The organism is Marisediminicola sp. UYEF4 (assembly GCF_040546025.1).
Lineage (GTDB): Bacteria > Actinomycetota > Actinomycetes > Actinomycetales > Microbacteriaceae > Marisediminicola.
On sequence record NZ_JBEPNA010000006.1, the window covers coordinates 1 to 56349 of the forward strand.

Sequence of the window (56349 nt, forward strand, 5' to 3'; positions counted from 1 at the left end):
CAGTCACCAACATGAACCGATTCTCCCAGCGCCGCGCACTGCCCACCGGATTCACCTCGGCGCGTTAACCAGAAAGTTCTGACCCACGCACCTAGGTGGCCTCGGAGTCGAACGGTGCCGGCTGCGCGGCCTTGAGCAACCGCTGACGCCTCGCGTAAGCGGACTCCACCGGGGGACGCACCTTCACGGGCTCCGGTTCATCGACGAGCGCCTCGCGGATGATGCGGCGCGGGTCGTACTGCCGCGGGTCGAGCTTCTTCCAGTCGACCTCGTCGAAGTCCGGGCCCATCTCCTCGCGCATGCGGTCCTTGGCCCCATCGGCCATCTTGCGCAGCGAACGGATGAGACGAGCAAACTGCGCGGCATAGTGCGGCAGTCGCTCCGGACCGAGGAGGAACACGGCGACAACGGCCAGGATCAGCAGCTTGTCGATCGTCAATCCGAACATGCGTTCAGACTATCGCCGGATCACTGAAGCCTGCCCGTACGCTTGAGATGACCAAGGAGACCTACGTGTCAGACAAAGACTCGAACTGGCGTTTTGCCGAAGAGTTCGTCAGTGAGAGCGCGGACATCGCCAGTGCGCGACTGCACTCGATCGAACTCGGAGTCGACGCAGTGTCGCCCGCCGTGGGCGCCCAGATCGCCGTCGTCGCCGCCGCGACGAACCCGACGAGCATGATCGAGATCGGCACCGGAGTCGGCGTGAGCGGCCTGTGGCTTTTCGAGGGGGCGCCCCGCGCGATGCTGACGTCGATCGACATCGAGGCCGACCACCAGCAGGAGGCACGCAAGACGTTCCTCGAGGCGGGCATTCCCGGCAACCGGGTTCGGCTCATCACCGGTCGCGCGCTCGACGTGCTTCCTCGGATGAACGAGGGCTCCTACGACATCGTGTTGATCGATGCCGATCCCGGTGCCGTCATCGAGTATGTCGAGCACGGGCTGCGCCTGGTGCGTGCCGGCGGCACCGTGCTCGTGACCCACGCCCTCTGGCGAGGACGCGTCGCCGATCCCGCGAAACGTGACGACACAACGGTCGGGTATCGCACTCTCCTGAAGGAGATCGCGGGATCGGACGCCGTGATCAGTGCACTGTCCCCCGTCGGAGACGGGCTGCTACAGCTGACCAAGCGGGGCGACTAGCCCGGCGGCTACTTGGCCGCCGCGACGACTCCAGCGAGCGCGTCGTGCAATTCCATGGCCTCGGCATCGTTCACCGAAACGACGAGGCGTCCCCCACCCTCGAGCGGGACGCGCACGATAATGAGGCGCCCCTCCTTAACAGCCTCCATTGGTCCGTCCCCGGTCCTCGGCTTCATGGCTGCCATGATGGATCCCCTTTCGTGGAATATGTTCCATTATCTCGTATGAATCGCTGAACCCGAAAACGAGGCCGGTCCACACGAGTTGACCGAGCGCTCGTAGGCGAACCCTGCTTAGGAGCCGGCCAGCCAGGCCCGCAGGCCCCGTTCGCAGTCCTCGATCTGGTCGAGAGCGACCCTCTCGTCGTCGGCGTGCGCCTTGAGCGGATCGCCGGGCCCGTAGTTCACAGCTGGCATGCCGAGCGCCGAGAAGCGCGCGACATCGGTCCAGCCGTACTTCGGTTTCGCCTCGCCACCGACGGCCTCGAGGAAGTGTTGCGCGAGCGGGTCAGTGAGTCCGGGCGTCGCACCCTCGGCGAGGTCGACGATCGTGACCTCGAACCCGTCGAAGATCTCCCGCACGTGGGCCTCGGCCTGTGCCCCGCTGCGGCTCGGCGCAAAACGGTAGTTCACGTGCACCATGCACTCGTCGGGGATGACGTTGCCGGCGATCCCACCGGTGACTCCCACCGCGTTGAGGCCCTCGCGGTAGACCAGCCCCTCGACCTCGACCTCACGCGGCACGTAGGCGGCGAGCGCCATGAAAATCGGTGCCGCGTCGTGGATGGCGTTGCGGCCGACCCACGCCCGGGCAGAGTGCGCGCGCAGGCCGAACGTGCGCACCTCGGCGCGCAGGTTGCCGTTGCAGCCGCCCTCGATCTGCGCATTGGTCGGCTCGCCGAGAATGGCGAAGTCCCCTTCGAGGAGCTCCGGATGTTCCCGCGCGAGGCGCCCGAGCCCGTTGAGTGACTCCGATACCTCCTCGTGGTCGTACCAGATCCAGGTGACGTCGACGATCGGCGCAGTGAGCTCGGCGGCGAGCTTCAGCTGCACGGCGACGCCGGCCTTCATGTCGACCGTGCCCCGGCCCCACAGGTAGTCTCGACCGTCGATGCTCTCGTACCTGGTCGGCAAGTTGTTGTTGAGTGGCACGGTGTCGATGTGCCCGGCGATCACGACGCGGCGGTCGCGGCCGAGATTGGTGCGCGCGACGAGCGCATCACCGTTGCGGAACAGCTCGAGGTGGTCGAGCCCGGCGAGGCTCGCCTCGATGGCATCCGTCGCGGTCTTCTCGTTGCCGGAGACCGATTCGATGTCGCAGAGTTGCCTGGTCAGGTCGGTTGATGATGCCGAGAGGTCGAGAACGGGAATCGTCGGATCGGCTGAACGCATGTGGGCGAGTTTACCGCGAGCGGCTATCGGTAACCTTGAGGCATGACTGAACGTGCGGCCTGGGGCTACGGACTTGCGACCATCTCGAACGACGGGACGCTGCTCGACACGTGGTTCCCCTCCCCTGCTCTCGGCGCCGTTCCGCCCGGCCGGGACCGGCACATCGCACCCGCCGCGCTCGAGCCGCTTCTCGGCGGCGACGACCGACGAAACGCCCGCGTGGACTTCATCACGGTGGAGATCGATCTTGACGCCGCCCCGGCATCCACCCCCGACGCGTACCTCCGGCTTCACCTGCTCAGCCACCTGCTCGTCGCGCCGAACTCCATCAACCTCGATGGCATCTTCGGCCACCTTCCGGTCGTCGCCTGGACGACCGCCGGTCCCATGCATCCCGACGACTACGCCCGCCTGCGGCCGTCGCTGCAGCGCCACGGCATCTCGATCACCGGCCTCGACCGCTTTCCCCGACTGCTCGACTACGTCGTGCCCGACCGGGTGCGCATCGCCGACGCGTCGCGCGTGCGCCTCGGCGCCTACCTCAGCCCCGGCACCACCGTGATGCACGAGGGCTTTGTCAACTTCAACGCCGGCACGCTCGGCTCATCGATGGTCGAGGGGCGCATCTCCCAGGGCGTCGTCGTCGGCGCCGGATCGGATGTCGGCGGCGGCGCGTCGATCATGGGGACCCTCAGCGGCGGCGGAACCCAGCGGGTCTTCGTCGGCGAGCGCGCCCTCCTCGGGGCGAATTCCGGCATCGGCATCTCCATCGGCGACGACAGCGTCGTCGAGGCGGGCCTGTACGTCACCGCCGGCACGAAGGTGTCGCTCGTCGGCACGGTCGATGGACAGACCGTGAAGGCGGTCGAACTGAGCGGGATGCCCGGTCTCCTGTTCCGTCGCAACTCCGCCACCGGGGCTGTCGAGGCCTTCGCCCGCTCCGGCCGCGGAATCGAGCTCAACGCGGCGTTGCACGCCTGAGGGCCGTGCGCCCGTGGGCCGTGCGCCCGAGGGGCGTGCGCCCGAGGGGCGGCCGAGCGCGGCGCGCGTGCAGCCTGGCAGCGTACGCTCCTGTGTCATGGACCGACGGCGGATGCGTGTTCTCGCAACCGTCGTCGCGCTCGGACTGGTCGGCGGGTCGGCCGCGATCGCCGATGCGGGCAACGACGTCGATCCCGAGACCGGCGGGGCCGCGAACCCGGCGGTGTCGACGAACGCGTGGCCGTTGCGGTCCTCGGCGAACGGCCAACGCGGCCCCGACTTCGTCACCGAGGTCGACGCCGTCGCCCACACCGCGGTGCTGGAACCCGGGTCGGCGATCGCGGTTGCGAACCTCACCGTGCGACCCGGACAGTACGTCGTACGGTACGCCTTCGAGGCACGCCTCGACAGCGCCTGGCAACCGGTCGAGCTGCGCTGCGGCGTCGTCGACGGCAACGGCACCACTGCGTTCCTCTTCGACGACCCGGAGCCGGTTCGCGCGGGTCAGGACTGGGCGAGCTACCGCGCAGAGACGACCTTCAGCCTCCCCGACATCACCCTGGGGCTGCGATGCTTCCCTTCTGCAACCGGCTTCAGCTCGGCATCCTTCCGCAACGTGAGCCTGTCGGTCACCACGATCCCGTTCTAGCGAACCGGCCAATCGCGTGCCGGCTCGCCCACGTAGAGCTGCTGTGGGCGGCCGATCTTCGTGTTCGTGTCTTCATTCATCTCGCGCCAGTGGGCGATCCAGCCCGGCAGTCGGCCGATGGCGAACAGCACGGTGAACATGCGCGGCGGGAATCCCATGGCCTTGTAGATGACCCCGGTGTAGAAGTCCACGTTGGGGTAGAGCTTGCGCTCGATGAAGTAGTCGTCGGCCAGCGCGACCGCCTCGAGCTCCTTCGCGATGTCGAGCAGGGGATCCTGAACGCCGAGCGCGGTGAGCACCTCGTCGGCGCTCTCCTTGACGAGCTTTGCCCGGGGGTCGAAGTTCTTGTAGACGCGGTGCCCGAAGCCCATGAGCTTGACGCCCTGCTCCTTGTTCTTGACCCGCTCGACGAACTTTTCGACACTCTCGCCCGAGTCCTTGATCTCGCCGAGCATCTTGAGCACGGCTTCGTTCGCCCCGCCGTGCAGCGGTCCGTAGAGCGCGTTGATTCCCGCCGAGATGGACGAGAAGATGTTCGCCTGGGTCGAGCCGACGAGCCTCACGGTCGACGTGGAGGCGTTCTGCTCGTGGTCTTCGTGCAGGATGAGGAGGCGGTCGAGCGCCTTCGAGACGACGGGGTTGACCTCGTACGGCTCGGCCATCGTGCCGAAGTTGAGCTTGAGGAAGTTGTCGACGAAGCTCAGCGAGTTGTCCGGGTACAGGAATGCCTGGCCGAGGCTCTTCTTGTGGGCGTAAGCGGCGATCACGGGCAGCTTCGCGAGCAGACGGATCGTCGAGATCTCCACCTGCTCCTTGTCATGCACGCTCGAGGACTCCTCGTAGTAGGTCGAGAGGGCCGATACTGCGCTCGAGAGCACGGACATCGGGTGCGCGCTCGACGGCAGACCGTCGAAGAATCGGCGGAGGTCCTCGTGCAGGAGCGTGTGGCGACGGATCTTCTCGTCGAATTCGCCGAGCTCGTCAGCGGTCGGAAGGTTGCCGTAGATGAGAAGGAAGGCGGCCTCGAGGTAGGTCGAGTTGGTCGCTACGTCCTCGATCGAGTATCCGCGGTAGCGCAGGATCCCCTTGTCGCCGTCGATATAGGTGATCTTGCTCTTCGTCGACGAGGTGTTCACAAAACCCTGGTCGATGGTCGTATAGCCGGTCTGCTTGGTGAACGTTGAGATGTCGATACTCGACGCCCCGTCGACACTTCGCAGGATCGGAAACTCCGCCGTGCCCCCCGGATAGTGGAGCGTGGCCTTGTCGGCGTTGTTCGTAGCGGCGTCAGTCACCCCTACAGCCTAAATGCCACGGGAAGGTACGATCGCAACCGCTAAGGAATCAGCGATTCAGTTGGAGGATGCCGCCAAACGGTTCGCGGCGGCCGCGATGCGCTCATCGGTCGTCGTGATGGCGAACCGAACGTGCCGGGAGTGCTCGACTCCGTAGAAGGTTCCGGGTGCGCAGAGGATGCCGAGCGCCGCCATCTCGCCGACCGTTGTCCAGGCCGAATCGCCCCTCGTCGCCCACAGGTACAGGCCCGCCTCGCTGTGATCGATGGTGAAACCGGCCCGCTCGAGCGCACCCCTCAGCACGGTGCGGCGCCCGCGGTAGCGCTCGCGCTGCTCGGCGACGTGCTCGTCATCAGACAGCGCGGCGACCATCGCCGCCTGCACGGGCGCGGGCGGGATCAGGCCGATGTGCTTGCGAACGGCGAGCAGCTCACCGACAAGGTCGGGGTCACCCGCCACAAACCCGGCGCGGTAGCCGGCGAGGTTCGATTGCTTGCTGAGCGAATAGACGGCGAGCACCGAGCCGAGGTCCCCTGCGAGCACCGCGGGGTCAAGGATGCTGGGCGTCGGCGACCCGCCCCACGGCGCGTCCCAGGCCAGTTCGGCGTAGCACTCGTCGCTCACGATGACCGCGCCGAGCTCCCGCGCACGCGCGACGGCCGCGCGCAGCTCGTCGACCCCGAGCACCCGGCCATCCGGATTGCCGGGGCTGTTCAGCCAGACGAGGCGGGTGGCCTCCGGCCACTCAGCCGGGTCGTCGCCCGCGTGCACGGTCGCGCCGGCGAGGGCGGCGCCGATCGCGTAGGTCGGGTAGGCGGTGCGGGGCTGCACAACAACATCGCCGGCGCCGAGCCCGAGCCACAGCGGGAGGCCGGCGATCAGTTCCTTCGATCCGATTGTCGGAAGCACCTGCGCGGCACTGAGGCCTTCGACTCCGCGGCGGCGGGCGAACCAGGCGACGATTGCCTCGCGCAGCGCGGGCGTTCCCGCGGTCTGCGGGTAGGAGTGCGCGTCGGCGGCGGCGATGACCGCGTCCCGGATGACGGCGGGCGTCGGGTCGACGGGCGAGCCGACGGAGAGGTCGACGATGCCGTCGGGATGTGCGCGCGCGCGGTCACCGAAAGGTACGAGGGCGTCCCACGGGAACTCGGGAAGCGACAGGGCCACGCCGGGCCGGGTTACTGGACGCCGACAGGCTGCGGCGGCAGTGCGGCAACGAGCGGGTGGTCCTTGTGGATGACGCCCACCTTGGCCGCGCCACCCGGGGAGCCGATGTCGTCGAAGAACTCGACGTTGGCCTTGTAATAGTCGGCCCACTGCTCGGGGGTGTCGTCTTCGTAGTAGATCGCCTCGACCGGGCACACCGGTTCGCAGGCACCACAGTCGACGCACTCATCCGGATGGATGTAGAGCATGCGATCGCCCTCGTAGATGCAGTCGACGGGGCACTCGTCGATGCACGCTCGATCCTTCAGATCGACGCACGGGAGGGCAATAACGTAGGTCACGGTGAGGTGAATCCCTTCGGTTGTGTACTACCGACAATGTTACCGCGCCTCGGATGGGAGAGTTTCGGCCAGGCGAGCACGACCGCGACGACGATGACGGTACCGTAGAGCCAGCCGTAGGCGATCGTCGAGTCCGGAATGAGCACAGAACCGCCGGTGCTTTCAGCCGCCAGGACCGCGATCACGACGAGAAGCGCGACGGAGGCGAATCCGACGACGACGCGGTTGTCGAAGATCAGGCGCAGCCCGGCCAGTGTGGCCGTGACAACGAGAAGTCCGAGCACCAGGCCGATCGGGCCACTCGCGCCGAACAGGTCGACGCTGACCTGGTGATTCACCGTGCCGAGGGCGCCGAGGGTGGCGCCGACGACGACGGCCAGGGCGCAGGCGAGAACGCGCGCCCGCCGGCTGTAGTCCGACCAGTCGCGGTGCGCGACCGGGTGCCCCTCCCGCCGGAACGCCTCGACGCTGCCGATCTCGTCGATCTGGCCGCCCGACATGACGATGCGGTCGCCGTCGACGGTGAGCTGGCTGCGGTGGGCGCGCAGGGCCGCGAGCTTGCGGGCGCGGACGGGGGCGATGTCCACCACGCTCACGTCGGGGTCGGAGAGATCCTGCGGTCGCAGGGTGCCCGGCGCCACAATCTCGTAGTAGGGCACGTTCATGACACGGGCGGCGTGACGCGCGGCAGAGTGCGCCGCGATGTGGTCCGGATGCCCGTACCCGCCGTTCGCGTCGTAGCTCACCACGGCGGTCGCGCCGACCGAGGCGATGACCGTCGCGATGTCGGCCGCGACCTCTCCAGCATCCGCCACGCACAGGGCATCGGCGGGCAGGTCGGGGCCGAGCTCCGGGCCGAACCCGCCCCACACCATTCCGGAATCCCGGTACCTGCGGGGGTCGCGGTCGACCATGCGGGCATCGCGGCCGCCGAGCCAACGGTGGTCGGTCACGCCGAGAATCTTCATCGCCTCGGCGATCTCGGTCTCCCTGTGGACCGCGATCGCGTCACCGTCGCCGAGCAGGTGCTGGAGCTCGGGCGGGACGATCTCGCCGCACTCCCCGCGCGTGCAGCTGAGCACGGTCACCGCGGTGCCGTCGTCGATGAGGCGCGCGATCGTGCCGCCGGTCGAAATGGTCTCGTCGTCGGGATGCGCGTGCACGAACAGCACCCGCTCAGGCCCCACCGGCGGCGCGAACTCAGGCGGAGGAACAGGGCACATGATCGACGTTCACTCCTGGATATTCGTGGGCCGATTCGGCTCTGACCCGCGAATCCAGACTACCGGTGCTGAGCAGTGGGCCGCTCAGGCGGGATTGGCTGTGACGGTGTAGTTCGCCACGAAACCATCGGTGCCGTTCGTGACCGCGACGAGCACGCCGTACGCTGCACTGTCGGCCGCGAGGGTGCCGCCGTCCGCGTTCGCCGGGCCCTCGAGGCGGGTGGTGAAGCCGGCATCCTCGAGTTCGAGCTTGATCGTGTCGAGGGCGGTCGCGTCGGCGACGCTCACCGTGACATTCCAGACCTTGCCGTCGGCGCTGCCGGCCGAGACCCCGTAGACCACGTCGCCGTCGGTGATGGGCACGTCCGCCGGAAAGTCCTCCGGCACGCTCTGGCCGCCCAGATCGACCTCTCCCCCCGTGACGTTCTCGATGACACCCTCGACCTGGCCGACGCAGCCGGTGAGCACGGGGGCTGCGGCGAGGGTGAGAACAATGGCGAGGGCAACGGCGATGCGGCGGCGCGGTGTGCGCATGGAGGTCTCCGATGGTGTGGCGGGGGCGTGGAACCCAGCGTATCGGTGCTGATTGTGTGAACGATGTGGGGTGGCTGATCCCGGCTCCAGGTGTCGCCAAAGTCGGAACTGCCTGGACCCAGCATCCGCGGGTCGCCCGCCGGTGCCGGGATACCGGGGTTCGACGCCGCGCATCCGGGCGACCGGCGACGGGTTCCGACTTTGGCGACAAGGCCACACCGGGGGAGGCAACTAAACCAGCTACATGAACCGCAGCCTGCTCGCGCCGGTGCGACATGAGAGCGGGCGGGACCCCTCCGGATGTCGCCGTGAGGGACCCCGCCCGGTACTGCTGCCGCCGCGTACGGGTTACGCGTTCTGCTTCTTGAGGCGCGAGGTCTTGCGCTGGCGCGCGTTGGCGTCGAGCTCGACCTTGCGGATGCGCACGAACTCGGGCGTCACTTCGACGCACTCGTCCTCGCGGGCGAACTCGAGGCACTCCTCGAGGGTGAGCCTGCGCGACGGGGTCATACGCTCGAACGAATCGGACGTCGACTGGCGCATGTTGGTCAGCTGCTTCTCCTTCGTGATGTTGACGTCCATGTCGTCGGCGCGCGAGTTCTCTCCGACGACCATGCCCTCGTAGACCTCCTGGGTGGGCTCCACGAAGAACGACATGCGCTCCTGCAGGGCGACCATGGCGAACGGGGTGGCGGAGCCGGCGCGGTCGGCCACGATCGAGCCGTTGACGCGGGTGATGATCTCGCCGGCCCACTGCTCGTAGCCGTGCGAGACGGCGTTGGCGATGCCGGCACCGCGCGTGATGGTCAGGAACTCGGTGCGGAACCCGATGAGGCCGCGCGACGGGACGATGAACTCCATGCGGACCCAGCCGGTGCCGTGGTTGCTCATCCCCTCCATGCGGCCCTTGCGGGCGGCGAGCAGCTGCGTGACAGCGCCGAGGTATTCCTCCGGCGCGTCGATCGTGAGGTGCTCGAAGGGCTCGTGCACCTTGCCGTTCACCTGCTTGACGACCACCTGCGGCTTGCCGACGGTGAGCTCGAAGCCCTCACGGCGCATCTGCTCGACGAGGATGGCGAGAGCAAGCTCGCCACGGCCCTGGATCTCCCAGGCGTCGGGGCGGCCGATGTCGACGAGCTTGATCGAGACGTTACCGACGAGTTCGCGGTCGAGGCGGTCCTTGACCATGCGGGCGGTGAGCTTGTGGCCCTTGACCTTGCCGATGATCGGCGAGGTGTTTGTACCGATCGTCATCGAGATCGCCGGGTCGTCGACCTTGATGGTCGGCAGCGGGCGCACGTCGTTGGGGTCGGCGAGGGTCTCGCCGATCGTGATGTCATCGAATCCGGCGACGGCGACGATGTCACCGGGGCCCGCGCTGTCGACGGGTACTCGGGTGAGCGCCTTCGTGATGAGCAGCTCGGTGACCTTCACATTGGAGACGGATCCGTCGTGCTTGACCCAGGCGACCGTCTGCCCCTTCTTGATCGTGCCGTTGAAGACACGCAGCAGAGCGAGGCGTCCGAGGAACGGGCTCGCGTCGAGGTTGGTGACGTGCGCCTGCAGGGGGTGCTCGTCGTCGTAGGTCGGCGCGGGAACGTGCTTGAGGATCGCGTCGAAGAGGGGCTCGAGGTCCTCGTTGTCGGGCATCGTGCCGTTCTCGGGCTTGTTCCAGCTCGCGGCGCCGTTGCGGCCGGACGCGAAGACGACAGGAACGTCGAGGATCGCGTCAAGGTCGAGGTCGGGAACGTCGTCGGCCATGTCGCTCGCGAGGCCTAGGAGCAGATCCTGGCTCTCGGCGACGACCTCGTCGATGCGCGCATCGGGGCGGTCGGTCTTGTTGACAAGCAGAATGACGGGGAGTTTGGCCTCGAGCGCCTTGCGCAGCACGAAGCGGGTCTGCGGAAGGGGGCCCTCGCTCGCGTCGACGAGAAGAACCACACCGTCGACCATGGACAGGCCGCGCTCGACCTCGCCACCGAAGTCGGCGTGGCCGGGGGTGTCGATGACGTTGATGATGATCGGGCCGCCGGCGCCGTGCTCTTCGGCGTGGATGCCGTTGTAGAGGATCGACGTGTTCTTCGCGAGGATCGTGATGCCCTTTTCGCGTTCGAGGTCGTTCGAGTCCATCATGCGGTCCTCGCCCTCGAAGTGGGCGTCGAACGAGTTCGTCTGCTTGAGCATGGCGTCGACCAGTGTGGTCTTGCCGTGGTCTACGTGGGCGACGATTGCGACGTTGCGGAGGTCTTTGCGAGTGGCAATGGCCATGCGTATATGAGTCCTTGACTGCTGAGGCGGCTGGCTGCTCGCCGCGATCGGGGCTATGCGCGATCGGGCAGGAGCAGCAACCAGCGGGCGCTGGGATGGGATCTATGGGGTGTGCAGGATCACGGCTCCGGTGCCCTGCACCCCGTAGTCTACCGCGCCCGAGCGATATCCGCCTGCGAGACGCATCCGGGGCGCGCCCCTCCCCCGTTCCGCGTTCTTACGCGGGCGTCCAATCCCAGACATTCCAGAGCACTCCGGCGGCGAGCGGCGACGGCGTGACCCCGGTGACGCCGGTCCGGAACGCCGTGATCGACGGGAACTGGTACAGCGGCATCCCGGCGCTATCCGCCCAGACGAGCCGGTCGATCTCGGCGAGGAGGCGGGTCTGCTCCGCGGCGTCCGTCTCCCGTCTCAACTCGGCGAGGAGGGCGTCGACCTCGGGGTTGGAGTAGAAGCTCGTGTTGTTGACTCCCCCGGTCGAGGCGAACGAGGCGCGTGCCGCCGTGACGGCGAGATTCGAGGCGCGCAGCGCGTACAACGACGCGTCGTACTCGCCGGGAAGACCGAGCAGTTCCTGCCAGGTGGGGCTGGAGCAGTCGGTCACCCGGAACCCCGCCTGTGCTGCCGCGGACTGGATGAGCTCGAACTCGCTCACGCGGCGCGGGTTCGCCGGATCGAAGAGGATGCACACCTCGGGCGCGACGGCCCCGGCCTGCCGGAGCAGCCGCTTCGCCAAGGCGACGTCGGGGCGGCCGAAGTCGGCTGACCCGTTGCGCTGCGCCGCCTGGGCGTCGTCGTCCGTGCCGGGGAGGAAGACGTGGGAGGAGCGCACCTGGGCGTCAGCGTGCACCGGGGCCACGAGTTCGTCGACGATCTGTTGGCGCGGGATCGTCTTGAGGAACGCTGTGCGCACGAGCGGGTCGTCGAACGTCTCGTTGCGGCCGTTCGCGACCTGCAGGTCGAGGCGCTCGTGGGTGGCGTCGAAGCCACTCTCGACGGTGACCCCCTCGATGGCGTTCAACGCCGCGGCGACGTCGGCGGTCGCCTGCGGCGCGACAACGTCGACGGAACCGTCGGCCAGGGCCGCGACCGCCTCGAGCGGGTCGCCGATGTAGCGCAGGACCACCCGCTCGTAGGTGGGCGCGTTGGCGCCGCGGTAGTTCGGGTTCGCCTCGAGAATCGTGCGCTCCGGGTCGCTCTCAGCGAGCGTGTATGGCCCGGTGCCGACGAGCAGCGCGGGGTCCGGCGGGTCTTGGGTGACGTTGAATCCCGAGTTCCAGAAACGGGAGATGCGGGCGAGGCCCTGGCCATCGGCATCCTGAACGGCGTCGACGATCGCCCGCTTGGCCGCGTCCGGGTCGTCGACCCCGAGGGCCTCCCCCGCCACCGCGTGGGCGGCGACCCCCACCTCGAATACGAGGCGCCAGTCGACGAAGTACTCGTCGTAGACGAGTGTGATCGAGCGTCCGCCGTCGCCGATCTCGGGCGTCGACGTGACGAGCTCGAGGCCGTCGCCCGACGACCCGTCGAAGAACACGACGTCGGCCGGAAAGTCGTCGGTGTACTGCTGGGTGTCGACGTCGAGGAACGGCCCGTCGTCGAATCCGGGGGTGTTGAGCACCCCGGAGTTCGCGGCCCAGGCGAGCAGAAGGTCGGCGGCATCCACCGGCACCCCGTCTGACCAGGTGACCCCGTCGGCGATCGTGTACGTGACGGTCAATGGCTCCTCCGAGTCGACCCTGACCGTGCCGAACGACTCGTCGGGCACGAGCTCGGACCGCTCGTCGTAGGCGAAGAATCGCGAGTTCGTGGCCGTGATCACGGAGGAGTTCGCGGGGGTGCTGCCGTATGAGGTGTTGCCGTTGTAGGAGCTGAACGGCGCTCTCACGGCGACGGTCACCTCGGTGCCCTCGGCGACGCCCCGGCCCGTGCATCCGACGAGCAGGAGAACCGCAGCGAGACCCGTCGCGAGGATCTGGAGCGCGCGCCGCCTGTTCGTCATTGCCTGTCAAGTGTGACAGCCGGGCGGCTGACGCGCGAACGCGATCAGCCAACCTCAGGTCGACGAGCGCCTGCCGCGGCGCTCCTACAGTCCCTCGTTGATGCGACCCGCTGCCCTCTTCTCGCGGTGGGCGCGCTGCGCGATCGGATCGGGCAGCGGCACGGCGGAGATGAGCTGGCGCGTGTACTCCTCGCGGGGCGTGCGCAGCACTTCGTTCCTGCTCCCCTGCTCGACCAGTCGGCCCCGGTGCATGACCGCGATGCGGTGGGCGAGGATGTCGACGACCGCCAGGTCGTGGCTGATGAACAGGCAGGCGAAGCCGAGCTCGGCCTGCAGGCCCTGCAGCAGGTCGAGGAAGCGCGCTTGGACCGACACGTCCAGCGCCGAGGTCGGCTCGTCCGCGACGAGGAGCTGCGGGGTGAGGGCGAGCGCCCTGGCGATGCCCACGCGCTGCTTCTGCCCGCCGGACAGCTCGTGCGGGTACCGGTTGCGGTAGCTGCGCGGCAGCTCCACCGACGCGAGGAGTTCCTCGACGCGGTGGCCGAGCTCCTCGCCCTTGGCGACCCCGGCGAGGAACAGCGGCTCGCCGATGCTCTCGCCGATCGGCATCCGCGGGTTGAGGGAGGATGCCGGGTCCTGAAAGACGATCCCCGTCTTGCGGCGCAGCGGACGAAGGTCCTTGCGCGTCGCGAACGAGATGTCGGTTCCGACGCTGGTGAGCTTGCCCGCCGCGATGGGAAGCAGGCCGACAGCGGCGCGCCCGAGGGTGGTCTTGCCCGAGCCGGATTCGCCGACGAGGCCGACGATCTCGCCGGGATAGATCTTGAGGTTGATCTCCTTCGCCGCCCTGAAGGCCGGGATTCGCCCCCGCTTCGGGTAGTCGATCGCCACGTCCTCGAAGTGCAGGATCGGCTCGACGCCCACATGGGACGGCGCCGCGCGCTCGGTCACCTCGATGCCCATGCCGAGGTGGGGAACGGCGGCGAGCAGCTGCTGGGTGTACGGATGCTGCGGGCGTCCGAAGATGTCGAGCGCGCTGCCGGCCTCGACGCCGACGCCGTCCTTCATGACCAGGATCTTGTCGGCGAGGTCGGCCACAACGCCCATGTCGTGGGTGATGAGGATGATCGCACTGTTGAGGCGGTGGCGCAGGCTCCGGAGAAGATCGAGGATCTCCGCCTGCACCGTCACGTCGAGCGCCGTCGTCGGCTCGTCAGCGATCAACAGCACCGGGTCGCAGGAGATGGACTGGGCGATCATCGCGCGCTGGCGCTGGCCACCCGACAGCTGGTGCGGGTACTTGTGGAACGCCAGCTCCGGCTCGGGCATGTCGACCTTGCGGAGCAGCTCGATCGCGCGCTCCTTCGCATCGGTCGGGTCGAGGTCGAAGTGGCTGCGCACCGCTTCGACGATCTGGAAACCGACGGTGTACACCGGGTTGAGCGCGGTCATCGGCTCCTGGAAGATCACGGCGATCGAGCCGCCACGCACGGTGCGCAGCTCCGACTCGGGGATGCCGCGAAGTTCCCGCCCGAGCAGTTCGATGGATCCGGAGACGCGCGCGTTGGGTGGCAGCAGGCCGAGGAGCGCCATCGAGCTCGAGCTCTTTCCCGAGCCGGATTCGCCCACGATCGCGAGCACTTCGCCGCGCTTGACGTCGTAGTTCAGGTCGATCGCGGCGGGGTAGAACTCGCCGTCGACCCAGAAGTCGACGCCGAGGTCGGTCACCTTCAGCACGGTCTCGGCCTGGACGACGTCCGGCGTGACGGGCGCAGCGGGGGTGATGGTCACGAGGTTTCCTTTCCTACCGAGGCGAGGGGCGCATCGGGTGGAGTCGATTCTGCGAAGCTGGAGTCATGGATCAAGCGCCGGTGACGTTTCGACTGAGGTACGGCCGATGGCTTTCGGCGGTCACGATCGCGGTCGCGCTCAGCGGTGTCGGCGGTCTCGTCGCCACCGGCGACGTGTCGGCCATCACGCGCTACGTCTGGCCGTTGCTGCTGCTCGCGGTCCTGGCCTGGACGCTGTTCTGGCAGCCGCAGCTGCGGATCGAGACCCAGGGCTTGATGGTGCGCAACGTGTTCCGAACGATCGAGCTGCCGTGGCCCGCGATCGAGCGTGTCGACACGAAGTACGCCCTCACGCTCTATACGACCATCGGTGTGTTCTCTGTCTGGGCGGCGCCGGCGCCCGGCCGGCACGCGTCGAGTTCGGCGACGCTCGGATCGGTGGGCTTCCTGCCGCGCCGGATGCTGGGGGTCGGCGGCTCGATCCGCCCGGGCGACCTGCCCGCGAGCGAGTCGGGCGCAGCGGCGTACATCATCCGCCAGCGGTATGACGAGCTGCTCGAGGCCGGGCTGCTCGCGGGCGTCGAGCCCGGAACGGCCCGCATCCGCCTGCACTTCCCGCTCCTCGTGTCGACGGCGGTCCTCGTTGTACTGAGCGCGCTCGGCGTCTGGCTGCCCTAGGGACCGCATCAGCGGTCCCGGGTCGGCGGGGTGTCCGGCCTGTCCGGCTGGGGCACTCCCGCGTCGCCGCGGCCCTCGCCGCGCGTGGACACCTCGATGGCCGCGCGGTCGAGGCCGGCGGACTTGGCGAGAGCCCGCGCGTTCGGCAGGCGCTTCTGGCGTGGGTCGAAGGCGTCGCGCAGTCCGTCGCCGATGAAGTTGATGCACAGGGCGATGATCACGATGAACAGGCCCGGCCACCAGAACAGCCAGGGCCTGGTCGAGAATGCCGCCTGGTTGTCGCTGATGATCTTGCCGAGCGACGTGTCGGGCGACTGCACACCGAATCCGAGATAGCTCAGGGCCGTCTCGAGCAGGATCGCGGCGGCCATCAGCAGTGTCGTGTTGACGATGATGACGCCGACGGCGTTCGGGAGGATGTGCCGGAAGATGATCCGGGTGTCCGACGCTCCGGCCACACGGGCGGCATCGACGAACTCGCGTTCTCGGAGGCTCAGGAACTCACCACGCACCAGTCGGGCGAGGCCCGTCCACGCGAACAGGCCGATGACGACGCCGAGCACTCCGGCTCCGAAGTTGCCGAACGCCCTCCCGAGCACTGCCCCGATCACGATCACCGGGATGGTGATGATGACATCGGTGAAGCGCATCAGGATCGAATCGGTCAGGCCGCGGTAGTAGCCGGCGACCGCGCCGAGCACCGTGCCGATCGTCGTGGCGACGAGCCCGACGATGACCATCACCATGAGGGACTGTTGCGCCCCACGCATGACGACGGCGAAGGTGTCACGTCCGACCTCGTCCTGGCCGAACGGGTGGTCGCCGATGTTGATGCCAGGTCCCCCCAAGAACTGGGGCACGAGGGTCATCGTGGGTACGGTGCGGTTCTGCACCGGCGCGAGCTGCGACCAGTTCCACTGCCACCAGCCGAGAACGCGCCAGTCGCCGATCGAGAGACCCACCGAGGTGAAGGCCAGGATCACGACGAAGGTGAGCACGGCCATCGACGCGACGGCCCCCTTATGGCGGAAGAACCGGCGGCGGACGATCTGCCCCTGGCTGAGACCCGCGACCTCCTTGAGCTGGGCGTTGTTTTCCGCGTCGGTGACGGTCGGCGTCGGTTCGGACGTCTCGGGCTGCTGCGACATGGTCATGCGTTTACCCGGATTCGTGGGTCGAGGGCGGCGTACACGAGGTCAGCCACGAGGTTGAAGAGAACGGCAAGCGTGCCGGTCACGACGAAGAACGCCATGACGGGGTTCGGGTCGGTCGCCTCGAGGCCCTTCACGAACAGCTGTCCCATGCCTGTCCAGCCGAAGACCCGTTCGGTGATCACCGCGCCGCCGACGAGAGCCCCAATGTCGAAGGCGACGATCGTCGCGATCGGGATGAGCGCGTTGCGGAAGGCGTGGCGCACGATGACGGTGCGCTCGGTGAGCCCCTTCGCCCGCGCGGTGCGGATGAAGTCCTGGTTGAGCACCTCGAGCATCGTCGCCCGCGAGTACCTGGTGTAGCTCGCCAGGGAGACGAGGATCAGCGCGATCGTCGGCAGCAGCAGGTGCGTGAACGAGTCGATCCCCTGGATCCAGAAGTTCCCGCCGAGATTCGGCGTGAACGCCCCGACCGTCGCGACCGGCCGGCCCCGGATGCGGCTCGAGTCGGAGTACGCCTCCCAGAACGACATGTACTGGTCGAGGCTCATCACCAGGATGACGAGCAGGCCCACGAGCGCGTTGGTGCGGAACGCCTGCCACCGGTCGCGCCTCGCGATCACGAACCCCACGGCCCCCGTCAACGCGACCGTCAGCACCAGCATCCCGAGGAACAGGCCGAGGCTCATGAGGGGGAAGACGTAGAACTTGAGCGGGTAGTAGAGCACGATCGCGAGAACGGCGACTGCCAGGGATCCGTACAGCGCGCGGCGGTTGCGCAGCCCGGTCGAGATGGCGGTGATGCCGAAGGCGATCCCGATCGCGGTGAGGCCGACGGCGACGATGCCGAGGCTCGGATCGCTGAGCCAGTCGGCGAGGTTGAAGTAGGCGAGGGTGACCGCGGTGGAGGCGCCGGCGACGACGGCGACGATGATCCTCTTGCGCGTGTTTCCGCCGAGGATCGACGACCAGAGCAGCGCCGCAATCACCGAGAAGGCGGCGATGACGACGGGAGGGATCTCCGGGTCGCGGAGAAAGTCGTTGAACCCGATCGCGATGAACTGCTTGAGCAGCACGGCGACCCAGAAGATCGGAAGCGAGAAGAAGAGAAACGAGAAGAACGTGACCGTGTAGTCGTACCCGGAGTATTGCCGGAGTGCGGTCGTGATCCCGATCGCGAGTCCGACGATGATGGCGAGCAGAGAGGCGGTCGTGACCAGCTGCAGCGTCTGGCCGAGCGCCTGGGCGAGTTGGATGGTGACGTCCTGGCCCTGGACGTTCACACCGAAGTCGCAGTTGCCCACGAAGCATCCGGCGACGCCCGAAAGCCAGATGAAGTAGCGCAGGTAGGGCGGGACGTCGAGGTTGAGCAGCTGGGTGCGCGCCTCGATGAGCTGGAGAGCGTTCGGTGCGGTGGAGGTGCGGAGGTCCTCGAGCGGGTCGCCCGCGAGGGCGGTGAGCACGTACATGATGTACGTCGCGGCCAGCAGGACGAAGAAGCTCGCGATGAGGCGGCGGATGATGAAAGTGGCCATGAAAGACGTGAGCCGTTTCTCTTGGAATCGGGGGATACAGGCGCTGGGGCCACCCGAAGGTGACCCCAGCGCCTGTTTCGAACTTCGCTAGACGAGCGTTACTGACACCGCTGGTGTCAAGTTACTCGCTGACGGTCCAATCCCACACGTTCCAGAAGATGGTCGGCGCGATCGGTCCCGGGTCGACACCGACGATGCGGTCACTGACACCGGTCACTCCCGGGAACTGGAAGATCGTCGCACCGTAGGCATCCGCCCACAGCAGTGCGTCGATCTCCTGCTGAATCTCGATCTGGCGCTTCTCGTCGAAGGTCACGTCGAGCTCGTCAAGCAGCTCGTCAACCTCGGCGTTCGAGTAGAACGTCAGGTTGTTGATTCCACCGGTGCGGAACGTCGGCGACGAGTTCGTCGGCAGCGTACTGGTCGACTGCCATCCGAAGAGCGAGGCGTCGTAGGCGCCGGGGGTGCCCAGGAGGCCGCCCCAGTCTTCGCTGCCGCAGTCGGTCACGTTGAAGCCGGCCTGGTTGGCCGAGTCCTGGATGAGCGCGAACTCGTTGACGCGGCGGGGGTTGTTCGACGCGTACAGGAGGCAGACCTCGGGAGCGGTGACTGCGGCTTCAGCGAGGAGCGCCTTGGCTCCCTCGATGTCCACCTCGGCATAGGCGTCCGACCCGTTATTCGTGACGGAGTCGTCGTAACCGTCGGCTCCGGGCACGAAGATCTGCGAGTTGCGCACGGCCGCGTCGTCACCCGTGATGGGTGCGATGAGCGTGTCGACAATCGCCTGGCGCGGGAGCGTCTTCAGGAAGGCCTCGCGGATGAGCGGGTTGTTGAAGTGTCCGCTCTTCGACTGGTCGAACTGGAGGTCGACGTGCTCGTAAGTTCCCTCGATGCCCGTGATGATCTCGATGCCGTCGATGGCTTCGAGGCCGGCGACGACGTCGGTGGTGGCCTGGGGGCTGATGACGTCCACTTCACCGTTCTCGAGCGCGGAGACCGCGGCGAGAGGGTCCGGGATGAAGCGGATCGTCACCTCTTCGATCTTCGGCTTGTTGTCGCCCTTGTAGTTCTCGTTCGCGACCAGGGTGATGAACTGGTCCGCTTCGAACGCCGAGATGACGTACGGGCCGGAGCTCAGGTACAGCTCGGGATCCTCTGGCAGCGACTGGAAGTTGAAGATGGAGTTCCACGCGGCCGAGATGGGCGCCATGGCCGCGGTGTCCTTGTCCTGGATCGCGGCGAGGACGGCGTCCTTGGCTTCGGCGTTGTCCTCGATGTCGAGGGCGTTCTTGCCGATGACGTGAGCCGGCAGCGGCGGCGGCAGCAGGATCTCCCAGTCGATCGCCGGTGCGTCGTACGTCAGCGTGATGGAGCGTCCGTCTTCGCTGACCTCGGGCGTCTCGGTGACGAGGTCGAGGCTCGTGCCGCCGGCGTCGAAGAAGACCTGATCTTCCGGGAAGTCCTCGTTGAGCTGTCCCGTCTCCGGGTCCTGGAACTCGCTCGCGTCGAACTCGGCGTCGTTGAACGCGTTGGAGTTCGCGGCCCACGACATCAGCAGGTCGGTCGCGTCGAGCGGCGTTCCGTCCGACCACTCGAGTCCCTCGGCGAGGGTGTACTCGACGACCTGCGGGTCTTCCGAGACGAGCTCGTAGGTTCCGAAGGACGGGTCGGTGACGAGCTCGGGAACGTTGTTGTAGTAGTTGAAGCCGCCGAGGGTGAGCGACGTGATGTTGTTGTTCGCGGTCGCGTTACCGAAGGACGTGTTGCCGTTGTACGAGTAGAACGCCTGGTTCCACGCGATATTCACGCTGGTTCCCTCTTCGAGTCCACTGTCCGCCTCTTCTGGCGCAGTGCAACCGGACAGAACAAGCGCACCGACACCGACTGCGGCTACTGCTGCCCCGATTCGTGTGATCTTCAATTTTCCTCCTGTGCGAAGTGAGCGGACGATCACGCAGGTGACTGTGCTATCGCCGACTCGATTATGTCGACCCTAAGCACGGTGGACCGCTCCTCCTACTGCAACACGAAAACGTTACACAGTGGTGACGATATCGCAGGAATTTTGTCTGGCCCAAGGAAATCACGCGCCAAATCGCCCGATAATGACGGAATCGGGTGCGGGCTCCCGACCTCAGCGGTGATATATTGCGTGATCGCGATCAGACGCCGAGCTGAATCCCGGTTCCCGGGATAGCCGCAAGCAGTTCCTTTGTGTATTCCTCACGCGGATTGTCGAAGACGTCGTCTGTCGACGACGCCTCGACGATCCGACCCTGGCGCATCACCGAGACATGGTCGGCGACGAGCCTGACCACGGCGAGGTCGTGGGTGATGAAGAGGTAGGTCAGACCGAGCTCCGACTGCAGCTCGGTGAGCAACGCGAGGATCTGGGCCTGCACCAGCACGTCCAGAGCCGAGACTGCCTCGTCGAGCACCAGGATCTCGGGCTTGAGAGCGAGCGCCCGCGCGATCGCGATGCGCTGGCGCTGCCCCCCGGACAACTCGTTCGGGTACCGGTCGATGAGCGTCGTCGGCAGGGCGACCTGGTCGAGCAGCTCCAGCACTCGTGCGTGCCGTTCCTTCTTGCTGCCGACACGGTGGGTGACGAGGGGCTCCGCGATCGTCGACCCGATGTTGTAGAGCGGGTCGAGGGAGCCGAACGGGTCTTGGAACACCGGCTGCATCTGGCGCCGGAGGGCGAGGAGTTCGCGCCCACTCACCGTGTTGATGTCTTTGCCACCCACCGTGACGGAACCGGATGTCGCTGACTCCAGCTTGAGGATGAGCTTCGCGACGGTGGACTTGCCCGAGCCTGACTCGCCCACGAGAGCCATCGTCGTGCCTGTGGGAATCGAGAACGACACGTCGTCGACGGCCGTGAACGGCTGCGAGCGCACCTTGCCGGTGTTGATCTGGAACACCTTGGTGAGATTTTCGACGACGATCGCGGGGCCGGCAGTGACGCGTGACGCCGCAGCATCCGGCACCACCTGACCGAGCGTGGCACGCTCACGATGGCTGCCCTGGATGCGGCGGGAGGCGAGGCTCGGCGCCGCCGCGACGAGCCGCTTCGTGTATGGGTGCTGCGGGTTCTGGAGGATCTCCAGCGACGGGCCGGACTCCACGATCTTGCCTTTGTACATGACGACGAGCTTCTCGGCCCGCTCGGCGGCGAGGCCGAGGTCGTGGGTGATGAACAGCACAGCGGTGCCGCTGTCGCCCGTGAGCGTCGCGAGGTGGTCGAGGATGACCCGCTGCACGGTCACGTCGAGCGCCGAGGTCGGCTCGTCGGCGATCAGGAGCTTCGGGCGGGAGGAGAGCCCGATGCCGATGAGCACGCGCTGCTTCATTCCGCCCGAGAACTGGTGCGGGTACTGCTTCAGCCGAGTCTCGGCATCCGCGAGGCCCGCCTCTTTCAGAACCGTGATCGCCTTGGCCTTGGCATCCTTGCCGCGCTTCGCCCGCCCGTTCGCGACGAGGGTCTCCTCGACCTGGAAGCCGATGTTCCAGACCGGGTTGAGGTTCGACATCGGGTCCTGGGGCACGAAGCCGATCAGGTTGCCCCTGATCTTGTCGAACGCCTTGCCGGAGGTGGCGGCGAGGTCGTTCCCGTCGAAGAGAATCTGGCCGCTCGTCACCTTCCCGGTTCCGGGCAGGAGGTCGATGATCGCGTGGGCGGCTGTCGACTTGCCCGACCCGGACTCGCCGACGATCGCGACGGTCTCCCCCGGCATGATCGTCAGGCTGACGCCGCCCAGCGCCGGGACGATGCCGTTCTGGGTGACGAACCCGACGTGCAGGTCGCGGATGTCCAGCAGTGGAGTGCCCTTGTCCCGGCCTGTTCCCGGACTGGTCGCTACGGTCGTGTCGGTCATCGGCGTGCCCGTGCCTTCGGGTCGAGGGCGTCGCGGAGGACTTCGCCCATCAGAATGAATGAGAGCACCGTCACGGAGAGCGCAATCGAGGGGTAGATGAGTGTCATCGGGTTGTTCCGCAGGTCGCCCTGGGCCTGGGAGATGTCCTTGCCCCACGACATCACATCCGGCGGCAGTCCGATTCCGAGGAACGACAGGGTCGCCTCGGCGACGATCGCGCCGGCGAGACCGATGGTGGTGATGACGATGACCGGCGCGATCGAGTTCGGAAGCACGTGCCGCAGCAGGATGCGGAAGTGGGACACGCCGAGCGCGGCCGCCGACATCACGAAGTCGGAATTCTTCACCGACAGGATCTGGCCGCGCAGCACGCGGGCAGTGCTGGGCCACGCAAAAATGCCGATGGCGAGCGAAAGGACGAGGATGCTGCGCGCCTCACGGGCCACAACCGACATGATGACGATGGCGGCAAGGATGTACGGGATGGCGAAGAAGATGTCGCCGATGCGGGAGAGCACCGCGTCGATCCAGCGACCGTAGTACCCCGACAGTGCACCGATGACGATCCCGATGACCGTGACAAGGAGTGTCACGATGATCCCGACCGACAGCGAGGTGCGCGTGCCGAAGATGATCCTCGCGTACACGTCACAGCCCTGCTTGGTGAAGCCGAGCGGATGCCCCGCGCTCGGCCCCTGGTTGCTGAATGACAGCGCGCAGGCCCGCGGATCAAGCTGGGTGAACAGCGCCGGGAACAGCGCGACGACGACCACAAGAAGCACGATGACGCCGGAGACGTAGAACAGCGGGCGGCGGCGCATGTCGCGCCACGCGTCGAGGTAGAGGTTGCTGGGCTTCGCGGCGACCTGCACCTTGTCGACGGCGACGAGAGGAGTCTCGTCGAGCGGTGCGACAAAGTGGGTCGGCGACAGCGGGGCGTTACTTGGCATAGCGAATCCTTGGGTCGAGGAATCCATAGAGAACGTCGACGAGCAGGTTGGCGACGAGGTAGATGATGACCATGACGGTCACGAACGAGACCACGGTGGGCCCCTCGCTGCGGATGATCGCCTGGTAGAGGGTGTTGCCGACTCCTGGCACGTTGAAGATGCCCTCGGTGACTGTCGCACCGACCATGAGCAGGCCGAAGTCGGTTCCGATGTAGGTCACGACGGGGATCATGGAGTTGCGGAGGATGTGAACCCGGATGACCCGGGGGCGCGAGAGACCCTTCGCGGTCGCGGTGCGCACGAAGTCCTCGTTGAGGTTCTCGATGACGGAGGTGCGGGTCAGCCGCACGATGTACGCGAAGCTCACGCTCGCCAGGACGACGGCCGGCAGGATGAGGTCCTCCCAGGGGGCGCCGGCACCGACGGTGGTGCGGGCGATGCCGAGTTTCACGCCGAAGATGTACTGGGCAACGAAGGCCGTGACGAAGATCGGCACCGAGATGAAGAGGAGGCTGACCACAAGCGCCGAGGAGTCGAACAGCTTTCCCTTGCGGAGGCCACTGAACAGCCCGATCAGAATGCCCAGGACGGCTTCGATCGTGACGGCGAGCAGCGCGAGCCGCAGCGTGACCGGGAACGTGCGGGCGAGGATGTCCGACACCGGCTGGCCGGAGAAGGAGGTGCCGAAGTCCCCGACGAAGATGCCTCCGACGAAGATCAGGTACTGCACGATGAACGGCTTGTCGAGGTTGTACTCGGCGCGGAGGGCGTCGGCGACGGCGGGGTTGAGTCCGCGGTCACCGCCCAGCGCGATGATGGGGTCTCCCGGAAGGGCGAAGACCATGAAGTAGATGAGCAGGGTGGCGCCGAAAAAAACGGGGATTACCTGCAGGAGGCGCCGGATGATGTACCAGACCACGGGTCTAGCCTCCGACTACTACGAGCGTGAACATGACTGAGATGCGACCTCACTGTTGCGGGACAGGCGTTGGGTGGTTCGAGCGCACGCATGCGTGGGGTGGCAGCGGCAAGCGCTACCACCCCACGACGCGGGATCAGCTCCCGTCAGGGAGGGGACCGGGTATTAGCCCTTGGTGATTTCCGAGTAGATCGGAACCGAGTTCCAGCCGAACTGCACGTTCTCGACGTTCTCGCCGTAGCCGCCGGTCACGTTCGAGTACCACAGCGGGATCGCGGGCAGGTCCGTCAGGAGCACGGTCTGTGCCTGCTGGAACAGTTCGTTGCCTGCCTCTGCGTCGGTCTGGGCAAGGCCCTCCTTGTAGAGCGAGTCGAACTCTTCGCTGGAGTAGTCGCCATCATTGGAACCGGCGCCGGTGAAGTAGATCGGTCCGAGGAAGTTGGCGAGGGCCGGGTAGTCGGCCTGCCATCCGGTGCGGAACGCGGTCTCGATCGTGCGCTCGGTGACGAGCGTGCGAATCTCGGCGAAGGTCGGGTACGGTGCACCGATCGCGTCGATTCCGAGGGTGTTCTTGAGCTGGTTCGACACGGCGTCGACCCAGGCCTCGTGGCCACCATCCGAGTTGTACGCGATGGAGAACTGGCCGTCCCACGGCGAGATGGCGTCGGCCTCGGCCCACAGCTTCACAGCCTCGTCGGGGTTGAACTCCAGAACGTCGGCGCCCTCGAGAGAGTCCGAGTAGCCGTCGATCACCGGGGAGGTGAAGTCGGTGGCCGGCGTGCGGGAGCCCTCGAAGATCACGTCGGTGATCTCTTCGCGGTTGATCGCCATCGAGATGGCGGCGCGGCGCAGCTTGCCCTCGTCGCCCTCGAAGTGTGCGAGGCGCTCCGGGATGGTGAAGGACTGGAAGACGGCGGCGGGCTGGTTGACGGCGCGGTCGCCGAACTCATCCTCGAAGCTGGCGAGTGCATTGTCGGGCACCGCGTCGAGCACGTCGAGGTTGCCGCTCTGCAGGTCGGCGTAGGCGGCTTCCTGGCTCGCGTAGAAGGTGATCTCGAGGCCGTCGTTCTGGGCCGCGCGTCCGCCTTCGTAGTCGGGGTTCGCGACGAGGTCGATCTTCACGTTGTGCTGCCAGGCGCCCTCACCGTCGAGCATGTAGGGGCCGTTGCCGATCGGGTTTTCACCGAACGCGTCAATGTCCTCGAAGGCGACTTCGGGCAGCGGGAAGAAGGCGGAGTAGCCGAGGCGCAGCGGGAAGTCGGACTCCGGCTGCTTGAGCTTCACCGTGAAGGTGGTGTCGTCGACGACGGTGAGGCCGGTCAGCTCGCTGTCCTCGTCGTAGCTGAAGCCCTCGATCGACTCGAAGAAGTAGCTGCTGAGCTGCTCGTTGCTGAGGAGCGCGCCGTACTGCCAGGCGTCAACGAACGACTTCGCCGTGACGGGGTCGCCGTTGGTGAAGGTCGCGCCGCTCTTGATGGTGATCGTGTAGTTCTGGGCATCCTCGGTCTCGATCGACTCGGCGAGGTCGTTGACCGGAGCGCCGTCGGCCGCGTAGTAGACGAGTCCCGCGAAGATGTTGTCCAGGATCTTGCCGCCGCCGGTCTCGTTCGTGGCGGTGGGGATCAGTGGGTTCTGCGGCTCGGAACCGTTGGTGGTGATGACCGCCGATCCGGCGCCACCCTCCGTCGCGGCCTGGCCCGAAGCGCATCCCGTCAACGCGAGGGCGGTGACCATTCCGATACCGGCGATTGCTGTGCCGATTCTATTGAATCTCAATTTTCCTCCAGTGCAAAAGTGAGAGGTGAGCGCGTTTGTAGCGCGATCCCCCGCGATTAACAGGGTGGCTGATTCGCTCCCTGTTGCTCGAAAAACCCTAGGCGGTTTTGCAGCGGCCTCCGACGCGGAGCTGGCTCTCACACAAAGTCCAGCGAATACCTGCGCGGTTTCTGGGGAAAACGCAGCATCCGAGCGCCAAAAACGGCATTTGCTTGCAAAAATCTGCTCACGTCCGCAGGTATTATCGAAATCGCATCGGAGGTCACTTGTCGGAAACCAGCACGGCGGCATCCGCTCCCGGCCATCCGAGCGAGCGACGCCTCATGGCGGAGGTGCTCATTGTTCTCGGACTTTCCCTGGGGGCATCAGCCGTCTACTCGGTGGTGGCGATCGTGAACTCCGCAACGAAACCCGAGCCGATTGCGGACCAGTCGACGGCACTCAACCCGTCGCTCAGCCCTCGGCCCACCTTCGACCTGATCTACCAGTTTCTCGCGATCTTCTTCGACCTGGTGCCGGTGGTGCTCGTCGTATTCCTGCTGTGGCGCCAGGCGCGGCCCCACCTCGGTGAGCTCGGCATCGACTTCTCGCGTGCCGGGCGGGACTCGCTCGCGGGAGCGGGCCTCGCGCTCGTCATCGGGATTCCGGGGATCGTGCTCTACCTCGCCGGGCGGCAGCTGGGGTTCACCCTCAACGTCGTGCCTGCCCCGCTCGACACGTACTGGTGGACCGTTCCGATTCTGTTGCTCGCCGCAGCGCGCGCCGGGATCACCGAGGAGGTCATTGTGGTCGGCTACCTGTTCGCACGGCTGCGCCTGCTCGGCTGGGGAACGTGGACGATCATCGTGACGACGGCGTTGTTCCGCGGCACGTACCACCTCTACCAGGGGCCGACGGCGTTCCTCGGCAACTTCGCGATGGGGCTGCTGTTCGGCTGGCTGTATGCACGGGGTGGGCGGCTGCTGCCGCTCGTCGTGGCGCACTTCCTGATCAACGCCGCGGTCTTCATCGGCTACCCGTGGGCCGCAGTCACCTTCCCGGCGCTATTCTCCTAGCTCCGCCCCTTTCATCATTCAGGAGGCTGGCCGACCCGCCCCCTTTCATCATTCAGGAGGCTGGCCGACCCGGCCCCTTTCATCATTCAGGAGGCTGGCAATCGGCAATAGCCGATCGTTGCGCACAGCCCCCAATGGAGCAGGTTCTCGCTATTCGGAGCTCCTCCGTGGCGTAAATCAGCGCAGGACGGTCAGCATCCGTCCTCAACTCCTGAATGATGAACGGCCGACCTACCCTCAACCTGGCCACCACCGGACTGCCGCCCACCAAATTCCTGAATGATGAACGGCCGACCGACCCTCGACCTGGCCACCACCGGACTGCCGCCCACCAAACTCCTGAATGATGAACGGCCGACCTACCCTCGACCTGGCCACCACCGGGCTGCCGCCCACCAAACTCCTGAATGATGAAAGCCCGGAGCGGGCGCGCTCAGTCTTCGAACGCCTGCGGCGACGGGCAGGAGCAGACCAGGTTGCGGTCGCCGTAGGTGTTGTCGATGCGACGCACGGGCGGCCAGTACTTGCCCTTGATGAGGCTGCGCACCGGGTACACCGCCTGCTCGCGCGAGTACGGGTGGGTCCACTCGCCGTCGATGACCGACTGCGCCGTGTGCGGCGCCCCGCGCAGCGGGTTGTCGTCGGCCGGGAAATCGCCGGCCGCCACGGCATCCGCCTCGACACGAATCGCGATCATCGCCTCGATGAAGCGATCGATCTCGGCGAGATCCTCACTCTCGGTCGGCTCGACCATGAGGGTGCCCGCGACCGGGAACGACATCGTCGGCGCGTGGAACCCGAAGTCGATGAGGCGCTTGGCCACGTCGTCGACGGTGACCCCGGTCGACGCCGTGAGTGGGCGAAGGTCGAGGATGCATTCGTGCGCGATGAGCCCCTTGTCGCCCGAGTAGAGCAGCGGGTAGTGCTCCCGCAGCCGCACGGCCACATAGTTGGCCGCAAGAACAGCGGCTGCGGTGGCGTCCTTGAGCCCGTCGGCACCCATCATGCGCACGTACGCCCAGCTGATCGGCAGGATGCTGGGCGAACCGTACGGTGCCGCCGACACGGGCGCTCCCGTATGGAAGTCGTGCTGCGCCATCGGATGCCCGGGCAGGAACGGCGCGAGGTGCGCCTTCGCTGCGACAGGCCCGACACCCGGCCCCCCGCCGCCGTGAGGGATGCAGAACGTCTTGTGCAGGTTGAGGTGCGAGACGTCGCCGCCGAAGTCGCCGAACCGGGCGAACCCGAGCACCGCGTTGAGGTTGGCGCCGTCGACGTAGACCTGTCCCCCAGCATCGTGCACGGTCTTGCAGATGTTGCCGACCTCGTGCTCGTACACGCCGTGAGTGGACGGGTAGGTGATCATGAGCGCGGCGATCTCGCCGGAGTGCTCCGCGATCTTCGCGCGCACATCGTCCAGGTCGACGTTTCCGAGCTCGTCGCAGGCGATCACGATGACCCGCATGCCCGCGAGCACCGCACTCGCGGCGTTCGTGCCGTGCGCGCTCGAGGGGATCAGGCAGATGCGGCGCTGGGTGTCGCCGCGCGAGTCGTGGTAGCCGCGGATCGCGAGCAGGCCCGCGAGTTCGCCCTGGCTGCCCGCGTTCGGCTGCAGCGACACGGAATCGTAGCCCGTGACGTCGGCGAGCCAGCTCTGCAGCTGCTCGATCAGGGTCAGGTAGCCCTGCACGTCGGCCGCGGGGGCGAACGGGTGCAGCCCGCCGAACTCGGGCCAGGTCACCGGCTCCATCTCGGTCGCGGCGTTGAGCTTCATCGTGCACGAGCCGAGCGGGATCATGCCCCGGTCGAGCGCATAGTCGTAGTCGGCGAGGGTCTTCAGGTAGCGCATCATGCTCGTCTCCGAGCGGTGCGTGTTGAAGACCGCATGCGTCAGGTACTGCGACTCGCGGGAGAGGCCGCCGGGCAGGGCGGATGCTCCGGAGCGAACCGTGTCGCTGTAGTCGGCATCCGCCTCCCCGCCGAACGCGTGCGCGACGGCCCGGATGTCGGCGAGTTCGGTGGTCTCGTCGACCGAGAGGCGCACGGTGTTCTCGTCGACCTTCCAGAGCAGCACCCCGAGGTCGTACGCCGTGGCCACGATGTCGGCGGCACGGCCGGGAACGGCAACGGTGAGCGTGTCGAAGTGGTCGGTGGAGACCTCGGCGCCGAGTCCCGTCAGGATGCCCGCGAGTGCCCCGGCGCGCGACGCGACCTGCTGGGCGATGCGCCGCAGCCCATCCGGGCCGTGGTACACCGCGTACATCGAGGCCATGACGGCGAGCAGTACCTGTGCGGTGCAGATGTTCGAGGTGGCCTTGTCGCGGCGGATGTGCTGCTCGCGCACCTGCAGCGAGAGGCGGTAGGCGGGGTGTCCCGCGGCATCCTTCGAGACGCCGACGAGGCGGCCGGGGAGCTGGCGTTCGAGTCCGGCGCGCACGGCCATGTAGCCGGCGTGCGGTCCACCGAAGCCCATCGGAACGCCGAAGCGCTGACTGGTGCCGACGGCGACATCGGCCCCGAGGTCGCCCGGCGACTTGATCAGCGTGAGCGCGAGCAGGTCGGCCGCGACGATCGCGATGCCTCCCTGTGCCTTGGCTGCGGCGATCGTTGCACTGGGGTCCCAGACGCGGCCGGATGCGCCGGGGTACTGCACGAAGATGCCGAACGCGGCAGGCAGCTCGTCCCCGTCGTGCAGCTCTGACAGGCCCATCTCGACGAGGTCGTAACCGACAGCGCCGGCACGGTTGGCGAGCAGAGCCTTGGTCTGCGGCAGCGCGTCGGCGTCGACAATGAATGTGTTCGACGCGGACTTGGATGCCCGGCGGGCCAGCAACATCCCCTCGACGACCGCGGTGCCCTCGTCGAGCATCGACGCGTTCGCCGTGGTCATGCCGGTGAGGTCGGAGACCATGGTCTGGAAGTTGATGAGCGCCTCGAGGCGCCCCTGCGAGATTTCCGGCTGGTACGGCGTGTACGCCGTGTACCAGCTCGGGTTTTCGAGCACGTTGCGCTTGATGACCGCGGGGGTGATCGTGTCGTAGTAGCCGAGGCCGATCATCGACCGGTTGACGGTGTTGCGCTTGGCGAGGATCCGCAGCTCGGCGAGCGCCTCGCGCTCGGTCGCGGCGGGCGGCAGAACCGAGTCCGCCGCGGAGCGGAAGCCGTCGACATGGATCGACGGCGGGACCGCCGCGGTGACGAGGGCATCGACGGAGTCGTAGCCGATCGCGGCGAGCATGTGTGCCTGTGCTGCGGTGTCCGTGCCGATATGGCGCGCGGCAAAGCCCTGGAGGTTGACGCCGCCCATTACTCCCCTACCAGCGCACTGTACTCGTCGAAGCTCAGCAGCTCGGGAAGCGAGTCGAAGCGCACCTTGATGAGCCAGCCCTCGCCGAACGGGTCGCTGTTCACGAGCTCGGGCGAGTCGACGACGGCCTGGTTCGCCTCGACGATCTCGCCGTCGACGGGTGCGAAGAGCTCTCCGACCGACTTCGTCGACTCGATCTCCCCGACGACCTTGCCGCTCGCGATGCTGGAGCCTGCGGTCGGAAGGTCGACGAACACGACGTCGCCGAGCTTCTCGGCGGCGTACGCGGTGATGCCGACGGTCGCGACGTCACCGTCGACCTGCACCCATTCGTGCTCGGGGGTGTACTGGAGGGTGGTCTTGTCTGGCATGGTCATGCCTTTCGCTTGTAGAAGGGGAGGGAGACGACGGTCGCCGGAATTCGGGTGCCGCGCACATCGATGTAGAGCTCGGCGCCGAGGTCGGCGCTGTCGGGGGCGACGTAGGCCATCGCGATCGGATGCCCGAGGGTCGGCGACAGGGCGCCGCTCGTGATGATCCCGACCTCGGTCTCTCCGTCGAAGACGGGGTAGTCCGCACGGCCGGCGCGCTTGCCTTCGGCCGTGAGTCCGACAAGCACGCGGGCGCCGTCATCCGGTCCCGCCTCGATCGCGGCGCGGCCCACGAAGTCGCCTTCCTTCTTCAGATTGACGACGCGGCCGAGGCCCGCCTGCGACGGAACGGTGTCGAGCGAGAGCTCATGGCCGTAGAGCGGCATGCCCGCCTCGAGCCGCAGCGTGTCGCGGCTTGCGAGCCCGGCGGGGACGAGGCCTGCGCCGGCACCGGTCTCGAGCAGCGCGTCCCACAGTGCCGGTGCCGCCTCCGGGGCCAGGTACAGCTCGAAGCCGTCCTCTCCCGTGTAGCCGGTGCGGGCGACGAGCATCGCGTGCTCGCCGTAGTGGCCGTGCGCGGACCGGTAGTAGCCGAGGCCGTCGAGGCCGTCGAGGCCGTCGACGCGCACGCCGGGCACCTCGGTGAGGATCTCGAGGGCGCGCGGACCCTGCACCGCGATGAGCGCGATGTCGTCGCTCTCGTCGTGCACCTCGCAGTCGAACGGCGAGCATCGGTCGCGCAGCTCGTCCGCGACGGCCTCCCGGTTGGAGGCGTTCGCTACGACGAGGTAGCGGTCCTCGCCGGTGCGGTAGACGACGAGGTCGTCCACGATCCCTCCCTCGCGGGAGAGCAGCAGGCTGTACTTCGCCTGCCCGATCTCGATGACCGAGAGCTTGCCGGCGAGGGCGTAGTCGAGGGCGTCCGATGCCTCCGGGCCGAGCACGAGGATCTCCCCCATGTGGGAGAGGTCGAACAGGCCGGCGGCGGTGCGCACCGCGTGGTGCTCGGCGAGATCGCTCGAGTAGCGCACAGGCATCATCCAGCCGGCGAAGTCGGTGAAGCTCGCGCCGGCATCCAGATGGCGCTGGTGAAGGGGCGAGAAGCGTTCTTCGGTCACGAGTTCTCCATATCGTCGCGCGGGCGCGAAAGCAACTGTGGGAACTCCCCCTCTGTCATGGGCCTGAGAGCTTCGCGGCCGGCCCGCTGGGGCCTGCCACTTTCACCGTGGGCGAGCGGGAGTGGTGCCTCACGCTTCTTTTCAGAGTGGCCTGTTCGATGCGGTACTCGTACCTGAGAGATTGGTGGGGAGAAATTGCTCCTTCGGTGTTCGCCGATGTTGTGGCGAACTCTCCCGCATCGCGTTGTGGGCCCGATGTTCGATTGTGGCTCAACCCTACCGCGCCGAGGCGCCGCGCCGGATTCGGGATTACGGGTCAGTCGCGGTTGTCGCGGAAGTACCGCACGGCCTGCCAGATCAGCACGGCCAGGGTCGTGAGTCCCATGGCCCCGAACACGAAGGGGGCCCAGGGAGGGAAATCGGCACCGGGGATGACGTACGCCGGCACGGAGGTTATCGCCGCAGAAATCGTCATGGCTCCATCGTGCACCCTGCGGCGGGCCCCGCCAACCTCCCGCGGTCTATAGCTCCGCCACCCGGCCCGCGTCGACGCTCCAGTGCCGGTCGAGGCGCACGTTCGCGAGCATCCGCCGGTCGTGCGTGACGAGCAGAAGCGTGCCGTCGTAGGCCTCGATGGCATGCTCGAGCTGCTCGATCGCGGCAAGGTCGAGGTGGTTGGTCGGCTCGTCCAGCACGAGCAGGTTGACGCCGCGCGCCTGCAGCAGCGCGAGTCCGGCGCGGGTGCGCTCCCCCGGTGACAGGTCGTCGCCGCCGCGGCCGACATGGTCGGCCTTGAGCGCGAATTTCGCGAGAAGAGTGCGCACCTCGCCGGGGCTGAGCTCCGGAACGAGCTCCTCGAAGCTCGCGGCGAGCGGATACGGCCCGGACAGCAACGCCCTCGCCTGGTCGATCTCACCGATCGCCACGCTTGTGCCGAGGCTGGCGGTTCCGGCATCCGGCATCTGGCGACCGAGCAGGGCGCGCAGCAACGTCGACTTGCCGGCTCCGTTCGCCCCCGTGATGCCGATGCGCTCACCCGCCGCGACCTGCAGCGAGACCGGCCCGAGAGTGAAGTCGCCCTGGTGGAAGACGGCGTCGCTGAGTGTGGCGACCACCGAGCTCGCGCGGGGCGCCGCGCCGATCGTGAATTCGAGCTGCCACTCCTTGCGCGGCTCGTCGACCTCCTCCAGCCGGGCGATGCGGCTCTCCATTTGCCGCACCTTCTGCGCCTGCTTCTCGCTCGACTCGGCCGAGGCCTTGCGACGGATCTTGTCGTTGTCGGGGGCTTTCTTGATCGCATTGCGCACGCCCTGGCTCGACCACTCCCGCTGGGTGCGGGCGCGGCCGACAAGGTCGGCCTTCTTCTCGGCGAACTCGTCGTACTGCTCCCGCTTGTGCCGCCGGGCGGTCGCGCGCTCCTCCAGGTAGGAGTCGTAGCCGCCGCCGAAGACCGCGTTGGAACCCTGGACGAGGTCGAGCTCGAGCACCCGGGTGACGCAGCGGGCGAGGAATTCGCGATCGTGGCTCACGAGCACGACGCCGCCGCGAAGCCCGCGCACGAAGGCCTCGAGCCGCTCGAGTCCGTCGAGGTCGAGGTCGTTGGTGGGCTCGTCGAGCAGCACGATGTCGAACCTCGAGAGCAGCAGGGCGGCGAGGCCCACCCGGGCCGCCTGCCCTCCGGAGAGACCGGTCATCAGCGTTTCGGACCCGGCCGCGCCGAGGTCGAGCCCGAGGTCGGCGAGCACTGGCGGAAGCCGGTCGTCGAGGTCGGCGGCTCCGCTCGCGAGCCACCGTTCGAGGGCGCTCGAGTAGATGTCGGCCGGGTCGATTCCACCGGTGCCCGGCTCGGCGAGGGCGGATGCCGCGGCATCCATCTCGCTCGTCGCGTCGGCGCACCCGGTGCGCCGGCCGATGTACCCGGAGACGGTCTCGCCCGCGATGCGCTCGTGCTCCTGCGGGAGGGCGCCGACGAATGCATCCGCTGGCGCGAGGCTGACGCTTCCCGCCTGTGGCTTGTCCGCACCGGCGAGGATCCGCAGCAGCGTGGACTTGCCCGAGCCGTTCACGCCGACAACACCCACGACATCGCCGGGGGCGACCGTGAGGTCGAGGGCATCGAAGAGCACACGGTGGGCGTAGCCGCCGGCGACACCCTTCGCCACGAGAGTTGCCGTCATGGGTTCAGTTTCTCACTGGTGACGGCGGATCCCCTACCCGCGCGCACTGACGGATAGTGTGTGCGGGTGGCCCAACAACGTGACGACAAACCCTCCACAGCGATGGCACTGCGCGATCTGCACGAGAGATTCATGGTGGAAGAGCGGGTCGTGGCGGCGCCCGTGCAGCGAAAGCTCTACCTGATCGCGGCGGTGCTCGTCGTCGTGCCGCTCATCGCCTTCATCGTGATCCTCATCGATGTGCTGCGGGGCGGCGAACTGTCGAGCATCGACGCGCCCGTCCAGGCCTGGCTGAACTCGGTGCAATCGGACTTCCTCACCGCGACAATGACGGGCCTGTCGGTGCTGTTCGGCCCACCCGTTTTTCCGATCGTGGCGCTCGTCCTGGTGCTGGGCTGGGTGGTCACGGCGCGTCACGCCTGGCGCCCGCTGCTGCTCGCGGGCGGCACGCTGGTCGCGATTGTCGGCGTTCGGCTGATCGCGGAGCTGGTCGGCCGCGCGCGCCCGCCCGTGCGGGGGATGCTCATCGGCCCCGAGCTCAGCGAGTCGTTCCCCTCCGGGCACGTGGTCGGCGCCGCCGCCATCATGCTGCTCACGGCCTACCTCGTGTTCTCCCGGAGGAGGAACCCCGGCACCGCCGTCGCCGCCTTCGTCGTCGCGTCGCTCGCCATTCTCGCGACGGCGGCGAGCCGGGTGTACCTCGGCTACCACTGGGCGACGGATGCCCTGGGCGCCGCCTGCGTCGCGCTGATGGTGCTGGGGCTGGTCATCGCGATCGACACCCATCGGACGGTGCGCGTCGCCAATGCCGGGAGCCCCGCACCTGGAGGAACCCCCGTCTCCGGGGGAAGTGCCACCGTCGAGAACGGGTGAAGTCACGCTCCCGCGCGCAGTGCGCGAGACAGGCAGCATCCGTCGCCGAAATCGACCCCCTGTCGCGCGCCGCTCCGGCTTTGTACCCTTGAGCATTGGTTGACCGCAGAAAGGCGGGTCGTGATGAATACCGACGTTCTCCTCTGGATCATTGTCGGCGTCGTCGTTGTCGCCGTGCTCCTCGTGTTGGCCCTCGTTCTGTCGCGCCGTCGCGAGAGCGACGCCAAGCTCGAGGACGACCGGCGCCGCGCCGAGGAACATCGCGAGCAGGCGCGCGAGGCGGACCTCTCGGCGCGAGAGCGGGAGGCCGACGCGATGCGCGTGCAGGCCGAGGCGCAGCAGGCCCAGGTCGAGGCCGAACGGCTTCGGAACGAGGGCGAGCGGCGCCGGATGGATGCCGAGGGCGTCCGCGCCGAGTCTGAGGAGCATCTGCGGCGGGCGGACGAAATCGACCCGGACACCGTCGGCCGGTCGGAATCGGAGACCGGCGGCCGGCGCGACGACTCGCCAGACACTCGCCGCGACGGTGCACCCGATACCCGCCGCGACGAGACGACGCGCTGACTCCACACTGACAGCGGCTAGTGTCGACCACGTCCCGCCTGTCGCGTCCGGCTTTCGAATCTGTCGGACCTCTCGAAAGCTTGTCTGATGACCACCGGCATCACAGCCTCCCGGCCGCGCACCTCGCTCCCCCGCGCGCTCGCCCGGATTGCTCTCGGGGCGTTCCTCCTGCTCGCCGGGATCAGCCACCTCACCACGAACCGCGAGGCGTTCCAGGCGCAGGTGCCGGAATGGCTGCCGCTCGACGCCGACTTTGTCGTGGTCGCCTCGGGTGTGGTCGAGATCGCGCTCGGACTCGCCCTGATCGCGCTGCCGCGGCAGCGGGTGCTCGTGGGCTGGATCACCGCGGCGTTCTTCGTGGCGATCTTTCCCGGAAACATCTCCCAATTCGTCACGGCCACCGACTCGTTCGGCCTGAACACCGACCTCGCCCGCGGTATCCGGCTGCTGTTCCAGCCGCTGCTGGTTCTCTGGGCACTGTGGTCGACTGGCGCATGGCAGGCCTGGCGGGCCGCACGCACCACCGACGGCGCTAGACGGTAGACCAGCCGCCGTCTGACATCAGCACTGCGCCGTTGACGTTCGGCGAGTCCTCGCTGAGCAGCCAGGTGATCGAGGCCGCAAGGTCCTCCGCGGCCGCCGGTGTCGGAATCGTCGTCTGCATGATCGGTCCGAGGCGCTCCCCTGCCCAGGCGGACAGGAACGGAGCCTCGATGTTCGTGATGACGGCGCCGGGCGCGACGGCGTTGCAGCGGATGCCCTTCGGGCCGTAGAAGAGGGCCGTGCTCTTGGTGAGCCCGATGACCGCGTGCTTCGACACCGAGTAGGTGGTGCCGGATCCGCCCGACTTGATGCCCGCTTCGCTCGCGACGTTGACGATGCGGCCGAAACCCGCGTCGACCATGCCGGGCAGCACCGCGCGGATGAGGCGCATCTGCGAGGTGACGTTCACCCCTATGACCCGCTCCCACACCTCATCGGTGATCTCCGCCGTCGGCAGGAACCCGTCCATGATTCCCGCGTTGTTCACGAGCCCGTCGACGCTACCGCCTGCCGCCGCGACGATGTCATCGACCGCCCACCGCGAGCTCACGTCCCCGGCGACGATCAGGAGGTCGGCCCCCTCGTTGCCGGCAGCCAGCGCGTCGAGCCGCTCGGCGGAGATGTCACTCGCGACGACGCGGGCTCCCTCGGCGAGGAGGCGCTCAGCGGTCGCCTTGCCGATGCCGCTTCCGGCACCCGTGACGATGACCGTGCGGCCGGTGAATCGACCCGGAACTGATGATACGGGCATGGAAGGGTCCCTCGTGTTCGACGCTGAACGCGCCGGACGCGGGCGAACCTGAACGTACCCTCGGGCGCAGGTCACCCAACAGGCCTTGCTAGGCGGCGCGCACGTCGATCTCGCCGGGCGCCGCGCCGTCGCTCCCGAAGACGAGACGCCGGGTGGCGATCTTGTCGGTGAAGAACCGGTCGTGGCTGACCACGACGACGGCTCCGGGGAAGTGCACGAGTGCCCGCTCCATGACCTGCGTACTGGCCATGTCGAGGTGGTTGGTCGGCTCGTCGAGAAGCAGCACGGATGCCCCGGACAGCAGGCATTGCGCCATCGCGACGCGCGCCCGCTGTCCGCCGGAGAGGTTGCCGATCCGCTGTTTCAGGTCGGCCTCGGAGAACTGGAACATGCCGAGGAACCGGTTCACCGACTTGCGGGTCGCGGTGAACGCAAGGCTCCCGGGCATTGCGTTGACGGCGTGGGTGACGGTGTCGTCGTCGTCGAGCTCGTCCAGCATCCGGTTGTACGAGACGACACCTGCTCCCTTCGCCCAGGCGACCTCGCCGGAGTCGGCATCCTCCTCCCCCGTGAGCACCCGCAGCAGTGTCGTCTTGCCGCTGCCGTTGGAGCCGAGCACGACGATGCGGTTGCCGCGCCGGATCTCGAGGTTGAGGCCGTCGAACAGCACCTTCTCGCCGTAGGCCTTGCTGAGCATCTCGACCCGGCAGAGCACGTCCTTGATGTGCAGGCCGCCGTAGATCTCGGTGATGATCTGGTCGACCGGGCGCGGAGCGCGGGACTTTTTGATGTGTGAGAGCTGCTTGTCGAGGCCGCGGCTCGCGGCCTTTGCTGCCTCGCGGCGGTCGGCGATTCCCTCGGCCTCGAAGGCGAGCAGTTCGGACTCGTGCACGAACTGCTGCTCGAGGCTTTTGAGCCGGAACTGCTTCTGCACCACGTACTCGCCGAAGTTGCCGGGGTACTCGTGCAGGTGGAAGTTCTCGACCTCGATGATGCGCGTGACGACGGCATCCAGGAACCTGCGGTCGTGGCTAACGACGATCGCGGCGCCTCGGAAGTCGCGGAACCAGGCCTCGAGCCACTCGACGCCGGCCACATCAAGGTAGTTGGTGGGCTCGTCGAGCAGTAGCACGTCGGGGGCCTCGAGCACGATCTTCGCGAGCGCGGCACGGTTGCGCCAGCCGCCGGACAGCTCGTCGATCGGGCAGGTCCGGTGCGCTTCGGTAAATCCCAGCGTTGTGAGGGCCCTGTCGATGCGGCGGGTGTAGTCCCAGCCGTCGAGCCGGTCCATCTCCTCGAACAGCTCGGCCTGGCGGTGGATGAGCCGGTCGAGCTCGGGGCTCGCGCTCGGGTCGGCGGCGATGGTCGCGTCGATCGTCGCGAGTTCCGCCTCGACGGCCTGGATGTCGGAGAACAGGCCGACGAGCACCTCGGTGATCGTCGCGTCGCCGTCGAGTTCGGAGAACTGCGAGAAGTAGCCCACCTTGATGCCCGGCTCGAGGGTGACGGTGCCGCTGTCGGGGGCCACCTGGTCGAGGACCAGCTTCAGGATCGTGGTCTTGCCCGAGCCGTTGCGTCCGATCAGGCCAACCCGGTCGCCGGGCTCGAGGCGGAAGAAGGCCTCCCGCAGAATCTGGGTGTTCTCGAATCGAACGCTCACGTCGTGCAGTCGGATCAGGCTCATGCCCGGTGTCCTCTCGGTAGGGGTCCAGGTCGTGCGAACTCCACCCGGTATGTCGCCGCCCAGCCTACGGGTAGCTTCGGAGGATGGACCTGTCCGTGCCGACCTCGCTCGGCGACTCCCGTCTCGTGGTCGATGAGGCGGCGGATGCCCGTGCGGTGCTGTGGCTCGGCCATGGTGCCGGGGGCGGGATCGGCGCCGCGGATCTCGCCGCGCTGGCATCCAGGCTTCCCCGCCTGGGCATCACGGTGGTGCGGTACGAGCAGCTGTGGCGGGTGGCGGGACGCAAGGTGGCGCCGCGTCCCGTGGCGCTCGACGCGGCGTGGCTGGAGACGGCACCGCTCGTGGCGGAGCTCGCCGGCGGCCGGCCGATCATCGCCGGTGGGCGAAGCGCCGGCGCGCGAGTGGCCTGCCGCACGGCATCCGCGGTGCACGCGGTCGGCGTCGTGTGCCTCGCCTTTCCCCTGCATCCGCCCGGCAGACCAGAGAAGTCCCGGCTCGCCGAACTGCTGCTGCCAAATCTGCCGGTGCTCGTCGTGCAGGGCGACCGAGACACGTTCGGGTCGGCGGCGCTCGTCGCCGACGAGGTGCGCGGGCAGGCCGGGATCCGAGTGGTCGAAGCTGGCGGCGCCGATCACGGCATGAGAGTGCGCGCGTCGTCGCCGCTCGATGCCGAGGGAGTTGCGACCCTCGTGGTCGGAGCGGTGGCCGAGTTCGTCCTGGGGCTGGTGCGAACCTAGGCCTTCCTCGCCGCGGCCTTCGCAGCCCGCTTCGACTCCCGCACGCGGGTGAGCGACTCGGGGTCGACAATGTCGGCGACGGAGCGGTACGAGCCCTCCTCGCCGTAGGGTGCGGATGCCTCGCGCCACCCGGGCGGCGTGACCCCGCGCCGCTTGCCGAGCAGGGCGAGGAAGATCCTCCCCTTCTGCTCGCCGAAACCGGGGAGATTCTTCACGCGGCGGAGGATCTCGGCGCCGTCCGGGGAGTCCGAGGTCCAGATGGCCGAGGCCTCCCCCTCCCAATCGGCGACGATGACGCGGGCCACTTCCTGCACGCGCCCAGCCATCGATCCGGGGAAGCGGTGCACCGCCGGTGTCTGGCGGAAGACCTCGACGAAGGCGTCGGCGTCGTAACCGGCGATGGTCGCCGGATCCAGGGCGCCGATCCGGTCACGGATCTTGGCCGGGCCCACGAACGCCGTCTCCATCGCAATCTGCTGGTCGAGCAGCATCCCGAGCAGGAGCGCAAACGGGTCGTCGCTGAGCAGGGCGTCGGCCGCGGCGTCTCCGGTGATGTTGAGAGTCATGTGGCCATTTTGCCACCAGCGGTTCGGATGCCGCCGGCGATATGTCACAAGCGTGATCTCGCGGGCGCCCCGCCCGCGATGTGGAACGCCACGCGCACCCGGGTCGCAACGGAGGGCTTCGGCGCCCTGTTGCTGTCGAAGCAGGACGCGGGCGGCCAGTGGGCGGGCGGCGCCCACTTTCCTGCGAGGTTCTTCGGCAGTGCTGAAGCCGACGAGCCCGGGCAGCCGTGGACCGCGACCACGTGGTCACTCAAAGACCTGCGGGAGTGGGGTGGCGCTCGCGGCATGGTTTGCCGCGCACCGGCTCGCCGACGGAGGCTGGAACTGCGAGGCGGAGGAGGGCGACTCGACGCGCTCGTCGTTCCACTCCACGCTCAATGCCCTCCGGGGCATCTTGGCCTACGAGCGGATCACGGGTGACGCCTCCCTCCGCGAGGCGCGCCGCGGCGGCGAGGACTACCTGTTGGAACGGCGCCTGATGTACCGCGCGACAACCGGCGATCTCGTCGGCGACTTCGTGACACGGTTCGTGTATCCGAACCGCCATCGCTACAGCGCTCTCGCAGCGCTCGACCACTTCCGCGGCGCCGCCCTGTTCGACGGAACGCCGCCCGATGATCCCCGGCTCGCCGCGGCGGTCGACGTCGTGCGCGCCTCACGGCAACCCGACGGCACGTGGCGTCAATCTGCTCCACTCGCGGGACGCACCTGGTTCGACATCGACGCCTCCGAAGGCGAGCCGTCCCGCTGGCTCACCCTGATAGGAACCCGCGTGCTCGACTGGTGGGACGGGGCGCGCTGACCGCGGGACTCGTTTGTCTCACGTAAAGAGGCTCACCCCACCCGGACCAACCAGCAGTCCGACGACGATGAGCACAACACCCCAGAGAATCTGGCGGCGAAAGAGCGCCACAACACCAGCAATAACGAGGACTACCGCAATGATCCAAAGGATTGTTGCCATGGTGTTGCTCCATTTCATTGAGCGCCGGCGGGCCATACGCCCACAGCCGCGGTGGGGGGTGTTGAACTGAACGTACTCTCTGATCGGGCTCTGACCACCGTGTTTCATCCGGAAAGTCGTCGCTCAAGGCATCGGACCTCGATCCGGCATCCGCCTTTGCTGTCAATCTGTCGGCGAACGAGTCAGGCACGGGCGGGCGCGATTTACGATTGCGCATCCCGTATTCGGGTCAGAGACCGAAGCTCCCGGATCGGAAAATCGATGACGCTACTCCTCAAGCCCGGCACCGATTGGCACAGTGTCACCGACACTGCCCGGCGACTCGCGCCGGAAGCCTTCGACAGCGATCGAATCCGCAACCTCATCGGGGGGAGCTGGCGTGCTGTCGGCACCACGGGCGAGCACGTCAGTCCGGTCGACCAGACACCGATCCTCGGCCCGCCGCGGGTAGACCACGCTACGGCTGTCGCCGCGGTCGCTGACGCGGCCCGCCAGCACCGCGCGTGGGCCGCGGTGCCCCTCGACGAGAGGGTTGCGAGGGTGAGGTCAGCACTCGATGGGCTGCGTGATAGCCGCGACGCGATCGCGATGCTGCTGGTCTGGGAGATCGGAAAGCCGTGGAAGATCGCGTGCGCGGACATCGACCGCTGCATCGAGGGCGTCGACTGGTACCTCGGCCAGATCGGGAGGCAGCTCGAGGGCCGGCGCCCGTTGCCGGGCCCGGTTTCGAACATCGCGTCGTGGAACTACCCGCTGAGCGTTCTGGTGCACGCCGAGCTCGTGCAGATGCTGGCAGGCAATGCTGTCATCGCCAAGACCCCCTCACAGGGCGGCTTTCACGCGCTGACGCTGGCGCACGCGATGATGGCGCGTGCCGGCCTCCCGGCCACACTGCTGTCGGGGGTTGGGGGCGAGCTGGCGGATGCACTCGTCTCCTCATCCAGTCTGGGCGCACTTGCCTTCGTGGGTGGGCGATCGAACGGGCGGGCGGCAGCCCTGACCCTCGCGAACTTCGACAAGCGACACATTCTCGAGCAGGAGGGGTTGAACGCCTGGGGTATCTGGGACTACTCGAACTGGGATGAACTCGCACCTCTTCTGCGCAAGGGCTTCGAGTACGCCAAACAGCGCTGCACGGCGTACCCCCGCTATGTGGTGCAGCGACGACTGTTCCCGACGTTCTTGGAGATGTACCTGTCGGTGATCGGAAACCTTCGATTCGGGCATCCGCTCGCCGTGGAGGATGCCAGTGACGACTTGCCGGATCTCGAATTCGGCCCCGTGATCCAGAAGGTCAAGGCCACAGAATTGCGCGCCCAGTACGACGAGGCGATCACAATGGGTGGCATCCCGCTGTATCACGGGGACCTGTCGAAGGGAAAGTTCCTCCCCGGGCAGGACGTCGCCGCCTACGTCGCGCCGGCGTGCGTGCTCGAGCCCCCGAGGGCATGGTCGCTGCACCACTCGGAGCCATTCGGACCGATCGACTCCATCGTCTTGGTCGACACCGAGGCAGAATTCATCGCCGCGATGAATGTCTCGAACGGGAGCCTGGTCTCCTCTGTGGCAACGGATGACCGCGCGTTCGCCGCGCGCGTGCGGGAAGAGGTGCACTCCTTCAAATTCGGCATCAGCCGCCCCCGCTCCCGCGGGGACCGGGACGAGGTATTCGGCGGGCGCGGCGCCTCATGGCGCGGCGCATTCGTCGGCGGGGACCTGCTCGTCGACTCGGTCACCGAAGGCGAACGGTCGCTTTTCGGCAACTTCGCGGACGGGTCGCGGTATCCGGATACGCTCGACGACTGACGGCGGCGCAGCTTGGTCGTCAGAAGCAGTTCTCTTCAGAAATGACTGCCGTCGACCCAACTTTCTCGAACGTTACGTCCCAGGTGGATGCGGCCGTCCCGCTCGGACTGCTCCATGCGGGTGACGGTGCTGGGGGCTACACCCAGGTTCTCCGCAAGCTCGCGCACGGTCCACCCGACCGCGTGGCGGGTGTCCGCGATTGTTGTCGACAAGCTCCACCTCCTTTTGTTGCCTTGTAGTGCAACAAATTTGAGCTCGCCTGGCGATGCCTGATCGAGTCCGTCGTTGGTAGTCGTCGACGCTTCTCAACCTGCGCGAATCAGGTCTACGACTTCCTGCGCGCTCTCCTCCGGCGAGAGGATAATCTGCATCTGGTTGCCGTCGAGCGCTTGCATCACTGTGACGGCAGCTTGTATCTTTCCACCGATCTTCATGACGAGTCGCGCCGCGTCTCCGGCTTGTGCCGCCTTGTCCGAGAGTGTGTTGAAGACAACCTCCCCATCCGAGCTAAACGTCACGTCGACCGCATTCTGTCCCTCAACGGCGGCGACAACGGCATCCTCAACGTTGGCCCGCTCGAAAACGGATGGGAGCACAACGTTGACGCCATTGACCGAAACGCACTGAGGGTCCGACACGTCAGTGCACGTCTCCGAGACCGCCAACTCAATCGCGCCCCCGGTGACCGAGGATCCCTCTTCGGCACCATCCGCGGCGGAACACGCACTCAGCACCAACACGACAAGTGCGATGAGAGAGAGCCAAGGTGTTCGAGAATTCAGGATCATCCTTTCTCCGACTCAGGAGTTGGCTGCGGCACAGCTCCTGCGCCCAACCGTAGCGAAAACGACGGAGACTCACCACTGTCACGAGGAAGCGTGTAGCTGGAGCGCGAGCGATACCTCGTTCCTATCGCTTTCCGGAGGGCCAACTCGCACGAGGATGTGGTGACCCATCTCACCTGAATCGTCAGCCTGAGCTGAGATCGCACCGCGGCGCGGTGCCGCTACTCCCGGCCTTCCTCAAGCGGGATGAGCATGGTTCGGAACGGACCGGCAACGGCGTGGAGGCCCCAGATGCGATCGGCGACGCCGTCGATGCCATTGGCAAGCTGAAGCTGCGGGATGCCACCGGGGATAACAAGTTGACTGACCCGAATGCCCTCACCCTCGAGCGCGTCGTGGATCATTTCACCGTAAGCGCTCTCGGCCGGAAAGGCGACCGAAGTGCCGGCGAAGTCAGCACGGGCCTTGACCGAAGTTCCACCATTGATCAAGACGACGCTGCCACTACCGGCCTGCCGCATCGCAGGGAGCACCGCACGCACCGCGTGAATGAGCCCGAGGGCGGAGAACCGCAGTGCCTCCAACGCCAGCTCGGGTGTCATCTCAAGCACCGGCTTCAGGTAGTCACGCGATGGGAGCGGGCTGTACTGAAGTGCGGTGATGGGCCCGAGCTCTGCTGCGGCACGCGCAAGGGCACCTTCGAGCGACGCCGGCGTGAGGACATCCGCAGCGTAGCCACTCGCGGTGAAACCGGCAGCCGTGAGCTCCGCCGCCATAGCGTCAAGTTTCGACTGGTTCCGGGAGATCAGCGCTACGGAGAAGCCTTCGCGCCCGAATCTTCGCGCAACGGCTGCTCCAAGTCCCGGTCCAGCTCCGATGATGGCGATGACGGGCACAATGGTCTCCTTAGTTTGATGATGCTGCGGCGACTATCGTACAGAGGCTCGGGCTGCCTCCGACCTGCTTGCGCTCGGAGCGCGAGGCTAGACGTTGAAGCGGGAACTCCTGCACGTTCCGTAGCCGAATCAGCGGGTTAATCCCAGTCGAGATATTCCTCGATGACCATCGCAGTCTCGATAGGGTGCGACATCGGAAACAGATGATTCGCCCCACCGATCGTCGTGATGCTCGTGCGCTCGGAGGCTGCGGTCCGGAGCTGTTCTCCGTTCGACGGCGGAGTGAGCTCGTCTTCAGCGGCCTGAATGATCAGCACAGGAATAGCAGGGGGTAACTCGATTTGCTGCTCCTCGACCCGCAGCAGCACCAGACCGTTCACCCGTTCGGAATATTGCGCGGCGAAGACTCGGGCCACCGTTCCGCCGAATCCGTATCCGCCGATCCAGGTGTGAGGAAGGCCGAGGTGATCGATCACCGCGAGAGCCTCTTCCGCTCGCTCGTCCAGTGGTGCCTCAGCGGTGTTGGATCCGTCGCGGGGGCCGATCCTCACCACGTGGAAGCCCGCTTCGTTCGCGAGGTAGTGGGAAACGGCTCCGAGGCCGTCCGAGTCCAGAAGGAGACCCGAGATCAATACCAGCGCAACAGGGCCGCTGCCCTCCTCGACATACGGAACGGCGCGGCCATCCGGCTCGAAAATGCATTGCTGCGTCACTATCGCTGCTCCCCTGTGGTCGATCATGCTCGCGTCACTGACCATTCAACACGACCATGAACGCCGCGATCTCCGGGCTATTTCTCCAACGTGCACTCTGAGTGCGCCACACAGTCGGGGCGGATCCCTAGTTGTTGAGCCTGAACTCCTCCGCGTGGGATGCCGCTGTCTCCGTCACGCGGGCTGCAACGGGTGATTGCCGCAATCTGCTCAGCCATGCGATCCTCTGCAACATCGAGGTCATGCCGGTCCTGCAGAGTCAGCCAGAATTGCGCCGAGGTGCCGAAGTACTTGGCCAGGCGTGGAGCGGTGTCCGCGGTGATTCCACGCTTTCCATGCACGATCTCGTTGATGCGGCGCGGCGGCACACCGACGGACACCGCCAGCTTGTTCTGCGTGATTCCGAACCCCTCGATGAAGTCCACCATGAGGAATTCGCCTGGGTGAATGGGAACGAGCTTGTCGCTCGCGTTAGTGGTAGTCAACGATCTGAACCTCCTCGGGACCAGCGTCCGTCCACATGAAGCAGATCCGCCACTGGTCGTTGACCCTGATGCTGTGCTGTCCGGCCCGATCACCCTTCAGGGCCTCGAGTCGGTTGCCGGGTGGCACACCACCGATTACAGAACGGAACGCCCTCGAAATGGGCGACCCGACCAAACCTGCGAGCTTAGGGGACGAACCTCGACAGGTGCCACATCGTCATCGCCCGCCGATGTCGCGAATGACGGAAGTGGGTGCGATTCGGGCGCTCCGAACCCGTGACGGGTACTGATTCCAACGCCAGTTCCGACTTTCGCGACACCGTCTGACTGCGTCATCCGGGCGGCCGGTCTCGAGACGGCTCTGGCGAGCCGCTTGCAGCTACACGTTGAAACGGAACTCGACCACGTCGCCGTCCTTCATGACGTATTCCTTGCCCTCGATGCGCGCCTTGCCCTTGGCCTTCGCATCCGCCATCGAGCCGGCCTCGAGCAGGTCGTCGAACGAGACGATCTCGGCCTTGATGAAGCCCTTCTGGAAGTCGGTGTGGATCACGCCGGCGGCCTGCGGGGCGGTCCAGCCCTTGCCGATCGTCCACGCGCGCGTCTCCTTCGGGCCCGCCGTGAGGTAGGTCTGCAGGCCGAGGGTGTCGAAGCCGATGCGGGCGAGTTGGTTGAGGCCGCTCTCGGCCTGGCCGGTGCTCTCGAGCAGCTCGGCGGCCTCTGCCTCGTCGAGGTCGATGAGCTCCGACTCGAGCTTCGCGTCGAGGAAGATCGCCTTCGCCGGCGCGACGAGCGCCGCGAGCTGGTCCAACTTGGAGGAGTCGCCGAGCACGTCCTCGTCGACATTGAACACATAGATGAAGGGCTTGGCGGTGAGCAGTCCGAGCTGGCGGATCGGCTCGAGGTCGATGTCGGATGCCGAGAGCGGCCTGCCCTCATTGAGCCAGGCGACGGCCTTCGCCGCGGTATCGATCGTGGTCTGGTCGATCTTCTTCGCGCGCAGGTCGCGGTCGTAGCGCGCCTGGGCGTTCTCGAGGGTCTGCAGGTCGGCGAGGATCAGCTCGGTGTTGATCGTCTCCATGTCGGATGCCGGGTCGACCTTGGCGTCGACGTGGATGACGTCGGGGTCGGCGAATCCGCGGATGACCTGCGCGATCGCATCCGCCTCACGGATGTTCGCGAGGAACTTGTTGCCGAGGCCCTCGCCGACGCTGGCACCCTTGACGATGCCGGCGATGTCGACGAACGACACGGGTGCGGGCAGGATGCGCTCGGAGCCGAAGATGCCGGCGAGCTTCGCGAGGCGCTCGTCGGGCAGGTTCACCACGCCGACGTTCGGTTCGATCGTCGCGAACGGGTAGTTCGCGGCGAGCACCGAGTTCTTGGTCAGCGCGTTGAAGAGGGTGGACTTGCCGACATTGGGCAGTCCGACGATTGCAATAGTGAGAGCCACGAGTGTCAAGGGTACCGGGCCGCCGTGCCGCCGGTGTGCGCGTGCGGCTGGCGCGGTGCCGGGATCCGGTCGAGACTGAAGCGGTGCCCGAGCTTCCCGAAGTCCACGCCCTCGCGAGCGACCTGACCGCCCGGCTGCGCGGCCGCACGCTCGACCGGCTCGACATCGTCGCCGTCGCGGCCCTGAAGACGTTCGACCCGCCCGTCTCGGACCTCGGCGGCCTTGCGCTCGGCGAGGTCAGGCGGCACGGCAAGTTTCTCGATTTTGCGGTCGGCGACCTGCACCTCGTGATGCACCTGGCGAGGGCCGGATGGATACGCTGGCGCGAATCTGCGCCGGTGCAGACCGGGCGGCTGGGTAGGGGCCCGCTCGCGGCCCGGCTCGTGCTGGATGGCGGGTCGGGGTTCGATGTGACCGAGGCCGGCACGAAGAAGAGCCTCGCGATCTACGTCGTGCGCTCCCCCGGCGACGTGCCCGGCATTGCGCGGCTCGGGCCGGACCCGCTCGAGCCAGGCTTCACGGTCGCCACCCTCGCGGGCATCCTCCAGGCGGCCGGCCGCGCCCAGATCAAGGGGGTGCTGCGCAACCAGTCGATCATCGCGGGCATCGGCAACGCGTACTCGGACGAGATCCTGCACGCCGCGCGGATGTCGCCGTTCAAGCCCGCCACCATGTCGGCCGAGGAGACAGTGCGGCTGTTCGACGCGATGCAGGGCACCCTGCGGGAGGCGATCGCACGGGCGGACGGGGTCGCGGCATCCGAGTTGAAGAAGGAGAAGAAGTCGGGGCTGCGCGTGCACGGCCGCACCGGCGAGGCCTGCCCGGTGTGCGGCGACACCGTGCGGCAGGTGATCTTCGCCGACTCGACCCTGCAGTATTGCCCGACCTGCCAGACCGGCGGGAAGCCGCTCGCTGACCGGGTGCTGTCGCGGCTGCTCAAGTAGCGGCTCGCAGCTGGCGCATGGAGGGGATGCCGGCTGATGAGGCGCGCCTGCCGCTGGGCGTCGGAGGACCGTGAGAGCATCGAGCCGTGCCACTGGACTTCACCGCGATCGACTTCGAGACCGCCAACTCGTCGCGGGCGTCCGCCTGCTCGGTCGGCCTGGTCAAGGTGCGCGACGGCAAGGTCGTCGACTCGGCGAGCTGGTTCATCCGCCCCCCGCTCGGCCACGACACCTTCAACGAGTGGAACACCCGCATCCACGGCATCGTCGAGGCGGACTGCGCCGACGCGCCGCTCTGGGGTGAGCAGTTCGCCGATCTGGTCGCCTTTGCCGGCGACGATCACTTCGTCGCCCACAATGCCGGATTCGACATGGGCGTGATCACCGCGGCCTGCGCGGCGAGCTTCATCGACGCGCCCACCTACCGGTACCTGTGCAGCCTGCAGGTCGCCCGCAAGACCTATCACCTCGACTCGTACAAGTTGCCGGTCGCGGCCATGGCGGCGGGGTTCGAGGACTTCGCGCACCACGATGCGCTCGCGGATGCCGAAGCCTGCGCGGCCATCATCGTGCACGCCGCGAAACGGCACGATGCCACGGACATCGCGCACCTCGCGGCGCTGACGGGGGCCAAGATCGGGGCGATCGGCAGGGCTCCCAGCACAGACCTCATCGACGACCACGCGCCGATGGTGCTGCGCTGACACGCAACTGCACCGGCACGCAACTGCACTGACACGGATCGGCGCTGCTTCGGCCCCCGCGTGTGACAAAAGCCCCCGCACGAGCGGGGGCTCACGTCACACGCGGGCACAAACGTCAGCCAGAACGCCAGGCGGACCGAGTCAGCCGGCCGCCGGCGGCGCCGCCCGCAAGTCTGCCTTGTACAGCGCGTCCCGGCGCTGCGGCTGCGCCAACCGACGCGCCTCGCCCCGCGCCGACCGGCTCCCGGACGCGGCATAGAGCATCACCCGGCGCGGTGCGTCCGCCTCGCCGGGCCACTGCCAGGCGAGGCCCTGCGGGCTCACCGCGACGCCATGGACGCCGTCGGCGAACCGGACGACCACCATGTCGCCGCTCCGGCGCGAACGCAGCGGGCCCGCCGCCGCCGCGATCACGACGGGACCGTCGGGAACGCGGTGGATGGCGATCTGCCGGTCGAAACCGAGCTCGTCGAGCCTGCGCCAGAACAGCACGGAAGCCGTTCGGGGATCAGTTCTGCGGGAATCCGAGGTTGATGCCTCCGTGGCTCGGGTCGAGCCAGCGGCTGGTGATCGCCTTCTGGCGGGTGAAGAAGTGCACGGCATCGGGGCCGTAGGCCTTGCTGTCGCCGAATAGCGAGTCCTTCCACCCGCCAAAGGAGAAGTAGCCGACGGGCACCGGGATCGGCACGTTGATGCCGATCATGCCCACCTGGATCTCGTTCTGGAAGCGCCGGGCGGCGCCGCCGTCGTTGGTGAAGATCGCGGTGCCGTTGCCGTACTGCGACGAGTTGATCAGGGCGACGCCCTCCTCGTAACTGGCGACGCGAACGATCGACAGCACCGGTCCGAAGATCTCGTCGGTGTAAACCTTGGAGCTCGTCGACACGCGGTCGATGAGGGTGGGCCCGAGCCAGAATCCGTCGGCCTCCCCATCCACCTCGATGCCGCGCCCGTCGATCACGACCGTGGAGCCGTCCTCGATCGCGACATCGATGTAACCGGCGACCTTGTCGCGGTGCTCGCGGGTGATCAGCGGCCCCATGTCGCAGCCTCGCGTGCCGTCGCCGACCTTGAGGTCGGCCATGCGGCTGGCGATCTTCTCGATGAGCTCGTCGGCTACCGGTTCGACCGCCACGACCACGCTGATCGCCATGCACCGCTCCCCCGCTGAGCCGAAGCCCGCGTTGACTGCGGAGTCCGCGACGAGGTCGAGATCGGCATCCGGCAGCACGAGCATGTGGTTCTTCGCTCCGCCGAGCGCCTGCACGCGCTTGCCGGCCTTCGACGCGGTCTCGTAGATGTACTTGGCGATGGGGGTCGATCCGACGAAGCTGATCGAGGCGACATCCGGATGCTGCAGCATCGCGTCGACGGACTCCTTGTCGCCGTGCACGACGTTGAACACTCCGTCGGGCAGGCCGGCCTCCTTGAACAGTTCGGCCATCCAGATCGCGGCGGACGGGTCCTTCTCGCTCGGCTTGAGCACGACGGTGTTGCCGGCCGCGATCGCGATGGGGAAGAACCACAGCGGCACCATTGCCGGAAAGTTGAAGGGGCTGATGATGCCGACGACGCCGAGCGCCTGGCGGATCGAGTACACGTCGACGCCGGTGGAGACGTTCGAGCTGTACTCGCCCTTGGCCAGGTGTGGCATGCCGGTGGCGAACTCGACAACCTCGAGGCCGCGGGCGACCTCGCCGAGGGCATCGGAGAGCACCTTGCCGTGCTCGTTGGTGAGTATCGCGGCGACGTCCTCCTTGCGCGCGTTCAGCAGCTCGCGGAACGCGAACATCACCGTCTGCCGCTTCGCCCAGGATGCTCCCGACCAGGCCGGGAAGGCCGCCTTGGCGGCCTGCACCGCGGTGTCGACATCGGCGACGGTGGCGAGGCGGACCTCGCGCTGCACGGTGCCGGCGGCGGGGTTGTAGACGGGCGAGGTACGGGAGGATTCTCCGGTGAAGGCAGCGCCGTTCACCCAGTGATCAACAGTGGTCATGAGGCAATGCTACGGCCGCGAACGACCAATGTCTGTGCTCGCTGGCACACTGGGCGCATGGACCCTCTTCTCGCTCTCCTGCTCGGTCTCGTCGCCGGCGCCCTCCTCGGTGCCGGCCTCGTCTGGTTCGTCGCGCGTGCCTCCTCGGGCGCAGTCGGCGGCGTCGACCCCGCCCTCGTGGAGGCTCGTCACGCCATCGATCTCGCCGCGATGCGTGCCGAGGAGACCGCCGCCCAGTCGCGGCTGGCCGCCGAGCTCGCCTCGGTGCAGGCGACCGCCGACGCCCTCGGCGACCAGGTGAGCGCGCAGCACGAGCAGTACCGCGAGCTCATCGAGCGTCAGGATGCCGACCGGGCGGCACGGCAGGAACGCGACCGCGCCGAGGGCAAGGTGCTGCAGGCGCTCACCCCCGTGCAGGAGTCGCTGCGCGCGATGCAGCTCAAGGTCGCCGACCTCGAGACCCAGCGCAGCCTGCAGCACGGCGAGCTCAGCCAGCAGTTGCGCAACGCGACCGAGTCGGAGGAGCGCCTGCGCACGACCGCGGAGTCCCTCGCGTCCGCCCTGCGCAACAACGCCTCGAGGGGGGTCTGGGGCGAGACGCAGCTGCGCAGCGTCGTCGAGTCGGCCGGGATGCTGGAGCGGGTCGACTTCGACGTCCAGGCGAGCATCTCCTCGGATGCCGGAGCCGGACGACCCGACATGGTCGTCTACCTTCCGGGCGGCAAGAGCATCGCGGTCGACGCGAAGGTGCCGTTCACGGCGTTCCTCGAGGCGAGCGCGATCCCGGCCACAGCATCCGACGCCGAGCTCGCCCGTCGCGAACAGCTCATGAAGCAGCATGTCAAGGCGGTGCGCGACCACATCACGACGCTCGGCAGCAAGGCCTACTGGCAGGGCCTCGCGGCGAGCCCCGAGATGGTGATCGCGTTCATCCCGAACGAGTCTCTCGTCTCCTCCGCCCTCGAGGCCGACCCGACGATCATGGAATTCGCGTTCAGCAAGCGCGTCGCGCTGTCGTCGCCGGTGACCCTCTGGTCGGTGCTCAAGACCGTCGCGTTCAGCTGGCGCCAGAACGTCGTCACCGAGGAGGCCAAGCAGCTCCTCGACCTGAGCCACGAGCTCTACGGGCGCATCTCGACCCTCGCCACCCATGCCGACAAGCTGGGGCGGTCGATCGAGAGCACCGTCAAGCACTACAACTCGTTCGTCGGCTCGCTCGAGCGCCAGGTGCTGCCGACCGCACGCAAGCTCAACGTGCTCGATGAGTCGAAGGTGATCGGCACGCTCGACGGGGTCGAGGAGGCCCCGCGCGAGCTCACCGCGTTCGAGCTGATCGCGGCGCTGGAGGCCGAGGCGTCGTAGCGGACGGGCCCGCAATGCAGCCGAACGCACGAACCATCGGCATCCGAAGGTTAGGAGTGGTCGCCGACGTTTCCGAAGTCGAGCTCGCCGATCCACTTGTCGGCGAGGTGCTCGCCGATGACGCGGCGCACGGTGCCGGAGCGGCCGCGCAGCACGATGGACTCGGTGTGGATGATCGGACCCTTGCGGCGCACTCCACTGACAAGCCCGCCGTCGGTCACGCCGGTGGCGACAAAGTAGGTGTTGTTGCTGCTGACGAGCTCGTCGGCCTCATAGACGTAGTCGAACTTCAGTCCGGCATCGAGGCCCTTCTGCCGCTCGTCGTCGGACGAGGCGACGAGGCGCCCCTGGATGAGCCCGCCGAGCGCCTTGATCGCGCACGCGGTGGCGACGCCCTCCGGGCTTCCGCCGACGCCAACACACATGTCGATGCGCGTGCCGTAGCGGGCCGCGTTGATGCCGCCGGCGACATCGCCGTCGAGCATGATGCGGGTGCCGGCTCCGGCGGCGCGGATGTCCTCGATGAGCTGGGCGTGGCGGGGCCGGTCGAGCACGGCGACGACCATCTCGCCGATCGGCTTGCCCTTGGCCTTCGCGAGGGCGCGAAGGTTCTCGCCGATCGGCTTGCGGATGTCGACGATGCCGACGGCCTCGTGGCCGGCGACGATCTTGTCCATGTAGAACACCGACGAGGCGTCGAGCATGCTGCCGCGGTCGGACACGGCGATCATCGAGATCGCGTTCTGACGACCGGCGGCGGTGAGCGAGGTGCCGTCGATGGGGTCGACCGCGATGTCGCAGGCGGGTCCGCGGCCGTTGCCGACGTGCTCGCCGTTGTACAGCATCGGCGCTTCGTCCTTCTCGCCCTCGCCGATGACGACGACGCCGTCGAAATTCACCGTGCCGAGGAACTTGCGCATCGCGTCGACCGCGGCCTTGTCGGCCGCGTTCTTGTCGCCACGGCCGATGAACGGCACCGCGCGGATCGCTGCGGCTTCGGTCGCGCGCACCAGTTCCATGGCGAGGTTGCGGTCGGGGTGGAGGAACAGGGTTCCGGTTTCGGTGTTCACCGTGGGCATTTTCATCCTCGTGTGCGTCGAATCTCGTGGCGGGGCCAAATCGGGCGAGCCGCGCTCCCAGCCTAGCGAGAGGGCGTGCCAACGACGCGGCACATATGTGCAACCTGAGATGGGGTGGTGGGTGGATGCGCCGCGCGGCGCATCCGCCCAGGTTGAGCCGGCGGGTCTTGCCGGCGGTCGTGCAGGTCGCGCTAGAGCCCGAGCGCCCTCACGATGAGCCACATGATGCCCACGATCGCGAAGCCGACGAGGCCGAGAATCGTCGTGAGCACGGTCCAACTGCGGAGGCCGTCGGCGACCCGGAGCCCGAGCTACCGCGTGACGACCCAGAAGCCCGAGTCGTTCACGCGGGAGGGGCCGAGAGCGCCGAACGCGACCGCTCCCGGGTCCGCCTAGGCTGCGCGGCATCCGAGGCCAGTTTAGTTCGCGCCGTCGCTAGACTTTCGAACGACGTACCGCACCCACGAGTTCCGCGCCGCGGACCTCAGCACCCCAGAGGAGATGCCATGCCCGTCGCAACCCCAGAGCAGTATGCAGAGATGCTCGACAAGGCCAAGAACAACGGCTTCGCGTACCCCGCGATCAACGTGTCGTCGTCCTCGACGATCAACGCCGTGCTCCAGGGCTTGACCGAGGCCGGCTCCGACGGCATCATCCAGGTGACCACCGGTGGCGCCGACTACTTCGCCGGCCAGAGCGTCAAGAACCGTGCATCCGGAGCCCTCGCCTTCGCCGCGTTCGCGACCGAGGTCGCCAAGAACTACCCGGTCACCGTGGCGCTGCACACGGACCACTGCCCGAAGGACGCGCTCGACGGCTTCGTGCTGCCGCTCATCGAGGCCTCCGAGGCCGAGGTGCGAGCCGGTCGCAACCCGATCTTCCAGTCGCACATGTGGGACGGCTCGGCCGTTCCTCTCGCCGAGAACCTCGAGATCGCGAAGATGCTGCTTCCGCGCATGAAGGCGATCAACTCGATTCTCGAGGTCGAGATCGGCGTCGTCGGCGGCGAGGAAGACGGCGTCAGCCACGACATCAACGCCAACCTCTACACGACGCTCGACGATGTGATCGCCCTCGTCGACGCGCTCGGCCTCGGCGAGCAGGGACGCTATATCGCGGCGCTCACGTTCGGCAATGTGCACGGCGTCTACAAGCCCGGCAATGTGAAGTTGCGCCCCGAGCTGCTCGGCGAGATTCAGGCCGGCATCCAGGCCAAGTACGGAACGGATGCACTGCCGCTCGACCTCGTCTTCCACGGCGGCTCCGGCTCGACCGACGAGGAGATCGCCACGGCCGTCACGAACGGCGTCGTCAAGATGAACATCGACACCGACACGCAGTACGCCTACAGCCGGGCCGTCGCCGACACGGTGCTGAAGAGCTACGACGGATTCCTCAAGGTCGACGGCGAGGTCGGCAATAAGAAGGTCTACGACCCGCGCTCGTGGGGCAAGGTCGCCGAGAAGGCCATGGCCGCGCGCGTCGTCGACGCGACCCGCCAGCTCGGTTCGGCGGGCCACTCGGGCTCATAGCCCGACTTCCACCATCCAGGTGTGAGGGGCCGGTCCCGGGCAATCGCCAGGGACCGGCCCTTTCATCATTCAGGAGCCGGCCCGGCAGGGCCGCTTTCATCATTCAGGAGCCGGCCCGGCAGGGCGGCTTTCATCATTCAGGACTGAACCGGCAGGGCAAGCCGGATTCCGGGACGGCCGCGGCGCTGGATGCCGGGAGACACGGCATCCGCCCGCCTGAACGGCCCATCGGATGCGGTTTCCGTCGCCCGAGTGCAGCCACCCAGCCTCAACTCCTGAATAATGAAAGCCCCACCAGCCGGCCAACCAGCTTCAGTCAGCCTCAACTCCTGAATAATGAAAGCCCCACCAGCCGGGCGGCCAGCTTCAGTCAGCCTCAACTCCTGAATAATGACAGGGGCAAGGGTCAGGTGACGCTCGCGACGAACTCGCGGAAGGCCGGATCGTTGATCACGAGCGTGAGAATGAGGATGACCGTGATCGTCGCGGCGACCGCGCCGCCGATCAGCGGAACATAGAACGCGAGCCGGCGGGCACGAAGCAGCCTCACCGTCAGGAACGCCGTGATCGCGTAGACGGCGACGTTGGCGACCATGATGGTCGTGCCGACGGTCTCGGCCTGATCGATCGAGGTGAACTCACCGATGCGCTGGGCCGCGTAGGCCTGATTGATGATCGCCGGGATGTCGGAGTACTGAACGAACCCGCCGAAGACGGTGAGCAGGCCGTAGGCCAGCAGGGCGATGCTGAGGACCAGGTCCCAGCGGCGGCGGGGGCGCGACGGGGTGAGGATTGGCGCGGTCGTGCGGGCGGCCGGGGGTGCGGGGGTCACAGCGGCGGGGCGGTCCGCCGGCGTCAGCAGCGGCGAGACCGGCGGGAGGGCTTTGGCGATGGCGTCGGCCTGACCCTGAGGGGACGCATACTCGCCGTACTCGGGCCGCGGGCGCTCGCCGAAGTGTGGCTCTGGCCGCGCCGCGTCGTCCCGCCCCTGCCGATTCTCCGGCATCAGCCCTGCCAGTCCAGTCGACGGTTGCGGCCGCCGAGGCCGCGCGAGTCCGGCTCTCCTGCGGCGTCCTTGCGCAGCTCCTTGGGGAGCGAGAACATCAGGTCCTCCTCGGCGGTGACCACCTGGCGCACATCGCCGTAGCCGGCATCGGCGAGGTCGTCGAGCACCTCCTGCACGAGCACCTCGGGAACGGAGGCGCCGGAGGTCACCCCCACCGTCACGACGCCGTCAAGCCACGCCTGCTGGATCTCGCTCGCGTAGTCCACCCGGTAGGCAGCCGTGGCGCCGTTTTCGAGCGCCACATCGACGAGGCGCACGGTGTTGGAGCTGTTCGCGGAACCGACGACGATCACGAGCTCGGCCTCCTCTGCCACCTTCTTGATCGCCACCTGGCGGTTCTGGGTCGCGTAGCAGATGTCGTCGCTCGGTGGGTTGTGCAGGTTCGGGAACCGCTCGCGCAGCATCCGCACGGTCTCCATCGTCTCGTCGACGCTGAGCGTGGTCTGGCTGAGCCAGACGAGGTTGTCCGGATCCTTCACCTGCAGTGATGCAACATCCGCGGGACTGTTGATGAGGGTCGTGCGCTCGGGCGCGTGACCCATCGTGCCCTCGACCTCCTCGTGGCCCTCGTGGCCGATGAGCAGGATCTCGAAGTCGTCGCGGGCGAACCGTACTGCCTCGCGGTGCACCTTGGTGACGAGCGGACAGGTCGCGTCGATCGCCTCGAGGCTGCGGTCGGCCGCGTCGGCGACGACCTTCGGCGAAACCCCATGGGCGGAGAAGACGATGTGCGATCCCTCGGGCACCTCGCCGACCTCGTCGACGAAGATCGCGCCCTTCTTCTCCAGCGTCGAGACGACGTGGATGTTGTGCACGATCTGCTTGCGCACGTAGACGGGGGCGCCGAAGCGCTCGAGCGCCTTCTCGACCGCGATCACGGCCCGGTCCACTCCTGCACAATAGCCTCGGGGCGCGGCGAGGAGAACCCGCTTCACACCCGTGACGGGGTTATCCTTTAGCCTGTTGCGAAGCGCTGGCATGCGGGGCATTTCGAGGTCCACCGCAAGGGCTCCGTTGGTGATATTGCTCACGGGCCGATTGTACGCGGCGCCCACTGGACAGAACCTGCCAGGCGACTGACGACCAGGCGCACCGCACGAGGGAAGGCGCGGCATGACGATAGTGCACGGTCCGGCGACAATCG

At 67.3% G+C, this 56349-nt stretch carries 53 protein-coding genes, 3 pseudogenes and 2 riboswitches (1 of these 58 only partly in view); of the genes and pseudogenes, 17 read left to right on the forward strand and 39 right to left on the reverse strand.

Features of this window, described 5'->3' with window-relative positions:
• Positions 1–91: 91 nt before the first annotated feature.
• Positions 92–448: a sec-independent translocase gene (locus tag ABIB15_RS07690; RefSeq protein WP_354476622.1), complete on the reverse strand. Its 357-nt coding sequence runs from the start codon at positions 446–448 to the stop codon at positions 92–94.
• 65 nt (positions 449–513) lie between these two features.
• On the opposite strand from ABIB15_RS07690, the gene ABIB15_RS07695 reads away from it, so the two are divergent.
• Positions 514–1146: an O-methyltransferase gene (locus tag ABIB15_RS07695; RefSeq protein ID WP_354476623.1), complete on the forward strand. Its 633-nt coding sequence runs from the start codon at positions 514–516 to the stop codon at positions 1144–1146.
• An 8-nt stretch (positions 1147–1154) separates the two neighbouring features.
• Here the strand turns inward: ABIB15_RS07695 and ABIB15_RS07700 are convergent, their stop codons facing one another.
• Positions 1155–1331, reverse strand: coding sequence for a DUF3117 domain-containing protein (locus tag ABIB15_RS07700; RefSeq protein ID WP_161885777.1), 177 nt, complete (start codon positions 1329–1331; stop codon positions 1155–1157).
• Positions 1332–1439: 108 nt separating this feature from the next.
• Positions 1440–2537, reverse strand: a complete 1098-nt coding sequence (gene dapE / locus ABIB15_RS07705; protein ID WP_354476625.1) for a succinyl-diaminopimelate desuccinylase — start codon at positions 2535–2537, stop codon at positions 1440–1442.
• A 42-nt stretch (positions 2538–2579) separates the two neighbouring features.
• Between dapE and dapD the strand changes: the two genes are divergently transcribed.
• Positions 2580–3518 carry a 2,3,4,5-tetrahydropyridine-2,6-dicarboxylate N-succinyltransferase gene (dapD, locus tag ABIB15_RS07710; protein WP_354476627.1) on the forward strand — a complete coding sequence of 313 codons (939 nt, stop codon included), beginning with the start codon at positions 2580–2582 and terminating at the stop codon, positions 3516–3518.
• Positions 3519–3615: 97 nt separating this feature from the next.
• Positions 3616–4167, forward strand: coding sequence for a hypothetical protein (locus tag ABIB15_RS07715; RefSeq protein ID WP_354476629.1), 552 nt, complete (start codon positions 3616–3618; stop codon positions 4165–4167).
• Here ABIB15_RS07715 and ABIB15_RS07720 read toward each other — a convergent pair.
• The 8 genes from ABIB15_RS07720 to ABIB15_RS07755 form a co-directional block, all read right to left on the reverse strand.
• On the reverse strand, positions 4164–5462 hold the full coding sequence (locus ABIB15_RS07720) for a citrate synthase (RefSeq protein ID WP_354476631.1): 1299 nt from the start codon (positions 5460–5462) through the stop codon (positions 4164–4166). The genes ABIB15_RS07715 and ABIB15_RS07720 overlap by 4 nt on opposite strands.
• Positions 5463–5519: 57 nt before the next feature.
• Complete coding sequence (gene dapC, locus ABIB15_RS07725) at positions 5520–6629, reverse strand: succinyldiaminopimelate transaminase (protein ID WP_354476633.1); 1110 nt, start codon at positions 6627–6629, stop codon at positions 5520–5522.
• Between the two features lie 11 nt (positions 6630–6640).
• Positions 6641–6970, reverse strand: a complete 330-nt coding sequence (fdxA, locus tag ABIB15_RS07730; protein WP_354476635.1) for a ferredoxin — start codon at positions 6968–6970, stop codon at positions 6641–6643.
• A complete protein-coding gene (locus tag ABIB15_RS07735) occupies positions 6967–8142 on the reverse strand; it encodes a PIG-L family deacetylase (protein WP_354476637.1) in 1176 nt (391 codons plus the stop codon). The genes fdxA and ABIB15_RS07735 overlap by 4 nt, the downstream gene beginning before the upstream one ends.
• Before the next feature lie 135 nt (positions 8143–8277).
• On the reverse strand, positions 8278–8727 hold the full coding sequence (locus ABIB15_RS07740; protein ID WP_354476639.1) for a hypothetical protein: 450 nt from the start codon (positions 8725–8727) through the stop codon (positions 8278–8280).
• Positions 8728–9075: 348 nt separating this feature from the next.
• The gene (gene typA, locus ABIB15_RS07745; protein ID WP_354476641.1) at positions 9076–10995 is read right to left on the reverse strand and encodes a translational GTPase TypA; all 1920 of its coding nucleotides are present in this window, start codon (positions 10993–10995) and stop codon (positions 9076–9078) included.
• Between the two features lie 217 nt (positions 10996–11212).
• Entirely contained in the window at positions 11213–12997 is a 1785-nt protein-coding gene (locus ABIB15_RS07750) for an ABC transporter family substrate-binding protein (protein ID WP_354476644.1), read from the reverse strand.
• Positions 12998–13081: 84 nt separating this feature from the next.
• Positions 13082–14782: a dipeptide ABC transporter ATP-binding protein gene (locus tag ABIB15_RS07755; protein ID WP_502908926.1), complete on the reverse strand. Its 1701-nt coding sequence runs from the start codon at positions 14780–14782 to the stop codon at positions 13082–13084.
• Between the two features lie 71 nt (positions 14783–14853).
• Here ABIB15_RS07755 and ABIB15_RS07760 point away from each other — a divergent pair, with 71 nt between their 5' ends.
• Positions 14854–15465 (forward strand): PH domain-containing protein, encoded by a 612-nt coding sequence (locus ABIB15_RS07760; protein WP_354476648.1) that lies wholly within the window; start codon positions 14854–14856, stop codon positions 15463–15465.
• A gap of 8 nt (positions 15466–15473) precedes the next feature.
• Here the strand turns inward: ABIB15_RS07760 and ABIB15_RS07765 are convergent, their stop codons facing one another.
• From ABIB15_RS07765 to ABIB15_RS07795, 7 genes are all read right to left on the reverse strand, one after another.
• Positions 15474–16613: an ABC transporter permease gene (locus ABIB15_RS07765; RefSeq protein ID WP_354476650.1), complete on the reverse strand. Its 1140-nt coding sequence runs from the start codon at positions 16611–16613 to the stop codon at positions 15474–15476.
• Between the two features lie 2 nt (positions 16614–16615).
• Complete coding sequence (locus tag ABIB15_RS07770; RefSeq protein WP_354476652.1) at positions 16616–18151, reverse strand: ABC transporter permease; 1536 nt, start codon at positions 18149–18151, stop codon at positions 16616–16618.
• Positions 18152–18272: 121 nt separating this feature from the next.
• Positions 18273–19958, reverse strand: a complete 1686-nt coding sequence (locus ABIB15_RS07775) for an ABC transporter family substrate-binding protein (RefSeq protein WP_354476654.1) — start codon at positions 19956–19958, stop codon at positions 18273–18275.
• Positions 19959–20313: 355 nt separating this feature from the next.
• Positions 20314–22029 carry a dipeptide ABC transporter ATP-binding protein gene (locus tag ABIB15_RS07780; protein WP_354476656.1) on the reverse strand — a complete coding sequence of 572 codons (1716 nt, stop codon included), beginning with the start codon at positions 22027–22029 and terminating at the stop codon, positions 20314–20316.
• Positions 22026–22979: an ABC transporter permease gene (locus tag ABIB15_RS07785; RefSeq protein WP_354476658.1), complete on the reverse strand. Its 954-nt coding sequence runs from the start codon at positions 22977–22979 to the stop codon at positions 22026–22028. The genes ABIB15_RS07780 and ABIB15_RS07785 overlap by 4 nt, the downstream gene beginning before the upstream one ends.
• A complete protein-coding gene (locus tag ABIB15_RS07790) occupies positions 22969–23898 on the reverse strand; it encodes an ABC transporter permease (protein WP_354476660.1) in 930 nt (309 codons plus the stop codon). The genes ABIB15_RS07785 and ABIB15_RS07790 overlap by 11 nt, the downstream gene beginning before the upstream one ends.
• A 165-nt stretch (positions 23899–24063) precedes the next feature.
• Complete coding sequence (locus tag ABIB15_RS07795) at positions 24064–25674, reverse strand: peptide ABC transporter substrate-binding protein (RefSeq protein ID WP_354476662.1); 1611 nt, start codon at positions 25672–25674, stop codon at positions 24064–24066.
• A gap of 266 nt (positions 25675–25940) precedes the next feature.
• Between ABIB15_RS07795 and ABIB15_RS07800 the strand changes: the two genes are divergently transcribed.
• The gene (locus ABIB15_RS07800) at positions 25941–26729 is read left to right on the forward strand and encodes a CPBP family intramembrane glutamic endopeptidase (protein WP_502908924.1); all 789 of its coding nucleotides are present in this window, start codon (positions 25941–25943) and stop codon (positions 26727–26729) included.
• Between the two features lie 433 nt (positions 26730–27162).
• On the opposite strand, the gene gcvP is transcribed toward ABIB15_RS07800, so the two are convergent.
• The 5 genes from gcvP to ABIB15_RS07825 form a co-directional block, all read right to left on the reverse strand.
• The gene (gene gcvP / locus ABIB15_RS07805) at positions 27163–30036 is read right to left on the reverse strand and encodes an aminomethyl-transferring glycine dehydrogenase (RefSeq protein WP_354476663.1); all 2874 of its coding nucleotides are present in this window, start codon (positions 30034–30036) and stop codon (positions 27163–27165) included.
• Positions 30036–30407 (reverse strand): glycine cleavage system protein GcvH, encoded by a 372-nt coding sequence (gene gcvH / locus ABIB15_RS07810; protein ID WP_354476665.1) that lies wholly within the window; start codon positions 30405–30407, stop codon positions 30036–30038. Before gcvH ends, gcvP begins: the two co-directional genes overlap by 1 nt.
• Before the next feature lie 2 nt (positions 30408–30409).
• A complete protein-coding gene (gene gcvT, locus ABIB15_RS07815) occupies positions 30410–31525 on the reverse strand; it encodes a glycine cleavage system aminomethyltransferase GcvT (RefSeq protein WP_354476667.1) in 1116 nt (371 codons plus the stop codon).
• A 42-nt stretch (positions 31526–31567) separates the two neighbouring features.
• Positions 31568–31676: riboswitch (glycine riboswitch) on the reverse strand.
• A riboswitch (glycine riboswitch) is annotated at positions 31677–31772 on the reverse strand.
• Between the two features lie 69 nt (positions 31773–31841).
• Positions 31842–32000, reverse strand: a complete 159-nt coding sequence (locus ABIB15_RS07820) for a hypothetical protein (protein ID WP_354476669.1) — start codon at positions 31998–32000, stop codon at positions 31842–31844.
• Positions 32001–32046: 46 nt separating this feature from the next.
• Positions 32047–33702 (reverse strand): ABC-F family ATP-binding cassette domain-containing protein, encoded by a 1656-nt coding sequence (locus tag ABIB15_RS07825; RefSeq protein WP_354476670.1) that lies wholly within the window; start codon positions 33700–33702, stop codon positions 32047–32049.
• A gap of 102 nt (positions 33703–33804) precedes the next feature.
• Between ABIB15_RS07825 and ABIB15_RS07830 the strand changes: the two genes are divergently transcribed.
• From ABIB15_RS07830 to ABIB15_RS07840, 3 genes are all read left to right on the forward strand, one after another.
• On the forward strand, positions 33805–34575 hold the full coding sequence (locus ABIB15_RS07830; protein WP_354476671.1) for a phosphatase PAP2 family protein: 771 nt from the start codon (positions 33805–33807) through the stop codon (positions 34573–34575).
• A gap of 123 nt (positions 34576–34698) precedes the next feature.
• The gene (locus tag ABIB15_RS07835) at positions 34699–35139 is read left to right on the forward strand and encodes a hypothetical protein (protein ID WP_354476673.1); all 441 of its coding nucleotides are present in this window, start codon (positions 34699–34701) and stop codon (positions 35137–35139) included.
• Between the two features lie 87 nt (positions 35140–35226).
• Positions 35227–35682 (forward strand): DoxX family protein, encoded by a 456-nt coding sequence (locus tag ABIB15_RS07840; protein WP_354476675.1) that lies wholly within the window; start codon positions 35227–35229, stop codon positions 35680–35682.
• Here ABIB15_RS07840 and ABIB15_RS07845 read toward each other — a convergent pair.
• Together ABIB15_RS07845 and ABIB15_RS07850 are read right to left on the reverse strand one after the other, a co-directional pair.
• Positions 35672–36433, reverse strand: a complete 762-nt coding sequence (locus ABIB15_RS07845) for an SDR family NAD(P)-dependent oxidoreductase (RefSeq protein WP_354476677.1) — start codon at positions 36431–36433, stop codon at positions 35672–35674. The two genes, ABIB15_RS07840 and ABIB15_RS07845, sit on opposite strands and share 11 nt — an antisense overlap.
• A gap of 88 nt (positions 36434–36521) precedes the next feature.
• Positions 36522–38117, reverse strand: a complete 1596-nt coding sequence (locus ABIB15_RS07850; protein ID WP_354476679.1) for an ABC-F family ATP-binding cassette domain-containing protein — start codon at positions 38115–38117, stop codon at positions 36522–36524.
• An 83-nt stretch (positions 38118–38200) separates the two neighbouring features.
• Here ABIB15_RS07850 and ABIB15_RS07855 point away from each other — a divergent pair, with 83 nt between their 5' ends.
• Positions 38201–38854: an alpha/beta hydrolase family protein gene (locus ABIB15_RS07855; protein WP_354476681.1), complete on the forward strand. Its 654-nt coding sequence runs from the start codon at positions 38201–38203 to the stop codon at positions 38852–38854.
• On the opposite strand, the gene ABIB15_RS07860 is transcribed toward ABIB15_RS07855, so the two are convergent.
• Entirely contained in the window at positions 38851–39420 is a 570-nt protein-coding gene (locus ABIB15_RS07860; protein WP_354476682.1) for an HhH-GPD-type base excision DNA repair protein, read from the reverse strand. The two genes, ABIB15_RS07855 and ABIB15_RS07860, sit on opposite strands and share 4 nt — an antisense overlap.
• Before the next feature lie 27 nt (positions 39421–39447).
• Here ABIB15_RS07860 and ABIB15_RS07865 point away from each other — a divergent pair.
• Positions 39448–40222: pseudogene (locus ABIB15_RS07865) on the forward strand (squalene cyclase).
• 18 nt (positions 40223–40240) lie between these two features.
• Here ABIB15_RS07865 and ABIB15_RS07870 read toward each other — a convergent pair.
• Entirely contained in the window at positions 40241–40384 is a 144-nt protein-coding gene (locus tag ABIB15_RS07870) for a GPGG-motif small membrane protein (RefSeq protein ID WP_354476684.1), read from the reverse strand.
• Between the two features lie 261 nt (positions 40385–40645).
• On the opposite strand from ABIB15_RS07870, the gene ABIB15_RS07875 reads away from it, so the two are divergent.
• The gene (locus tag ABIB15_RS07875) at positions 40646–42190 is read left to right on the forward strand and encodes an aldehyde dehydrogenase family protein (RefSeq protein WP_354476686.1); all 1545 of its coding nucleotides are present in this window, start codon (positions 40646–40648) and stop codon (positions 42188–42190) included.
• Positions 42191–42225: 35 nt separating this feature from the next.
• On the opposite strand, the gene ABIB15_RS07880 is transcribed toward ABIB15_RS07875, so the two are convergent.
• From ABIB15_RS07880 to ychF, 7 genes and pseudogenes are all read right to left on the reverse strand, one after another.
• On the reverse strand, positions 42226–42402 hold the full coding sequence (locus ABIB15_RS07880; RefSeq protein WP_354476688.1) for a helix-turn-helix domain-containing protein: 177 nt from the start codon (positions 42400–42402) through the stop codon (positions 42226–42228).
• A 93-nt stretch (positions 42403–42495) separates the two neighbouring features.
• On the reverse strand, positions 42496–42978 hold the full coding sequence (locus ABIB15_RS07885; RefSeq protein ID WP_354476690.1) for a hypothetical protein: 483 nt from the start codon (positions 42976–42978) through the stop codon (positions 42496–42498).
• Positions 42979–43196: 218 nt separating this feature from the next.
• Positions 43197–43871: an SDR family NAD(P)-dependent oxidoreductase gene (locus ABIB15_RS07890; RefSeq protein ID WP_354476692.1), complete on the reverse strand. Its 675-nt coding sequence runs from the start codon at positions 43869–43871 to the stop codon at positions 43197–43199.
• Positions 43872–44008: 137 nt separating this feature from the next.
• Positions 44009–44611 (reverse strand): alpha/beta fold hydrolase, encoded by a 603-nt coding sequence (locus tag ABIB15_RS07895; RefSeq protein WP_354476694.1) that lies wholly within the window; start codon positions 44609–44611, stop codon positions 44009–44011.
• 164 nt (positions 44612–44775) lie between these two features.
• A pseudogene (locus ABIB15_RS07900) lies at positions 44776–45069 on the reverse strand (HigA family addiction module antitoxin); the annotation flags it as partial.
• A pseudogene (locus ABIB15_RS07905) lies at positions 45056–45196 on the reverse strand (type II toxin-antitoxin system RelE/ParE family toxin); the annotation flags it as partial. The pseudogenes ABIB15_RS07900 and ABIB15_RS07905, both read right to left, overlap by 14 nt.
• Positions 45197–45448: 252 nt before the next feature.
• Positions 45449–46522 carry a redox-regulated ATPase YchF gene (gene ychF, locus ABIB15_RS07910; protein WP_354476696.1) on the reverse strand — a complete coding sequence of 358 codons (1074 nt, stop codon included), beginning with the start codon at positions 46520–46522 and terminating at the stop codon, positions 45449–45451.
• 83 nt (positions 46523–46605) lie between these two features.
• Here ychF and ABIB15_RS07915 point away from each other — a divergent pair, with 83 nt between their 5' ends.
• Positions 46606–47466 (forward strand): Fpg/Nei family DNA glycosylase, encoded by an 861-nt coding sequence (locus ABIB15_RS07915; protein ID WP_354476698.1) that lies wholly within the window; start codon positions 46606–46608, stop codon positions 47464–47466.
• Between the two features lie 86 nt (positions 47467–47552).
• Positions 47553–48170 carry an exonuclease domain-containing protein gene (locus ABIB15_RS07920; RefSeq protein ID WP_354476700.1) on the forward strand — a complete coding sequence of 206 codons (618 nt, stop codon included), beginning with the start codon at positions 47553–47555 and terminating at the stop codon, positions 48168–48170.
• 141 nt (positions 48171–48311) lie between these two features.
• On the opposite strand, the gene ABIB15_RS07925 is transcribed toward ABIB15_RS07920, so the two are convergent.
• Together ABIB15_RS07925 and ABIB15_RS07930 are read right to left on the reverse strand one after the other, a co-directional pair.
• Positions 48312–48662 carry a hypothetical protein gene (locus ABIB15_RS07925; protein WP_354476702.1) on the reverse strand — a complete coding sequence of 117 codons (351 nt, stop codon included), beginning with the start codon at positions 48660–48662 and terminating at the stop codon, positions 48312–48314.
• 16 nt (positions 48663–48678) lie between these two features.
• Positions 48679–50166, reverse strand: coding sequence for a CoA-acylating methylmalonate-semialdehyde dehydrogenase (locus ABIB15_RS07930; protein ID WP_354476704.1), 1488 nt, complete (start codon positions 50164–50166; stop codon positions 48679–48681).
• A 57-nt stretch (positions 50167–50223) separates the two neighbouring features.
• Between ABIB15_RS07930 and ABIB15_RS07935 the strand changes: the two genes are divergently transcribed.
• Positions 50224–51528 carry a DNA recombination protein RmuC gene (locus ABIB15_RS07935; protein WP_354476706.1) on the forward strand — a complete coding sequence of 435 codons (1305 nt, stop codon included), beginning with the start codon at positions 50224–50226 and terminating at the stop codon, positions 51526–51528.
• A gap of 50 nt (positions 51529–51578) precedes the next feature.
• Here ABIB15_RS07935 and glpX read toward each other — a convergent pair whose 3' ends face one another.
• Entirely contained in the window at positions 51579–52607 is a 1029-nt protein-coding gene (glpX, locus tag ABIB15_RS07940; protein ID WP_354476707.1) for a class II fructose-bisphosphatase, read from the reverse strand.
• Between the two features lie 222 nt (positions 52608–52829).
• Here glpX and ABIB15_RS07945 point away from each other — a divergent pair, with 222 nt between their 5' ends.
• A complete protein-coding gene (locus tag ABIB15_RS07945) occupies positions 52830–53003 on the forward strand; it encodes a hypothetical protein (protein ID WP_354476708.1) in 174 nt (57 codons plus the stop codon).
• 110 nt (positions 53004–53113) lie between these two features.
• Entirely contained in the window at positions 53114–54139 is a 1026-nt protein-coding gene (gene fbaA / locus ABIB15_RS07950; RefSeq protein WP_354476710.1) for a class II fructose-bisphosphate aldolase, read from the forward strand.
• 406 nt (positions 54140–54545) lie between these two features.
• Here the strand turns inward: fbaA and ABIB15_RS07955 are convergent, their stop codons facing one another.
• Positions 54546–55145, reverse strand: a complete 600-nt coding sequence (locus ABIB15_RS07955; protein WP_354476712.1) for a DUF6264 family protein — start codon at positions 55143–55145, stop codon at positions 54546–54548.
• Positions 55145–56194, reverse strand: a complete 1050-nt coding sequence (locus ABIB15_RS07960) for a 4-hydroxy-3-methylbut-2-enyl diphosphate reductase (RefSeq protein ID WP_354476853.1) — start codon at positions 56192–56194, stop codon at positions 55145–55147. Before ABIB15_RS07960 ends, ABIB15_RS07955 begins: the two co-directional genes overlap by 1 nt.
• A gap of 124 nt (positions 56195–56318) precedes the next feature.
• Between ABIB15_RS07960 and xseA the strand changes: the two genes are divergently transcribed.
• Positions 56319–56349, forward strand: the 5' portion of a protein-coding gene (xseA, locus tag ABIB15_RS07965) for an exodeoxyribonuclease VII large subunit (protein WP_354476714.1). Its footprint extends 1208 nt past the window's final position; the window shows 31 of its 1239 coding nt (coding positions 1–31); it begins with the start codon at positions 56319–56321; its stop codon lies off the right edge, out of view.

Bases quoted from the DNA above. Each gene is read 5' to 3' on its own strand.
- ABIB15_RS07850 (WP_354476679.1), bottom strand. From the start codon at position 38,117: ATGAGCCTGATCCGACTGCACGACGTGAGCGTTCGATTCGAGAACACC.
- gcvH (WP_354476665.1), bottom strand. From the start codon at position 30,407: ATGCCAGACAAGACCACCCTCCAGTACACCCCCGAGCACGAATGGGTG.
- gcvP (WP_354476663.1), bottom strand. From the start codon at position 30,036: ATGGGCGGCGTCAACCTCCAGGGCTTTGCCGCGCGCCATATCGGCACG.
- ABIB15_RS07780 (WP_354476656.1), bottom strand. From the start codon at position 22,029: ATGACCGACACGACCGTAGCGACCAGTCCGGGAACAGGCCGGGACAAG.
- ABIB15_RS07945 (WP_354476708.1), top strand. From the start codon at position 52,830: ATGATGCCCACGATCGCGAAGCCGACGAGGCCGAGAATCGTCGTGAGC.
- dapE (WP_354476625.1), bottom strand. From the start codon at position 2,537: ATGCGTTCAGCCGATCCGACGATTCCCGTTCTCGACCTCTCGGCATCA.
- ABIB15_RS07825 (WP_354476670.1), bottom strand. From the start codon at position 33,702: ATGACGGCAACTCTCGTGGCGAAGGGTGTCGCCGGCGGCTACGCCCAC.
- ABIB15_RS07770 (WP_354476652.1), bottom strand. From the start codon at position 18,151: ATGGCCACTTTCATCATCCGCCGCCTCATCGCGAGCTTCTTCGTCCTG.
- ABIB15_RS07835 (WP_354476673.1), top strand. From the start codon at position 34,699: ATGAATACCGACGTTCTCCTCTGGATCATTGTCGGCGTCGTCGTTGTC.
- ABIB15_RS07960 (WP_354476853.1), bottom strand. From the start codon at position 56,194: ATGCCCCGCATGCCAGCGCTTCGCAACAGGCTAAAGGATAACCCCGTC.
- ABIB15_RS07870 (WP_354476684.1), bottom strand. From the start codon at position 40,384: ATGGCAACAATCCTTTGGATCATTGCGGTAGTCCTCGTTATTGCTGGT.
- ABIB15_RS07955 (WP_354476712.1), bottom strand. From the start codon at position 55,145: ATGCCGGAGAATCGGCAGGGGCGGGACGACGCGGCGCGGCCAGAGCCA.
- ABIB15_RS07875 (WP_354476686.1), top strand. From the start codon at position 40,646: ATGACGCTACTCCTCAAGCCCGGCACCGATTGGCACAGTGTCACCGAC.
- ABIB15_RS07840 (WP_354476675.1), top strand. From the start codon at position 35,227: ATGACCACCGGCATCACAGCCTCCCGGCCGCGCACCTCGCTCCCCCGC.
- typA (WP_354476641.1), bottom strand. From the start codon at position 10,995: ATGGCCATTGCCACTCGCAAAGACCTCCGCAACGTCGCAATCGTCGCC.
- ABIB15_RS07930 (WP_354476704.1), bottom strand. From the start codon at position 50,166: ATGACCACTGTTGATCACTGGGTGAACGGCGCTGCCTTCACCGGAGAA.
- ABIB15_RS07820 (WP_354476669.1), bottom strand. From the start codon at position 32,000: ATGACGATTTCTGCGGCGATAACCTCCGTGCCGGCGTACGTCATCCCC.
- ABIB15_RS07765 (WP_354476650.1), bottom strand. From the start codon at position 16,613: ATGTCGCAGCAGCCCGAGACGTCCGAACCGACGCCGACCGTCACCGAC.
- ABIB15_RS07700 (WP_161885777.1), bottom strand. From the start codon at position 1,331: ATGGCAGCCATGAAGCCGAGGACCGGGGACGGACCAATGGAGGCTGTT.
- ABIB15_RS07845 (WP_354476677.1), bottom strand. From the start codon at position 36,433: ATGCCCGTATCATCAGTTCCGGGTCGATTCACCGGCCGCACGGTCATC.
- fbaA (WP_354476710.1), top strand. From the start codon at position 53,114: ATGCCCGTCGCAACCCCAGAGCAGTATGCAGAGATGCTCGACAAGGCC.
- ABIB15_RS07715 (WP_354476629.1), top strand. From the start codon at position 3,616: ATGGACCGACGGCGGATGCGTGTTCTCGCAACCGTCGTCGCGCTCGGA.
- ABIB15_RS07855 (WP_354476681.1), top strand. From the start codon at position 38,201: ATGGACCTGTCCGTGCCGACCTCGCTCGGCGACTCCCGTCTCGTGGTC.
- ABIB15_RS07750 (WP_354476644.1), bottom strand. From the start codon at position 12,997: ATGACGAACAGGCGGCGCGCGCTCCAGATCCTCGCGACGGGTCTCGCT.
- ABIB15_RS07935 (WP_354476706.1), top strand. From the start codon at position 50,224: ATGGACCCTCTTCTCGCTCTCCTGCTCGGTCTCGTCGCCGGCGCCCTC.
- ABIB15_RS07830 (WP_354476671.1), top strand. From the start codon at position 33,805: ATGGCACTGCGCGATCTGCACGAGAGATTCATGGTGGAAGAGCGGGTC.
- ABIB15_RS07895 (WP_354476694.1), bottom strand. From the start codon at position 44,611: ATGATCGACCACAGGGGAGCAGCGATAGTGACGCAGCAATGCATTTTC.
- ABIB15_RS07740 (WP_354476639.1), bottom strand. From the start codon at position 8,727: ATGCGCACACCGCGCCGCCGCATCGCCGTTGCCCTCGCCATTGTTCTC.
- ABIB15_RS07785 (WP_354476658.1), bottom strand. From the start codon at position 22,979: ATGCCAAGTAACGCCCCGCTGTCGCCGACCCACTTTGTCGCACCGCTC.
- ABIB15_RS07760 (WP_354476648.1), top strand. From the start codon at position 14,854: ATGGATCAAGCGCCGGTGACGTTTCGACTGAGGTACGGCCGATGGCTT.
- glpX (WP_354476707.1), bottom strand. From the start codon at position 52,607: ATGCCCACGGTGAACACCGAAACCGGAACCCTGTTCCTCCACCCCGAC.
- dapD (WP_354476627.1), top strand. From the start codon at position 2,580: ATGACTGAACGTGCGGCCTGGGGCTACGGACTTGCGACCATCTCGAAC.
- ABIB15_RS07690 (WP_354476622.1), bottom strand. From the start codon at position 448: ATGTTCGGATTGACGATCGACAAGCTGCTGATCCTGGCCGTTGTCGCC.
- ABIB15_RS07860 (WP_354476682.1), bottom strand. From the start codon at position 39,420: ATGACTCTCAACATCACCGGAGACGCCGCGGCCGACGCCCTGCTCAGC.
- ABIB15_RS07885 (WP_354476690.1), bottom strand. From the start codon at position 42,978: ATGATCCTGAATTCTCGAACACCTTGGCTCTCTCTCATCGCACTTGTC.